Below are 50,950 nucleotides of genomic sequence, written 5' to 3'. Positions count from 1 at the left end.
CTCTCCGGAAACGCGCGGCGACGGCGGCCCCGGCCAGAGATGGCCGGGGCCGCCGCAAACAGCACCCAAAGCGCCCTCACGTCGCCGCTTCGGCACAGCCGAAGCGGCGACACACCTGCCCGACCACCTTCCCTGAGAAGTCGACCAGGTAGGGCGGAGCCGTGGACGCCTCCTCAGCCCCGCCCTCATCCGTATCGCGCTCACGACGTCACGGCGACCGGCGCAGGCTCACACTCGCACCACACCACTTTCCCGACCCCGCCCGGCCTCGGGAAATGCCCCCACTCAGTGGCGAGGGCACTCACCAGAAGCAGGCCACGACCGCATCCGGCGGTGAGATCGGTCTGCTGGAGCGCGGGCGGCTGATCACTCGCGTCGTGCACCTCGATGCGAAGCCGGGTGTCGTTGACGTCGAAGGACACCCAGATCAGCCACCCCGGCACGCCCGAATGCACCACGGCGTTCGCGACCAGTTCCGAGGTCAGCAGTTCGCCGACCTCGGAGAAGCGATGGCCCTCCGGCACGCGCTCGAGCAACGCGCGCAGCATCCGCCGCGCGAGCAGCGGAGACCGTCGGCTGCGCGGGAGCCAACAGCCACGAGACGCGGCGGGGTCGGCGGGCGGGTCGATTTCAGGCATGGCGGAGCCACCTCCGGTGGGGTCGCGCAGAGATTTCGGGCGAGATACGCCCGGCAACGGATCGAGGCATAGGAATGCCCGACAGCCGGCCCGCATTGATCACACTCTGTCGTGCGAGCGGCTACGCCATGTAGCATGCATCCGATTTAAGATCATCCGCAACGTTGCCTGAAGAAAAGGTGCGGCTAGCCGACGTTGCCCATGCGACTACTGTGAGCGCAGATTGACTGGTGATCAGAGGAGGTCGCGTGCAACCGGATCGTGTGGCGAGCGCGCCATCCACCGTGCTGGGACGGCAACTGGGCGAGGAGCTGCGCGGCATGCGAGAGCGTGCGGGCCTGAGCACCAGCGCGGTCGCCGATGCACTGGACTGCACCAAGGGCAAGATCTCACGCATCGAGAACGGCCGCAGTCCAGTTCGAACGCCGGATCTCACCGCGATGCTCCACCTGTACGGCGTCGAGGACCCGTCCGTTCACGAGCGCCTCGCCGAACTGGCCCGTACGGCGAACAAGCGGCGGCGTGGGAGCGGCTGGTGGAACGAGTACGGCGACGTGCTCGCGGACACCTACCGTGACTTCATCGCGCTCGAAGCAGTCGCGTCATCGGTGCGCACCTTCCAAAGCCAGATGATCCCGGCCCTGTTGCAAACACCTGACTACGCACGTGCGCTCACCGCAGCGGGTCGCCGGTGGAAACAGGCAGCAGAGATCGAACAGTTCGTGACAGTCCGCCTGATGAGACAGCAACGACTGACTGCCGATCCCCCGCTGTCCCTCTCCGTTGTGCTGGCCGAGGGCGCTCTGCGCCAGCAGATCGGCGGACCTGCTGTCATGCGAGATCAGCTCGAGCACCTGGTGCACGCCGCTTCCATGCCCAACGTTTCCGTTCGGGTGGTCCCGTTCAGCGTCGGTGCACACGCCAGCATGGCCGGGCCTTACGTGATCCTGGGCTTCCCGTCGGAGGCCGCCATGGATGTCGTCCTGCTGGACAACCCATCGGGCTCGATGTGGCTTGAGGGCACGACGGAGGTCGAGACGTACGTGGAGCTTTGGAACGATGTCTGCACCAAGGCCCTTCCGGCTGCGGAGTCCCTGGAACTGATCACCTCGATCGAGGAGCCCGACCGATGACCAAGACCTCCGATCTCCCAACCGTCATATGGCACAAGAGCTCCTACAGCGGCCCCGACAACGAATGCGTCGAGGTCGCGGACGGGATCCCGGGAGCGATTCCCGTCCGCGACTCCAAGAATCCTGGGGGCCCTTCCCTCCTCTTCAGTGCCGCCGCCTGGACCGCCTTCATCACTGCTGTCCGAAAGGGAGATCTCCCCAAGACACGCTGACCGGCGGCCGATCGGCCGCTATCCCTCGACCAGGTGGGCGAGCCGCGTGCGTAACGGCGCCTCGAGTTCGAGGCTGTCTCCTCGCGTGACTGTCTGCAGCAACTCGGTGATGACCACGAGCTCCGCGAACCTGCCCGCTGGGGTCTCCAGGACGTGGCCGAGCCGCCGCCGGATCTCAGCAGCGGTGTCAGGGACCAGGAGGCTGTAGGCGTGGAGGAGTGCCGCGTCGTACCCGGCAGGCGCGAGGCCCCAGCCCTCCCAGTCGAGGACTGTCAGAGCAGGGGCTGTGAGATTGGCCCAGTGCAGGTCCCCGTGGGCAGTCGTCCAAGCAGGTACCTTGGTGTCGATCGGCGTGCCCAGGTACTCGGGCATGGCACGGTCCAGGTATTCCTGCCGGACCGCCACCCGGTCACTGGAAACGCCAGCGATGGCATCGAGCGCGGTGACGAGTTCGTCCCACCAGGTGCCGTTCAAGTCCGGTGCCTCCCGGAGAACCGGCTCGTGGGTGGTGATGGTGGGGTCGGTGACCTTGTCGTACAACTCTGCCAGGTAGCCGTGCTCACCCTCGGTCCAGGTTCGCCGCTCCCGCAGGCGTGGCCTGGGCACCGCGGGCGGCATGAGCCGCTCCGCCTCCTGCGGCCCGTCCCAGAGCTTTCCGCCGGCCTTGTCGGCTGGAGCGGACACCAGACGGAGCCACGCCTCGCCTGACGGGGTGGCCACCGGACGACTGAACGTTCGCCCACGCCAGCCCCACGCTTCACGGGAGCCGACCGGCTTCGCGTCGAACACCGTTGCCGCTGTGGCGTGCACCCCGCGCATCCGCCTGGCGGTGTCCGGTTCAGGTTCCGAGTACATCAACGACCCTTCGAAGTACGTCCGGAGACAACGGCGGTCCGCCGACGGCTTCGACGGCCCGTGTCCAGTGTTCCGGGTTCCCCGTCGACAGGAGCACACGCTTCACCCCCGGGGCCGAGGCGACGACGGCCAGGGCCGCCTCGACGGGAGTCTTGCCAGGGGCGATCAGGCCGGACAGTTCCGGAGTCACCATGTCGGGGATCTCGCCGCCGTGGAGCGGAGCGGAGACGAACACCTCCAGCCCTGCCGCCAGGGCGTCGGCCAACGGGCCGTGTCCGTTGAGAGCCTGGGCGACGGGCGCGAGGTGGACGAGGGAGACCGGGAGTTGGATCGCACACAGGTGGTGGTTCGGCCCACCGGCCTTGACGGCGAGGTCGAGCAGAGTGCGGACGTCGAACAATCCGCTGCCGAATCCGCGCCAGGTCGCTACACCGTAGCCGCCGACGACCTGTTGGCCGCACGCCTCCTCCAGGGCCAGGAACGCGTTGAAGAGCCGATCGGTGATCTCGCCGTCCGCGCAGGCGTGCTCGGGGTTGTGCACAAACACCAGGTCGGGTTCCCGGCCGAGCATGAGACTGGTGCGCGCGAGCTGCCAGGCGATGTAGTCCGGGGTGAGGCAGTGCCCATGTTCGACCTCTGCCGAAGACAGGGCACCGGCTCGTACAGCGATGTGCCCGGCACCAGCCGGGACGAAGCCCACCTTCGTGGAGACGCACATGCTCGGGTGGGCAGCCAGCGTCCCAGCAAGTGACATCTCCGCCCGGCCGCCTGCGTAGTTGGGCGCCGTGTCCACCCAGTCGGCGCCTCGGGCGGCAACCATCTGCGCGGCCCCGGCCACATCGGGGCAGCGATAGGTACCGAGGCCCAGCCTCACCGTCATAGAACACCACCGATCGCGGCAACCTGACCGTCGACCAACTCCCTTACCACGCCGGCCGCCTGCCCGAGGGTGATGTCTGATGCCTGTGCGAGCTCGGCGAGCCGGTGGGGCTCCCCGTCGGAGAGGATCGCGAGCATCGACTCGGCCTTGGCGGCGAAGGTCCACGCCTCGCCACCGGCGGTCAGTCGAACGGTGTCGTCTGGCCCGGCCAGGATCGAGGACCGCGCCGTGACCAGACGCACCTGGAGGTCGGCGTCCGGCGGCGCCGCGCCGATGTACGGCAGTGACGGCACGAGCCGCGCACGCTCGGTGGCATCGCGAGCGGAGGAGAAGCGGGCGATCAGGTCGCCGCTCTCCAACTCGGCGGCAATGAGCTTGCCGAGGGAGTTCAGGAAGCCTCGTCGCTCCTCGGCGGTCCCGAAGCGCGGGAGGTCCGCCCGCACGGCCTCATGGGCGCGCAGCGTCTCCGAGAGCCACGTGATCAAGTCGGCACCCGTCGTACTCTGCAGCCCGCAGGTGACGTGCAGTGAGTGCTGCCCCTCGGAGGCTGCAACGGCGTGCCACCAGCCTCGAGGAAGGTAGAGCAGATCACCGGCGGTGAGCACCAGGTCTGCGACAGGCTCCTCGGGCGGCGATTCGGGCGTCTCGACGTCGCGGTGCATCGGCGCCATACGGGTGGGGCCGTAGATCCGCCAGCGCTTCGCGCCGTCGAGCTGGACGACGACCACGTCGTGATCGTCCCAGTGGACGCCAAAACCCTCGACGCCTGTCCAGGACGCGTACAGGTTGGCCTGCACACCGGTGCGCAGTCGGCGCTCAAGCTGGGATGCCAACCTGCCGATCCCAGCGTGCAGTTCATCGATGGCGTCCAGCACCAGGGTGGCCCCTTCAGCGAGACGCCGATGCAGTTCGGACGGCTGGAGCTGGTGCCAGACCGTGCTGCGTCGCGTGACGATCGGCCGGGAGTATCGGTGCGCCGGCACCTGCTCCCCGTTGGAGGCGAGGCGGAATCGCGGAGGTTCGAGCCGGTGATGAGTGAGGATGGTATTCAAGTCATCCCAGCTCATCAGCCCGTCGAGTGACGCGGCTTCGCCGCGAACGACCTTGTAGGTGCGGCCGAGTGTCCGGGCGAGGAAGTCGTCCCCGCCCAGACACTCGACCACCGAGAACTGCTCGGTGGCCATGGGAATCAGCCGTCAGTCGTTGGTGTCGGTACGGCCGGTGGAGCCGCCGTCGGACGGCTGCTCGCCACGCGAACGGGCCGCAGCGACCTTCAGGCGGGCGACCAGCAAGCCATCACCCTCCAACTCGGTTTCGTGCGTCAACTGTTCGGACATGTTGCGCTCCTTCGGAGATGGGTTCGCACCGGGATTCACCCGGCCGGCACCAACAGAAGCACCCCCAACACCGTTGAAACAGAGCAGAATTGGTGCATCGATGAGGTATCCGTGCCGCAAACCTGCACGCAACCAGGAGCGTTGTAACCACAGATGCCCGGACACAGGGAGATCTGGAATGGCTACCAGGCGGCACCGACTCATCCAGCGCAGGGAGGCTGTTGGCCACACTCAGGAGTCCTTGGCAGAAGCCATCCAGGTGGACCGCACGACCATTGGGCGCTGGGAGAACGGCAGAGGCTCGCCCCAGCCCTGGATGCGGCCGAAACTTGCCCGTGCCCTGAGAGTCTCGGTCGAGCAGTTGGCCGACCTGCTGGCGGCCTCTCCAGCAACCTTCGCCGTAGCCTCAACCTCCCGGCTCACAAACATCGAAGGCGACCTTGCAGCCTCCGTTGCGACCGACTCTGCGGAGTCCATGCTCTTCCTCCGCTTCTCGAGCGTCTCCAACGTGAACGACACGGTGCTGGAGCAGATCGACGCGGACATCGAGAGGCTGGCGGCGAGCTGTGTCAGCACTCCGGTGTCCGACCTGTTCCACGAGATCCGAGCACTACGGCAAGGGGTGTTCGACTTGCTCCGAGGACGCCAGCGTCCACTCCGGACAAGCCACCTCTACCTCCAAGCCGGACGCCTCTGTGGCCTGGCCACCCACGTTGCACTCGACCTCGGCCAGTACAGAGCTGCCGCCACGCACTCTCGAACAGCCTGGCATTGCGCCGAATTCGCCGACCACAACGGCCTGCGGGCGTGGGTCCGCTCCGTCCAATCCCTGATCGCCTACTGGCAGCAGGACCACCGCCAGGCTGCGGAGCTAGCCAGAGCCGGACTGCTGTTCGCCGACGGTGGAACGATCGCGGCCCGTCTGCTCAGCCTCGAAGCACGAGCCACTGCCGCACTCGGAGACCATGCGAGCGCACTACGAGCTGTGGAGACGGCCGGGGCGGCACGAAGCACGGCCACCGCCATCGATCTTCCCGGTGTGTTCACGTTCCCCGAGGCCAAGCAATGGGCCTACACCGGCACTGCTCTTCTCGCCCTTCACAGCCGACCACATGTGAACCGTGCCATCGAGGCATCCGCCAGAGCCATCGCCATGTACGAGTCCGCACCTCGGCAGGAGCAGTCCTCCGGCGACCTGCTGGCCGCTCACCTCGACCTCGCCAACGCCCATCTCGCACACGGCGACCTCGATGGTGTCCAGGCGAAGCTCGCGGTCGTCCTGGGCGCCGCACCGGATCGTCGAACGGCGAGTATCTCCAGCCGACTTCGGGCGTTGAGCGCTCTTCTCACAGAGCCCGCCTATTCGGGCTCCCCTTTGGCCTTGAGCCTCCGCGAGAATGTCGCGGAGGCCTGTGCCCGGCCCGCGCTCACGAACCCTCCGGAGTTGCCCCAGTGACGAGCAACACCTCGCAGCAGGATGCCGCAGTGACCGACAGGACGGTCCTCGCGACAAGCGCCTATGCCGACGGGCGACACCTGGCCGCACGCCAGTCGATCTACCGGTGGCAACAGCCGCAGTACGACCTGCCCGGGATCGTCGTCGAGGAACTGGCCGGGGTCAACGGCACGGTCGTCGACGTCGGGTGCGGCAACGGCAGGTTCATCGGCCGCCTGCACGCTGACCGGCCTGATCTCCAGGTCGTCGGCGCGGACCTATCGGCGGGAATCCTTGCCGGTGTCCCGATGCCGGCGGTGGTGGCCGACGCCCAGGCGCTGCCCTTCACCGACGGCAGCGCCGACGCGCTGCTGGCCCTGCACATGCTGTACCACCTGGGCGATATCGAGGCGGGAATCACCGAACTCGCCCGTGTCCTCCGCCCCAGCGGCCTGCTCATCGCCTCGACCAACAGCGACTTCGACAAGCAGGAACTGAACCAGCTCTGGGCCAGAGCCGCAGGGGACGTCCTCGGAATCCCCGAAGGCCCGTCCCGGGTCTCCCTCAGTTCCCGGTTCTCACTGGAGAAGGCACCCGACTACCTCGGGACGGCCTTCCGGAACATCCGGGTACGGGAACTGCCCGGCACCATCGAACTCACCGATCCCGCACCGGCCATCGCCCACCTGGCCTCCTACGAGGCCTGGGCCGACCAGAGCGGCGTCCCCTTCCACGAAACCGTCCACCGGGCCACCGAGATCGTCACTGCCACCATCGAGGCCCAGGGTTCATTCACCATCACATGCCTCGGCGGCATTCTGACCTGCCGCCCCTGATCCATCCCAAGCCCGTGTCCCGCTGCCCGCCGGAGCCTTCCGGCGGGCAGCGGGAACAGTCACATCAAATACCGCTGCGCAGGAAGTCGGCCTGGCCGACTTCCTGCGCAGCGCTTGAATTCCGGCGGCCCCGGCGTGGCCGGGGCCGCCGGGAGGTGTGCGTTTCCGGTGAGGGGGGGCGGGCGGGGAGATCGGTCTTTGGGGCGGGCCCGGGTGCTTGGCACTCGGGCCCGCCAAAATTTGTGCTTTGTTCCTGAAGTTTTGGGGCGGCCGGGCCGCCCGGCGCAATGCGGTTCGTTCCTTTTCGCCCAGGTGAAGGAGGAACCGTTTCTTGCCTTCACCGTCCCCCGAGCCGGTCAGGCCGTGGTCAGCCCCGCGACGAGGGTGTCGGCGGCGCCGTAGGGGTCGAGGGTGCCAGCGGCGACGCGGTCGGCGAGGGCGGCGAGGTGGCGGTCGCCGCGCAGGTCGCCGATGCGGGCGCGCAGGTCGGCGAGGGCGATCGCCTCGATCTCGGCGGAGGCCCGGCGCCGGCGGCGGGCCGCGAGCTCCCCGTGCTCCTCCAGCCAGGCGCGGTGCTTCTCCAGCGCCTCGACCACCTCGTCCACGCCCTCGCCCCGCGCCGCCACGGTCTTGACGATCGGCGGCCGCCAGTCCCCCGCCTCGCGGGCCTCGCCGAGCCCGAGCATGTGGTTGAGCTCCCGGGCGGTCGCGTCCGCGCCGTCCCGGTCGGCCTTGTTGACGACGAAGACGTCCCCGATCTCCAGGATGCCCGCCTTCGCCGCCTGGATGCCGTCCCCCATCCCGGGCGCGAGCAGCACCACCGCGGTGTCGGCCTGCCCGGCGATCTCCACCTCGGACTGCCCGACGCCGACCGTCTCCACGAGGATCACCTCGCACCCGGCCGCGTCCAGCACCCGCAGCGCCTGCGGCGCCGCCCAGGACAGCCCGCCCAGGTGCCCCCGGGTGGCCATCGAGCGGATGAACACCTCCGGGTCGGTCGCGTGGTCCTGCATCCGCACCCGGTCCCCGAGCAGCGCCCCGCCCGAGAACGGCGAGGACGGGTCCACGGCGAGCACCCCGACCCGCTTGCCGAGGCGCCGGTACGCGGAGACCAGCGCCGAGGTCGAGGTGGACTTGCCGACCCCGGGGGAGCCGGTGAGCCCCACCGTGTACGCCCGCCCGGTGTACGGCGCCAGCGCGGCCATCGCCTCCCGCAGCTGCGGCGCGGCGTTCTCGACCAGCGTGATCAGCCGGGCGACGGCCCTGGGCCGGCCCTCCCGGGCCTGCTCGACCAGCGTGGCGACATCGATCATCAGGGTTCTCCTTACGCAGATGCCGAAGGGGCTACGGACCGCTCGTGGCGGTCCGCAGCCCCGAAAACGTCAGCGGGAAAGTCAGGCCCGCGGGCTCTGCTCACGAGGGCTCTGCTCACGAGGAACATGGACGATCAGCGCGTCGCCCTGCCCGCCTCCGCCGCACAGCGCCGCCGCACCGATCCCGCCGCCGCGCCGCTGGAGCTCCAGCGCCAGGGCCAGCACCACGCGGGCGCCGGACATGCCGATCGGGTGGCCGAGCGCGATCGCGCCGCCGTTGACGTTGACGATGTCGGCGGAGACGCCCAGGTCCTCGGTCGACTGGTGGGCGACGGCCGCGAACGCCTCGTTGATCTCGATGAGGTCGAGGTCGGAGACCTCCAGCCCCTCCTTGCCCAGCGCGTGCTTGATCGCGTTGGACGGCTGCGACTGCAGCGAGTTGTCCGGGCCGGCGACGTTGCCGTGGGCGCCGATCTCGGCGATCCAGGTGAGCCCCAGCTCCTCGGCCTTGGCCTTGCTCATGACGACGACGGCGGCCGCGCCGTCCGAGATCTGCGAGGAGGTGCCGGCGGTGATCGTGCCGTCCTTGGCGAAGGCCGGGCGCAGCTTGGCCAGGCCCTCGACGGTGGTGTCCGCGCGGATGCCCTCGTCCTGGCTGAACAGCACGGGCTCGCCCTTGCGCTGCGGGATGGCCACGGGGACGATCTCGGCGTCGAACACGCCGTCGGCCTGCGCCTTGGCGGCCCGCTGGTGCGAGGCGGCGGCGATCTCGTCCTGGACCTCGCGGGTGATGCCCAGGCGGGTGTTGTGCTTCTCCGTGGACTCGCCCATGGGGATGTTCTCGTAGGCGTCGGTGAGCCCGTCGTGGGCCATCGAGTCGAGCATCGCGATCGCGCCGTACTTGTAGCCCTCGCGGGACTTGGGCAGCAGGTGCGGGGCGTTGGTCATCGACTCCTGGCCGCCGGCCACGACGATGTCGAACTCGCCGGCGCGGATCAGCTGGTCGGCGAGCGCGATGGCGTCCAGGCCGGAGAGGCAGACCTTGTTGATGGTGAGCGCCGGGACGCTCATCGGGATGCCGGCCTTGACGGCGGCCTGGCGGGCGGGGATCTGGCCCGCGCCGGCCTGGAGGACCTGGCCCATGATCACGTACTGGACCTGCTCGCCGGTGATGCCGGCCCGCTCCAGCGCGCCCTTGATCGCGAAGCCGCCGAGGTCGGCGCCGGAGAAGCCCTTGAGGGAGCCGAGGAGGCGGCCCATCGGGGTCCGTGCCCCGGCAACGATCACAGAGGTGGTGTTGGTCATGGGACGGGCCCCTTCGCACGTCGTGGCCAGCTGAGGATGCGCTCAATGTACTGACCCGCTACCCGCCCGTCACCGGAGCGACGATGTGATCCAGTGCACTGGCACCCTCCAGTCAACACCGTGCCGACGCGGCACGGGTGAACCCCGCCCGCGCCGACCCCGTGTGAGCAGGCTCGCACCCCGGGCGCTGGCGCCGCCGTCGGCCATGCGCTGCACTTGGTGCCACCTCACCCCACTACGGCCCCGGAGGCCCGCCGTGCTGACCCGCATCGACCACATCGGCATCGCCTGCCGCGACCTCGACAAGACCGTCGAGTTCTACCGCGCGACCTACGGCTTCGAGGTGTTCCACACCGAGGTGAACGAGGAGCAGGGCGTCCGCGAGGCCATGCTCAAGATCAACGACACCGGGGACGGCGGCGCCTCCTACCTCCAGCTGCTGGAGCCCACCCGCCCGGACTCCACCGTCGCCAAGTGGCTGGAGAAGAACGGCGAGGGCGTGCACCACATCGCCTTCGGCACCGCCGACGTGGACGGCGACTCCGAGGCCATCCGCGCCAAGGGCGTACGGGTCCTGTACGAGGAGCCGCGCATCGGGTCCATGGGCTCGCGGATCACCTTCCTGCACCCCAAGGACTGCGGCGGCGTCCTGACCGAGCTGGTCACCTCCGCCGTGCCGTCCCCCCACGGGGACCACGACGAGCACTGAGGCGCACGGGAGACTCCACGGGAGACTCCACGGAAGGGACACCGGAAGGACACCTCCGGCGCACGAGCGGTGCCGTCCGCGACCGGCGGCACCGCTAGCGACCCGTCAGTAACCTCGTCCGACAACCGGAAAACCCCCACGCGGCCATTCCCCCGCACTGCGCTCCCACTACAATGCCCAGGTGCGCGGAGGCTCCGGGAGACGGAGGCGACGGGCACGGCCGGTGACAGGCCCGTCCGCCCTGCGGTGGTCGGCCCGTCGCAAGGGGAGTCCCATTACACGGGCACGGCTGAACAGTCGCTACAGGGATCTGTCACCATTCTCCACAAGGCAAGAGTTCGCCCAGGAGTCCACCCGGACGGAGGAACGCGGAACCCCGCGCTCCCACGCCCAGGGCTCCGGTGACCGCTGCGGGCGGCCCCGGTCAGTACGGGGGCGTCCGAACGACTGCGGATGCAAGGACCAGCAGGACCGGCGCCCCGGGAAACGGGAGCACGGGACCGGCCGGGTCGAAGACGCGACCAGGAGATGGATGGGACCGCGGAGTGCGGGGCAACGACCGCTACGAGGCTGACGATCACCTCTCCCAGTTCGAGGCCGAGATGGGTCGGACTCGGAAGGATCGGGACAAGGCAGTCGAGCACGCCGAGGACCTCGCCTACCAGGTGGAGGTGCTCCGGGCGAAGCTGCACGAGTCCCGTCGCATGCTCGCCCAGCCGCGCGCCTTCGACGCCGTCTCCGGCCAGGCCGAGCAGATGCTCCGCACGGCCGAGATGCAGGCCCAGCAGCTGCGCGCCGACGCCGAGCGCCAGCTGCGCGACTCCCAGGCCGCCACCCAGCGGATCATGGCCGAGGCCGCCGAGCGCAGCGCCCGCGTGGAGGCCGACCTCGCCGCCCGCCGCCGCCAGCTGGAGGACGAGCTCGCCGAGCTGCGCCTGTCCGCCGAGCAGCACGTCAAGGGCTGGGCCGATCAGACCAGGGCCGGCTCCGAGCAGGAGGCCACCCGCCTGCTCCAGGACGCCCGCGCCGAGGCCGAGCGCATGGTCGCCGCCGCCCGCGCGGAGGCCGTCGCCCTCGCCGACCAGGCCCGCGCCCAGACCGCCGCCGACGTGGACGCCGCCCGGGGCGAGGCCCACGCCGCCGCCGAGGCCGCCCTCCAGCGCGCCCACAACGACGCCGAACGGATGCTGCGCGCCGCCTCCGAGCAGGCCCAGCAGGCCGGTGCCCAGGCCGCCGCCGAGGTCGGCGCCGCCCGCGGAGAGGCCCAGCAGCAGCTGGCCGCCGCCCACGCCGCCGCCGAGCAGCAGCTGGCCGTGGCCCGGGCCGAGATCGACCGGCTCACGAGCGAGGCCGCCTCCGAGCAGGCCCGCGCCCAGCAGCAGCTCGCCGCCGCCAAGGCCGAGATAGAGCGGCTGCGCGACGCGGCCATCGCCGAGGCCGAGCGCGCCCACCAGGAGGCCGCCGAGCTGCGCGTCCAGGCCGAGCAGGCCGCCGAGCAGCTCCAGGCGGACGCCGAGGCCGCCGCCGAGCGCAAGGTCCTGGACGGCGAGGCCGCCAACGAGCAGCGCTCGCAGACCGCCCGCGCCGAGGTCGCCCGGATGGTCGCCCAGGCCACCGCCGAGTCCGAGGCCATCCGCGCCGAGGCCGATGCCGTACGGGACCGGGCCGCCACCCGCCAGGCCGAGGCGGACGCCGCCAAGGCCGCCGCCGCCGAGGAGAGCGAGCGCCTGCGGGCCACCGCCGAGTCGGTGGCCGCCGAGCTCAAGGCCGAGGCCGCGGCCGCGATCGCCGAGCTGCGCGCCCACGCCGAGCGGGAGGTCGCCGACCTGCGGGCACACGCCGAGGCCGACGCCCAGCGCCTGCGCGGCGAGGCCGAGGAGGCCGGCCGGGCGGCCGGCGCCAAGGATGCCACCGTCCACCTCGCCAAGGCCGCCAAGACCGCCGAGGAGGTGCTCGGCCGGGCCAACCAGGACGCCGAGACCGCCCGCGGCGAGGCCTCCGCCGAGGCCGAGCGGATCCGCACCGAGGCCGCCGCCGAGGCCCAGCGCCTGCGCGAGCAGGCCCAGGCCGCCGTGGAGCAGGCCCAGAACGCCGCCCTGGACGACGCCGCCGCGATCCGCGAGCGGATCGAGCGCATGCAGGACGAGGCCGCCGCCCTGCGCGCCGAGGCCGAGGAGCTGCGCGCCCAGGCGGCCGCCGAGGCCGACCGGGTGCGCGGCGAGGCCCGCCGCCAGGCCGTCGTGCAGATCGAGGAGTCGGCGAAGAACGCCGAGGAGCTGCTCACCAAGGCCAAGGCCGATGCGGACGAGCTGCGCTCGGGCGCCGCCGGGGAGATCGAGCGGCTGCGCGCCCGGGCCCAGGAGCAGGCCGCCGAGACCCAGGGCCGGGCCGAGCAGACCCTCGCCCGGGCCCGTACCGAGGCCGAGAAGATCGCCTCCGCCGCCGAGCAGCAGAGCCAGGACGCCCTGGCCTCCGCCAAGGCCGCGGCCGCCGAGAACCGCAAGGCCGCCGAGCGCGAGACCGCCGAACTGCGGCGCGAGGCAGGCGAGTTCGACCAGCGCGTGCGCGCCGAGGCCACCGCCGCCGCCACCGCCCTGACCACCGAGGCCCAGGCCGGGGCGAGCTCCGTGCGCGACGCCGCCGTGGCCGACGCCGAGCGGGTGCGCACCGAGGCCGACACCGAGGCCGCCCGCACCCGGGCCGAGTCCGAGGCCGCCGCCGAGGCGCTGGGCGAGGAGAGCCGCCGCGAGCGCGAGGAGGCCGCCGAGGGCCTGCGCCGCGAGCGCGAGGAGACCGCCGAGCACCTCGCCGCCGCCGAGACCGCCCGCACCGACGCCGAGACCGCCCGCACCGGCGCCGAGCAGGCCGCCGCCGAACTCACCGAGCGCACCGCGAAGGCCACCGCCGAGCAGCGCTCCGAGGCCGACGCCTACGCCGGGCGCGTGCGCGCCGAGGCCGAGCAGGAGGCCGCCGCCCGCCGCGAGGCCGCAGCCACCGAGACGGCCCAACAGCGGGAAGCCGCCCACGAGTTCGCCGCCGAGCTGCGCACCGAGGCCCTGCGCGAGACCGCCGCCCAGCGCTCCGAGGCCGACGAGTACGCCGAGGCCGTACGGGCCGGGGCCGACCACGCCGCCGCCGAGCAGGCCGAGAGCGTCGCCGCCGAGACCGCCCGCCAGGCCGCCGAGGCGCAGGAGTACGCCGCCACCCAGCGGGCCGCCGCCGACGAGTACTCCGCCGAGCGGCACACCGAGGCCGACGCCTACGCCGAGCGCGTGCGCACCGAGGCCCGCCAGGACGCCCGGTCCGTCCGCGAGAAGGCCGCCGCCGAGCTCGCCCTCGCCGACGAGCAGGCCGAGACCGTACGCGCCGAGGCCGGCCGCCTCCTCTCCGAGGCCCGCGCCGACGCGGACGGCGTCCGCACCGAGGCCGCCGCCGAGCTGGAGCGCGCCCGTGCCGAGGGCGAGGGCCTGGTGGCCGCCGCCGAGGCCGAGGGCGCCGCCCTGGTCTCCGACGCCGAGGACGAGGCCGCCGAGGTCCGCCAGTCCGTGGCCGGACTGCACGAGGCCGCCGCCGAACAGATCGCCGCCCTCCGGGCCACCGCCGAGCGCGAGAGCGCCGAGGTCCGCGAGAGCGCCGAGCAGGCCGCCGCCGAGCAGCGCACGGAGGCCGACGAGTACGCCGCCGAGCGGCACACCGAGGCCGACGCCTACGCCGAGCACGTGCGCGCCGAGGCCGACCGCGACACCGCCGAGCTGCGCGCCCGCACCGACGCCGAGACCACGGCCCTGCGCGACCGCACCGCCCTCGACCTGGCCGCCGAGCGCGAGGCCGCCGAGGCCGAACTCGGCCGGCAGCGCGCCGAGGCCCAGGCCTACGACGAGCAACTGCGCCACGACGCCGACCACGAGCTGCGCGCCGCCGAGGAGGCCGCCGAGCAGCTGCGCGCGGACGTCGAGGCCCAGGCCGCCCGTACGGTCGCCGAGGCCGAGGCCCGCGGCGCCCGCACCGTCGCCGACGCGGAGGAGCTGGCCGCCGCGCTGCGCGCCGAGGCCGAGGAGTACGCCCTCGCCACCCGCACCCTGGCCGACGAGTACGACTCCGCCACGCACTCCCGCGCCGACGCCTACGACGCGGACACCCGCGAGGCCGCCGAGCAGTTCGACAGGTCGACCCGCGAGCGGGCCAAGTCCGTGCTGGAGAAGGCCTTCGCCGACGCCGAGTCCCTCGGCGAGGACGCCCAGACCACCGCCCTGGCCACCACCGCCGCCGCCGAGGAGCAGGCGGACGCGATGGTCGCCGCCGCCCGCAAGGAGGCCGACCGCCTGGTCGCCGCCGGCGAGGCGGCCGGTCAGGCCGAGGTGGAGAAGGGCCGCGCCGACGCCGACACGCTGCTCGCCGAGGCCCGCCGCGACGCCACCGCGATCCGCGAGCGCGCCGAGGAGCTGCGCGAGCGCACCGACGCCGAGGTCGAGGCCCTGCACGAGCGCGCCCGCAAGGAGAACGCGGCGGCCATGAAGTCGGCCGGCGAGCGGGTGGACGCGCTGGTGACGGCCGCCCAGGAGCAGCTGACCGAGGCCGAGGAGCAGGCGGTGGCCACCGTCGCCGAGGCCGAGGACCGCGCCGCCGCCCTGGTCGCGGCGGCCGAGGACCGCGCCTCGGAGCTCACCTCGGAGGCGTCGGCGGAGGCCAGCAAGGTCCGGCTCTCCGCCGTCCGCAAGGCCGAGGGCCTGCTCAAGGAGGCGGAGACCAAGCTCGCCAACTCCACCGACCGCGCCGAGTCGCTGATCGAGAAGGCGGAGGCGAAGCTGGCCTCCGCCGAGTCGGAGGCCGAGGAGCGGTTGGACAACGCCGCCTCGGAGGCGGAGAAGCGGCTCCGGGAGGCCGACCGGACCGCGGACGAGCAGATCGAGCTGGCGAAGGCGGAGGCCGAGCGGCTGGTCGCCGAGGCGAAGGCCGAGGCGCAGCGCGTCACCGACGAGGGCCGGCGCGAGCTGGACGAACTGGTGCGCCGCCGCAAGGACATCAACACCGAGATCTCCAGGGTGCAGGACGTGCTCTCCGCCCTGGAGGCGTTCGAGGCACCGTCACCGGTCGCCCAGGCCAACGGGGGAAGCAACACCAAGAAGGACGGGGGTGCCAAGGCCGGTGCCGGAGTTGGCTCCCCCCGGTCGGGTGGCAATCGCTCCAAGAGCTCACCACCCGATTGAGCGGACATTGGCGGTCATTGTCCGTGAGAGGACGGCATTTCGCCGTCGACACTCCGGTACCGTGTCAGGATTCCCTCAACCACCTCAGCGGTTTGACGACAGGAAGCCCAGAACCCCATGAGCGACAGTCACTCCCCTCACGGCTTCGACCTGGTGCGCCGTGGGTACGAGCGTGCCCAGGTCGACGAGCGGATCACCAAGCTGGTGGCCGACCGTGACAGTGCCTTGACCCGGATCAGCGCGCTGGAGAAGCGCATCGAGGAGCTCCACCTGGAGACCCAGACCGCCCAGGCGGCGGTCGCCGAGCAGGAGCCCTCGTACGCCGGTCTCGGCGCCCGGGTCGAGAAGATCCTGCGCCTCGCCGAGGAGGAGGCCAAGGACCTGCGCGACGAGGCCCACCGCGCCTCCGAGCAGCACCGCGAGCTGGCCGAGGCCGCCGCGCAGCAGGTCCGCACCGAGGCCGAGAACTACGCCAAGGACCGCAAGGCCAAGGCGGAGGACGAGGGCCTGCGCATCGTCGACAAGGCCAAGAGCGACGCGGCCCAGCTGCGTGCCGAGGCCAACAAGGACGCGCAGAACAAGCGCGAGGAGGCGGACGCCCTCTTCGAGGAGACCCGCACCAAGGCCGCCCAGGCCGCGCTGGAGTTCGAGACCAACCTGGCCAAGCGCCGCGAGCAGTCCGAGCGCGACCTCGCCGCCCGCCAGGCCAAGGCCGAGAAGCGCCTCGCCGAGATCGAGCACCGGGCCGAGCAGCTGCGCCTGGAGGCGGAGAAGCTGCGCACCGACGCCGAGCGCCGTGCCCGCCAGACCGTCGAGACGGCCCAGCGCCAGTCCGAGGACATCGTGGCGGACGCCAACGCGAAGGCCGACCGGATCCGCAGCGAGTCCGAGCGCGAGCTGGCGGCGCTGACCAACCGCCGCGACAGCATCAACGCCCAGCTGACCAACGTCCGCGAGATGCTGGCGACGCTGACGGGCGCGGCCGTGGCCGCCGCCGGCGTCCCCGGTGACGACACCGCGGGCGTCCCGGCCCAGCGCTGACGCACCTGCACGACAGGCCCTCACCCTCCCGGGTGAGGGCCTGTCCGCTGATGTCGACTCACTACCTCGGGTAGGCCCCGTCGGGGCGCTGGTAGCCGCTGCTGAGCTGGTTGCCCTCGTCGTCGGAGACGGTGCCGAACCAGGAGGTGCACCAGACCGTCACGGAGTCCGGCCAGTACTGCACCTCGAAGGGGTGCCCGGAGCCGTAGTCCCCGTACGAGGTGACGATGAAGGTCTCCCCCGGGCGCATCCAGTAGTCCTCGCCGAGGGGTTCCAGGGTCAGTTCCACGAGCCCCTCACCGCGATTGGTGATCGGCATCCGGCCGGTGACCTCCAGCGCGGAGAAGTCCCAGCCCGCCGCGTCCGCACTCATCCGGCGGCCACCCGGGCGAGCAGGCGGCGCACGGCGGCGTCGAAGGCCTCGGGGGCCTCCAGGGGGCTCAGGTGGCCCGTGTCGGGCAGGACGGCCAGCTCGGCGTTCGGCAGGAGGCTCGCGGTGAGTTCGGCCTCCTCGACGGCCACCAGGGCGTCCTGGGCGCCCGCCAGGACGACCGCCGGCACCCGCAGGCCCGCCAGCGTCTCCCGGGAGTCCGGGCGGGCCGCCATGGCCCGCTGGGCCCAGGCGACGGCGGCGGGCGGGGCGGCGGCGACCATCGACCGCACCCGCTCCACGAGGTGCCGCGACCCGGGCGCGAGCTGCCCGGCCGCGACCTCCTCGTCCAGCAGCAGCTGCACGCTGCCCCGGGCGGTCACGGCGGCGGCGATCCGCTCGCGGTTGGCCCGTACGGCCTCGGTGTCGGCGGTGGCGCGGGTGTTGGCCAGCAGCAGGCCGGCCAGCCGGTCGGGGTGGCGGCGGGCGAGGGCCAGGGCGACGTAGCCGCCCATGGAGACCCCGCCGACCACGGCGCGGTCGATGCCGGCCGCGTCCAGCAGCAGCGCGAGGTCGTCGGCGACGAGGTCCAGCGAGGGTTCGTCCGAGCCCAGCTCGGTGCCGCCGAAGCCCCGCTGGTCGGGGGCGATCACCCGGGCCCCGTCCCCGGCGGTGCCGGGCAGCGCGTCCAGTTGGGCTGAGAACATCGCGGCGTTCAGCGGGAAGGCGTGCAGCAGGAGGACGGGGGTTCCGGAGCCGCTCTCGCGTACCGAGACGGCGGTGGGGAGCTGGGTCATGGGGCCACCGTATTCCGGCACGCCCACGGGGCCCACTCAGCGGGCCCCGATATCCGCTTTGTCCTAGCCTTGCAAGGAACTGAGGGAGCGCGAATGATCGAGTTGCACGAACTGACAAAACGTTACGGCAGGACGCTGGCCGTGGACCGGCTCAGCTTCCGGGTCCCCCAGGGGGTGGTGACCGGCTTCCTCGGCCCCAACGGCGCGGGCAAGTCCACCACCATGCGCATGATCCTCGACCTCGACCGCCCGACCGGCGGACGGGTCACCATCGACGGCAAGCGCTACGGCCAGCTGAGCGAGCCGCTCAAGTACATCGGCGCGCTGCTGGAGGCCAAGGCCGTCCACCCCGGCCGCACCGCCCGCGACCACCTGCTCTGGCTCGCCCAGAGCAACCGCATCCCCGAGCGCCGGGTCGACGAGGTGCTCTCGCTGGTCGGCCTCACCCCCGTCGCCCGCAAGCGGGCCCGCGGCTTCTCGCTCGGCATGGGCCAGCGCCTGGGCATCGCCTCCGCGCTGCTCGGGGACCCGGAGATCGTCATGTTCGACGAACCGGTCAACGGCCTCGACCCGGAGGGCATCCTCTGGATCCGCAACCTGATGAAGCGCCTGGCCTCCGAGGGCCGCACCGTCTTCGTCTCCTCGCACCTGATGAGCGAGATGGCCGTCACCGCGGACCACCTGGTCGTCATCGGCAGGGGCCGCCTGCTGGCCGACCTGTCGATGCCCGAGTTCATCCGCCGCAACTCCCGATCCGCCGTCCGGCTGCGCACCCCGCAGCCCGAGCGGCTGCTGGACGTGCTCGCCGGCGCCGGCCTGCGGCACGAGCCCGGCCCGGACGGCTCGTACGAGGTCGTCGACGGCGACCTCGCCGCCATCGGCGAGCTGTTCGCCGCCAACGGCGTGGTGCTGCACGAGCTCAGCCCGCAGCAGGCCTCGCTGGAGGACGCGTTCATGCAGATGACGGCCGACTCGGTCGAGTACCACGCGGGCGACGGCCCGGGCCGCGACGCGGCGGGCGCCCCCGGCGTGTGGGGCGAGGGCTTCAAGGCGGACGGCACCGGGCCGGCCGCGGCCGTGCGGCAGGAGGAGAACTGAGATGGCGTCCTTCCCGGCGATCCTTCGCTCCGAGTGGACGAAGATCCGCAGCGTCCGCTCCACCGTCTGGACCCTCGCGCTGACCTTCGTGGTCACCGTCGGCATCGGCGCGCTGCTGTCCCTGCTGACCAACAACAACTTCACCGAGTTCCGCAGCCACGACAACGGCAACCCGTTCGACGCCACCGGTACGGCCTTCTCCGGCATCATGCTCGGCGAGCTGGCCATCATCGTCTTCGGCGTGCTGGCGATCGGCAACGAGTACAGCAGCGGCATGGTCAGGGTCACCCTCGCCGCCGTCCCGCAGCGCGGCACCCTGCTCACCGGCAAGGCCGTGGTGCTCGGCGGCCTCGCCCTGGTGGTCTCGCTGGTGACGGCCTTCGTCACCTTCTTCCTCGGCCAGGCCCTGCTCGGCTCGCACTCCACCACCCTGGGCGAGCCGAACGTGCTGCGCGCGGTGCTCGGCGCGGCGCTGTACCTGACGCTGCTGTGCCTGTTCTCGGCCGGCGTCACCACGATGCTGCACAACCAGACCCTGGCCCTGGGCGTGCTGGTGCCGTTCTTCTTCCTGCTCTCGCCGATCCTCTCGGCGGTGCCGAAGGTCAAGACGCTGGCGCACTACTTCCCGGACTACGCGGGCTCGCGCATGCTGCTGGTCTACGAGCAGCACGGCCAGCCGTACGGGCCCTGGGCCGGCTTCCTGATCTGCCTGGCCTGGACCCTCGCGGCCCTGGTCGGCGGCGCGCTGGTGCTCAAGAAGCGCGACGCGTAGGCGAGTCCACCGCCCCGGAGTCGGTACCCCGTCCGTACCCCGTCAGTACCTCGGAGCGCCGCGGCCCCTCAGCACGTTGGAGGCCCGGCGCTCCCGCGCTCCCCAGCACGCCCGGTGCCAGTGCCGCCGGTCGTCCACCCCCGCGCCGTACGCCGGCCAGGCCACCACATGGCCCACCCCGGGCGGGATCTCCTGGTCGCAGCCCGGGCAGCGGTAGAAGCGCCCGGCGGTGCCGGCGACCGTCTGGACCACCCAGTCGTCGCCCTGGTAGCTCTCGGTGCGGCGCAGCGATCCGCCGAGCGGAGCGGCCGGTTCGGCGCTCTCGCGGGGGGCGGCGCTCCTGGTCCGGTTGTGGCGGGGCACGGCGGACTGCCTCTCTTCCGGGGGCTCTGGGCCTTCCAGCCTAAGGCTGTCTCCGCTCCCCTATCACGGCTACGGGCGGGACCCGGCTGTTTTTACCGAGATCCACCCGATCATCGGGCGAATTCAGGATTCCGCGTGCCATTGGCACATGACATCCGATACCCGTGAAGGGACACGGCGGGGCTCGCAGACCCTGCGCGCACCCATGGAGGACCAAGGATGACCAAGACCAGCGACCGAGCCGAGACCCGCCGGCCGGTCGGCGTACGGCCGCCCGCCCCCGGCCCGGCGCTGAGCACCGTACCCGCCGTGCACCCGGCGCCCCCGCTGACGGCCGTCTCGGGCGACTCCCTGCCCGCCGCCCAGCGCGTCGCCGCACTGCCGCCGGACACCGCCCCCGTACGGGTCGGCGCCTTCCTGCTGTCCGCGCAGTTCCCCGGGCAGAGCCACGGCGAGGCACTGGACCGCACCGTCCGCGCCGCCGTCGAGGCGGAGCGCGCGGGCCTGGACAACGTCTGGCTGGCCGAGCACCACTTCGTGCCGTACGGGGTCTGCCCCGACGCGGCGACGCTGGCCGCGCTGCTGCTCGGCCGCACCCGCCGGATCGGCGTCGGCACGGCCGTCAGCGTCCTGTCCACCTCCCACCCGGTGGCGCTCGGCGAGCAGGCCTCCCTGCTGCACCTCACCTCCGGCGGGCGCTTCACCCTCGGCGTCGGGCGCGGCGGGCCGTGGATCGACCTGGACGTCTTCGGCAGCGGCGTGGACGCCTTCGAGCAGGGCTTCCCCGAGCGGCTGGACCTGCTGCTGCGCTGGCTGCGCGGCTCCCGGGTCGGCGCGGACGGGCCGCAGTTCAGCTTCCCCGAGGTCGCCGTCGTCCCCCGGGCCTCCGAGCCGCTGCGGCGCCCGGGCCTGGGCAGCTGGCTGGGCCTGGACGAACCGGCCGCGCGCTCCTTCCCCCGCCAGCGCCAGGAGGAGCCGGCCGGCGAGGACCTCACCGCCGCCGGGCGCCCGGTCGCGGGCCCGCCCGTGGTGGTCGCCTGCACCTCGCCGGGCGGGGTGAAACTGGCCGCCGAGCGCGGCCTTCCGATGCTGCTGGGCATGCACTCCGGCGACGAGGACAAGCTGCGGATGCTGGAGCTGTACCGCGCCGCCTGGCTGGCCGCCGGCCGGGGCGAGGAGCAGCTGCGCCGGGTCTCCCGCCAGCACGTCGCGGCGGGCGTCGCGCAGGTGGAGGACCGTTCCTCCACGGCCAGGGCGACGCTGCTGAACGCGATGCCCGGCTGGTTCGAGTACGGGCTCGGCGCGCACCGCACCGTCGACGGCCGCGAGCGCAAGATGCGCGACCCGCGCGAGTACACCGAACTCCTCTGCGACCTGCACGCGGTGGGCACCCCGCGCCAGTGCGCCGACCGGCTGCTGGCCACCGCCGAGCGCACCGGCATCCGCCGCTTCGCGCTGCTCGCCGAGGGCAGCGGCGACCGCGAGGCGACCCTGCACAACATCGCCCGGCTCGGCTCCGAGGTGCTCCCGCAGCTCGGCTGACGGGCCTGACGAGCCTGACGAACCTGGCGAGGCCGACGAGAACCCCGCCGGCCGCCACCGCCCCTGGAGGAGGCTGCGGCGGCCGGCGTGGGGATCAGCAGTCCCGCAGTTCCTCGGACTGGTTGAGCAGCTGCTCCCGGACGGAGGTGAAGCGCTCGAAGCGCGCCTCGTTCGGCTCCGAGGGCAGGAACACCGCGACGCGGTGACAGTTCTGGAACGCCAGCCGGACCCCGAAATGGCGCTGCAGGGCACCCCGGATGGCGTCGCTCGCGAGCGCGCGCAGCAACTGACCGCGCGCCTGCTCGCTCGGCGGCGGTACGTGGTTGTCGGCGAAGTCGGTGCCGTCGACCTTCGCCTGGGCGACCAGCGAACTGATCAGGTCCCAGGCGTACGGCAGCGAAACGCGGACGCAGTCGACGAACTCCCGCTCGTCGACCTCGCCCCGCTCGGCCTTCTCCAGCAGGGCCGGTGAGACGTCGAGCGACATGGATTCTCCTCTCGCGTTCCACCCGCGGCGGCGCCCGGGTGGTCATGCGTAGTCCAAGCTCACAGTGAGGGTGGTGGCGGAAGCGCAGGGGTGTCCGGCCCCGCGGGACGGGGTTCCGGCACCTTCGCGACACCGCGGTGGCGCCACGGGGCGTGACGCCCCGGACACCGAACGCGCTCAGAACAGCGTGGCAGTCAACAGCGCGACAGGCTGGTGATTCTTTCGGATTGCTCCGGAAATATGCCTCGACGCACCAGATTGGCCAGATCCTGTCGGATCGTTCATCTGAAGTCTCCGTCCCCGTTGACGCCGGTCCCGCAGTCGTGCCGTCACACACGGTAGAGACCCCACTTGAGGGGCGCCAGACCGCGAACGGACAGGAGCGGAACAGCCGATGCTCCATGGTCGCGGCGTTCGCGCTTTCTTCACCCGGTCGTCTCGGAATCGCATCAACTGGCCCCGGTGGGCTAGCGTGGTCGACCGTGCGTCTCGTAATTGCCCGCTGCTCAGTCGACTATGCCGGTCGGCTCTCCGCCCATCTGCCCTCCGCCACCAGGCTCATCCTGGTCAAGGCCGACGGCAGCGTCAGCATCCACGCCGACGACCGTGCCTACAAGCCGCTCAACTGGATGTCCCCGCCGTGCGTCCTCAAGGAGGCGGACGGGGTCTGGACGGTGGAGAACAAGGCCGGCGAGAAGCTCATCATCACGCTGGAGGAGGTGCTGCACGACTCCTCCCACGAGCTGGGCGTGGACCCGGGCCTGATCAAGGACGGCGTCGAGGCCCACCTCCAGGAGCTGCTCGCGGACCGCATGGAGGTGCTCGGCGCCGGCTGGTCGCTGATCCGCCGCGAGTACCCGACGGCGATCGGCCCCGTCGACATCCTCTGCCGCGACTCCGACGGTGCCACGGTCGCCGTCGAGATCAAGCGCCGCGGCGAGATCGACGGCGTCGAGCAGCTCACCCGCTACCTCGAACTCCTCAACCGGGACCCGCTGTTGGCCCCGGTCAAGGGCGTCTTCGCCGCGCAGGAGATCAAGCCCCAGGCCCGCGTGCTGGCCACCGACCGGGGCATCGGCTGCGTCGTCCTGGACTACGACGAGCTGCGCGGCATCGACGACGACAAGCTCAAGCTGTTCTGACGCCTCATCCGCCCGTTGAGGGCGGCGGCGGGGTCGACGGGCTCGACGAGCTCGTCGCGGTCGGGCTCGGAGTCGGGCTCGGTGAGTTCCCCGGCGAGGGCGAGACGTTGCCCGGCGGCGGCGACACCGGCGACTGCGGCTGTTGGGTCACCGGCGGCTGCGGCGCAGGCGGCTGAGCCGTCTGCGACTCCTCCGCCCCCGGCGAGCGCGAGGCCCGGTGCGAGGGCGAGGCGCTCGGCGAGTGCGAGGCCCCGCTCTCGGACGGCGCCGGGCTCGTCCCGTCCCCCGCCGGGCTCCCCGGCGCCGCGGCGCCCGTACCGCCGCCCTGGCTCGTGGTGGAGGCGTGCGGCACCGGCAGCGGCCCGTCCTGGCTGTCCCCGACGTCGTCCAGCCGCCCGTGCGGATCGTTCCCCTTGGGCTGGTCGGTGCCGATCGTCATCGCCGTCGCCGTCCCCAGCACCCCGAAGGTCAGCAGCGCCGCCGAGGCGAGCACGATCCGGCGCTTGCGGCTGGAGCGCAGCCGTCGCGGCACCCGGGCGGCGATCTTGCGGATCACCGGTCCGCGCGCCGCCACCGTCACCGGTGCGGCGGGCAGCTGCCGCCCCTCGGCGCGCAGCAGGTCGAGCATCCGCCGCGCCCCGGCGACGCCGCGCTGCTCCCCGGCGGCGGCCCGCAGGGTGAGCGCCGTCTCCAGTTCGGCAACGGCCCGGGACGGCTGCTGGACGCAGATCGCGTGCACGCCCGCCTCGTGGTGGAACCAGGCCTGGTCGACGGGCGATCCTGTACGCCGGGCGGCCTCCTGACCGAGCTGCAGCACCCGCTCCCAGGCCCCCCAGCGCAGCGCGAGCGCCAGCGCGGGCGCGGCGGCCCTGGCCAGCCGCACCACGGCCTCGTGCCGCCCGGCGGCCCGGTCGGCGAGCAGCACGCCGATCACGACCTCGGCCTCGGCGGCGATCTGCGCGGGCGAGACCGAGCCGTGCCCGACCCACCAGGCGAAGTGCTGGGCGGCGCCGTCCACGCAGCCCTGCGCGGGCCAGTGCGGGACGAGCAGGTCGAGGGCCCCGGCGGTGAGCCGGTGGTGCCCTCCGATGGACACCGCCAGCCCGGCGTCGGCGAGTTCGGCGAGCGCGGCCTCGCCCTGGCCGACGTCGAGGAGCGCGGGCAGGTGCGGCGCGGTGGGGCACTCGCCGCCGAGCGCCACGGCGAGGCGCAGGACGGCCTGCGCGGGCTCGCTGAGCCCCTCGGCGAGCCGGACGGCGGGCGAGGCGGTCTCGGCGACGGAGGGCAGCGGGACGGAGCGGCGCAGCGCGTTCTCGCGCACCGCGGGGTCCGGGTGCTGGACGGGCTCCCGGACGACCCCGAAGACGTCGTGGCGGTCCTCCTCGGCGGCGACCAGCGCGTCCACCGAGACGTCCCGCTGGCGCAGCAGCGCGGCGGCCTGAACGAAGCGCAGCGGCAGCCCCTCGGACTCGAACCAGAGGTCGACCGCCCAGGCCTTCTCGTCGACGTCCAGGGGCCGCCCGGCCAGGCGGGCGGTGAGGGCGAGGCAGGCGGAGCGGGAGAGCCCGGCGACGAGGTGGTCGCGCAGCCGGGAGCCGGCGGGCAGCACGGGGCTGCCGGGGGCGACGGAGATCAGGAAGGCGCAGCGGGGGGCCGCGGCGAGCAGTTCCTCCAGCTCGGTGTCGGAGGGCTCGGCCTCGTCGACGACGACCACGGCGGCGACCTCGGCGAGGTGCGCGGCCAGCTGCCCGGGGTCGGGCCGGAAGCCGGGGGCGTGGTGGGTGGCGGCGAAGAGGTCCTGGAGGAGGTCGGCGGCCGTGCGGCGGTGGCCGCAGAGCTGGACGACGCCTCCGGGGGCGAGGTCGGCGGCGGCCTCGGCGACGGCCGACAGCAGTGCGCTGCGGCCCGAACCGGCCTGGCCGACCAGGCGTATCGAGCGCCCCTCGGCGAGCAGGCCGAGCAGTTCGGCGACATCGGCCTCGCGGTCGAGCAGCGGCAGGTCGGCGGGGCCCGCGCCCATGGCGAGCGGGCCGACCGCCCGTTCGGGGCCTCCGGCGGGGCCGCGGGCGGGCTCGCTGCGCTCGATCCGGCGGGGGCGGGGGCGCCACTCCGCCGGGCAAGGGCGGGCCTCGGAGCCCTCCGGGGCGCCGACGCCGACGAGCAGGCCTCCGCAGACCAGTTCGCCGCCGCGCGTGCGGGCGGCCTCCTGCCGGAACTCGCCGGATGGCTGTGCCACGTTCTGCTCCGCATCGTGCTCGGCCGCCGGCTGCGCGCGCCGTCCGGCTGGTCTCCCCTGCGCGGCCGCGCTCGGCGCGGCGGGCGGCGGCCGTCTTCTGACGGGCAGACTCTCGCACATCCGGCCCCGACCGTGCAGGGGCGGGCCGGTGCACGAACGGGGCGGGTTCGGCGGAGGAGCGCCTCCGCTAGAGGACGTGCGCCTCCGCGCCGTCCACGGCGAGGATGCGGTGCAGCTTGGTGGCCACGAGCAGTCGCTGCAGCTGGGCGGGGACGGAGCGCAGCACCAGGCGGCGGCCGATGCGGCCGGCCCGCCGGTGGGTGCCCATGATGACGCCGAGGCCGGTGGCGTCCCAGAACTCCAGCCGGCCGAGGTCGAGCACGAGGTCCCCGAGGCCGCCGTCCACGGCCTGGTGCAGCTGCGCCCGCGCGTCGGCGGCGGTGCGCACGTCGAGACGGCCTTCGATGGCCAGCGCCCGGTGGTCGCCGGTGATGCGCATGCACTCCTCCTTCGCCTGTCGGTCCGCTTCGGGGACTGGGGTGGATCGGGCGGGGCGTGCCGCGGGGCTGCCGCTCACCCGTACATCCGGACGGAAGGCCGGGTTCCCTCATCTGACGGTGAACCGGCACCCCAGGTTGCTGGTTCCGGCCGAATCTGAAGCAACTTCACTCGTCCGAGGGAATATACGCAGTCAGTCTCCACACCTACGCTCGATTACCGCCCAAATCACCCGTCTGCGGTACCCGGCGTGAGGAAACTCACCCGCCCCCGGCCGGGTGGGCCGTACGGTCCCGCGACCGCCCGGCCCACCCGCTCCGATCAGCGGGTCACTTGCCCTCGTACGGATAGAAGCCGCGGCCGCTCTTGCGGCCGAGGTCGCCCGCGGTGACCATGCGGGCCATGATCTCCGGGGCGGCGAACTTCTCGTCCTGGGTCTCGTCGTAGATGTTGCGCGCGGCGTGCAGCAGGATGTCCACGCCGGTCAGGTCGGCGGTCTGCAGCGGGCCCATCGCGTGGCCGAAGCCGAGGCGGCAGGCGGTGTCGATGTCCTCGGCGGTGGCCACGCCCGACTCGTACAGCTTGGCGGCCTCGACGACCAGCGCGGTGATCAGGCGGGTGGTGACGAAGCCGGCGACGTCGCGGTTGACGACCACGACCTCCTTGCCGACGCCCTCGGCGTACGCGCGGGCGGTGGCCAGCGTCTCGTCGCTGGTCTTGTAGCCGCGCACCAGCTCGACGAGCTTCATCATCGGGACGGGCGAGAAGAAGTGGACGCCGACGACCGACTCCGGGCGCCGCGTGACGGAGGCGATCCGGGTGATCGGGATGGCGGAGGTGTTGGAGGCGAGCACGGCGCCGTCCTTGGCGAGCTTGTCGAGCTCGCGGAAGACGCCCTCCTTGACCTCCAGCTTCTCGAAGACGGCCTCGACCACGATGTCGGCCTCGGCGACGGCGCCCAGGTCGGTGGTGGTGGTGATCCGGCCCAGCGCGGCCTCGGCGTCCTCGGCGCTCAGCTTCCCCTTGGAGACGAACTTCTCGTACGAGGCGCGGATGCCCGCGAGGCCGCGCTGCAGCGCCTCCTCGGTGACGTCCCGCAGCACGACCGGGTGGCCGGCCTGCGCGGACACCTGGGCGATGCCGGCGCCCATCAGGCCGGCACCGATCACGGCGATCTGCTTGCTGGACGCATTGCTCATGGCTGGGTCTCCCGATGCCGTCGCCGCCCCGAGGGCGGGCCCTGAAGGCGGCTCAGGGCAGGGGTGACCGCCGTCGAGCCGCGTCGCTCAGGCCGGACTCTAATGCCCGAATCCTCCGGGCAGTAGCAATCGGGAGTGTGATCTGCAACCAAACGAAGCGGGCGAACCGATCGGGCCCGAGCAGCTCGTCAGATGGTCAGCCCGAGGTCCTGGGCGAGGATCGCCGCCTGCACCCGGCTGCGCAGCCGCAGCTTCGCCAGGATGCGGCTGACGTGCGTCTTGGTCGTCGCCTCCGCCATCTCCAGCCGCTGCGCGATCTCCCCGTTGGACAGCCCCGCCCCGACGCAGGCCAGCACCTCCCGCTCGCGGGCGGTCAGCGCGGCCACCGCCTCCCGCGTGTCGGGGCCGACCGGCCGGTCCGGGCGGGCGAAGGTGCCGATCAGCCGCCTGGTCACCGAGGGCGCCAGCATGCCGTCCCCGCGCGCCACCGTGCGGATGCCCTCGACCAGGGTGTCCGCCTCCAGGTCCTTGAGCAGGAACCCGGCCGCCCCGGCGCGCAGCGCCCCGTAGACGTACTCGTCCAGGTCGAAGGTGGTCAGGACCAGCACCTGCGCGGCGCCGGCCGCGACGACCTGCCTGGTCGCCGAGACGCCGTCCAGCCGGGGCATCTGCACGTCCATCAGCACCACGTCGGGCCGCAGCTCCAGGGCGAGGCGCACGGCCTCCTCGCCGTCCGCGGCCTGCCCCACCACCTCGACGTCCGGCTCGGCCCGCAGGATCATCACCAGCGCCGCCCGTACGGCCGCCTGGTCCTCGGCCACCACCACCCGGATCGTCATGCCCGTCCCTCGCTCTCCCGCCCGCGCGGCAGCACCGCGCGCACGCTCCAGTAGCCCTCGCGCGGGCCCGCCTCGAAGCTGCCGCCCAGCAGCCCGGCCCGCTCCCTCATCCCCACCAACCCGGCCCGGGCGCCGGGCAGTTCGCGGCCCGCCTCGGCCCGGTACGGGCTGTCGACGGCGATCCGCACCTCCTCCGGCCCGAACTCCAGCCGCAGGCTGACCAGTCCGGGCCCGGCGTGCTTGAGCGCGTTGGTCAGCGACTCCTGGACGATCCGGTACGCGGCCAGCCCCACCGGCGCCGGGACGCCCTCGCTGCCACCCTCCTGCACCAGCTCGAAGTCCAGCCCGACGTCCTGCCCGGCCGCCCTGGCCTTGGCCAGCAGGGCGTCCACGGCGGCCAGGTCGGGCGCCGCCCAGGACTCCTCCGCCTCTCCCCCGCCGCTGTCGCGCAGCAGCCCGATCATGCGGCGCATCTCGGCCAGCCCCTGGACGCTGTTCTCGCGGATCACCGCGAGCACCTCCACCAGCGGATCGTCCTGCGGCAGCCGCCGTCTTCGGGCGACGGACTGCGCGCCGGTGGCGTGGATGGCGATCGCCGACAGGTGGTTGGCCACCACGTCGTGCAACTCCCGTGCCATCCTGGCCCGTTCGGCGCCCACCGCCTCGCGGCGGTCCATCTCCGAGAGCAGCGCGGTCTGTTCGGCCCGCAGCCGCTCGGTCTCCGCCGTCAGCCGGTGCTTGCGCACCAGGTCGCCCGTCCAGACCGGCGCCAGGAAGACGAGACTGCTGACCACCGCGACCAGCAGCCCCGCCGACGTCCCGCCCGCGTACAGCGTCAGGCCGGAGAGCACCAGCACCGTCGTCCCGCCGGACAGGTGCAGCACCTTGGACATCCGGGGGGTGCCGTAGAACGCCGCCGCGTACAGCAGGTCGGTGTACATGATCAGCGTCGCCAGCAGGCTGCCCGCGAAGAGGCTCCCGGCGAAGGCCAGCCCGCCGACCGTCACCGCCAGCACCGGCCGGGTCCGCCGCACCAGCTCCAGCCCCGCCATCACCAGCAGCGGTACCACCACCGCCCAGAGCGGCATCCGGCCGGCGCGGTCGTAGACCCGGAAGACGATCAGCACGACACCGCCGAGCAGCCCGCTGAGGGCGATCAGCTGGTCCTGCCGCCGGGGCGGGAGTTGGGCGAACGGGGTGGGCACGCTCCCATCTCACCATCCCGGGAGGACGCGCGGACTCCGGTGCGCGCAGGAGCGGGCTACATCGAAAGGTGCAGCCGGGGACGGCACCCGGCGACGACGACACGAGCACGCCCGCACGGAAGGCTGGACACCGTGATCGTCTCCTTCATCGTCGCCGCCGAGGTCTCCTGGTGGATCGTCCTCGGCCTCGCCCTCTGCGCCCGCTACCTGCTGCGGTGGCGCCGCACCAGCACCGCGCTGCTGCTCGGCCTGCCGGTGGTGGACCTCGTCCTGTACGCGCTCACCGTCCTCAACCTGAGGAACGGCGCCGAGGCGAGCTGGATGCACGCCCTCGCCGCGAGCTACGCGGGCTTCTCGGTCGGCTACGGCCCGTCCCTGGTCGCCTGGGCCGACCGGCACTTCCTGCACCGCTTCGCCGGCGGCCCCAAGCCGCCGCCCGCGCCGAAGTACGGCCCGGAGCGGACGGCGCACGAGTGGAGCATCGCCAAGCGGACGGTGGTCTCGGCCGCGATCACCCTCGGCCTGATCACCCTGCTCGTCCCGCTGTCCGCGGGCACCGCGCAGTTCGGCGCCTTCGCCCAGTGGTACTGGAAGCTGGGCCTCGCCGCCGTCGTCAACCTGGTCGTGGCCGCCTGCTACTCGCTCTGGCCCAAGCAGCCGCCGGCCTCCGAGAACTCCTAGCCCTCCCGAGGCTCCTAGCGGTCCCCGCCCGGCACCCAGAGCACGTCCCCGCGCTCCTTGTTGGCCACCCGGGCCAGGATGAACAGCAGGTCGGACAGCCGGTTGAGGTACTTCGCGGTCAGCGGGTTGACGGTGTCCCCGTGCTCGGCGATCGCCGCCCAGGTGGAGCGCTCCGCCCGCCGCACCACCGTGCAGGCCAGGTGCAGGTGCGCCGCGCCGACCGTGCCGCCGGGCAGGATGAAGCTGCGCAGCTTCTCGACCTGCTCCAGGTAGTGGTCGCAGTCCCCCTCCAGCCGGTCCACGTACGACTGGAGCACCCGCAGCGGCGGGTACTTCGGGTCCTCGACCACGGGGGTGGAGAGGTCGGCGCCCACGTCGAACAGGTCGTTCTGGACCCGGGTGAGCACCGCCGCCACGTCCTCGGCCAGCCCGCCGACCGCCAGGGCCACGCCGATCGCCGCGTTCGCCTCGTTGGCGTCCGCGTACGCGATCAGCCGCGGGTCCGTCTTGGTGGTCCGGCTCATGTCGCCGAGCGCGGTGGTGCCGTCGTCCCCGGTACGGGTGTAGATGCGCGTCAGATTGACCATGCGGCCACCCTAGCCCGGCCGGTTGGGCCGCGTTGACCCTAGGCGACGTTGACCTCCCCCCAGCCTTCGGCCGGGGGGACCCCCACCCCGAGGGTCTCGTCGCTACGCGACGTTGACCCTCTGGCCGGGCGGAGCCGCCTCCAGCCAGGCCAGGAAGCCGGTGAGCGCGTCCTCGCTCATCGCCAGCTCCAGCGGCGCCCCGTTGTGCAGGCACCGCAGCACCACCGAGCCGGAGAGCAGTGCCAGCTCCTCCTGCCCCTCCGGGTAGCGCCGGCCCAGCACCTCGATCTCCCGCCGCGGCAGCACCCTGCGCGGGCGCGGCGCGTACGAGAAGACCCGGAACCACTCGATCGAGTCCCCGCTGTAGCGCCCGATACCAAAAACCCACCCCTTGCCGTCGGTCGGGGGGACCGGGGCTGAGGTGGGTCGGCCGTTCTCGTCGAGGTCGGGCTGCGTCGAGGCGTCGGCGGGCATTTTGAGCCGGTAGCTGCAGTCGAACGTGCCGCCGACCCTCTGGATCAGGCGGCGCCGGACGGCGAAGGCCATCAGCCCGATCACACCCAGGGCCACGACCGCCGCACACACCACAAGCGCGAGGACCATGCTCACCTACCTCCTCGCTACCCGCGTTCCCCGTCACGGTCGTCCCGACGACCGCGCTGACCTACCAACTACGACGACAGTCCCGGGGTCACGCTCACGCGTCCCCGGGACCGTCGATCGACCCCTGTACCGGGGCCAGGCACACTCAGGCGTGGGCCTTGAGGCCGCGCGCCGCGAACAGACGCACCTCGGCGCGACGCTCGGCGTGCTCGTCGAGGCCCGACTTGGCGTTCTCCAGCGCGCGCTCGGCGCGGGCGACGTCGATCTCGTCCGCCAGCTCGGCGATCTCCGCGAGCAGAGACAGCTTGTTGTCGGCGAACGAGATGAAACCGCCGTGCACCGCGGCGACGACGGTGCCGCCGTCCACCGTGCGGATCGTGACGGGACCGGTCTCCAGCACGCTCAGCACCGGGGTGTGGCCCGGCATGATGCCGGTGTCACCGGAGGCCGTACGGGCGACGACGATGGTGGCCGCACCGGACCACACCTTGCGGTCGGCTGCGACCAGCTCGACGTGCAGCTCAGCCAACGTGGGCTCCTAGGCTCATGCAACCCCCGATTACTCGGGAGTTTCGGTAAGAATAACGGCCCCGAACCTCCGGCATGAAACCGGCGGCACGGATTTGACCGGAATCACAGCCGATGCGACGCGAGGGGTGGACCCCAGGGCCGGGGCCACCCCTCACTGTCACATGGCTGCTACCGGCCGCGACTACTTCTTCGCGAGCTCGGCGGCGTTCTTCTCGAGGTCCTCGATGCCACCGCACATGAAGAAGGCCTGCTCGGGGATGGCGTCGTACTTGCCGTCCGCGATCGAGTTGAAGGCCTCGATGGTCTCCGACAGCGGGACGGTCGAACCCTCGACACCGGTGAACTGCTTCGCCACGTAGGTGTTCTGCGAGAGGAAGCGCTCGACGCGACGGGCACGGTGGACCGTGACCTTGTCCTCCTCGGACAGCTCGTCGATACCGAGGATCGCGATGATGTCCTGGAGGTCCTTGTACTTCTGCAGGATGCCCTTGATACGGAGAGCCGTGTCGTAGTGCTTCTGCTCGATGTACCGCGGGTCGAGGATGCGGGACGTGGAGTCCAGCGGGTCGACGGCCGGGTAGATGCCCTTCTCCGAGATCGGGCGCGACAGAACGGTCGTCGCGTCCAGGTGGGCGAAGGTGGTGGCCGGCGCCGGGTCGGTCAGGTCGTCCGCGGGGACGTAGATCGCCTGCATCGAGGTGATCGAGTGACCGCGGGTCGAGGTGATGCGCTCCTGCAGGAGGCCCATCTCGTCGGCCAGGTTCGGCTGGTAGCCCACCGCGGAGGGCATGCGGCCGAGCAGGGTCGACACCTCGGAACCGGCCTGGGTGAACCGGAAGATGTTGTCGATGAAGAGGAGCACGTCCTGCTTCTCGACGTCGCGGAAGTACTCCGCCATGGTCAGCGCGGAGAGCGCGACGCGAAGACGCGTGCCCGGCGGCTCGTCCATCTGGCCGAAGACCAGCGCGGTCTTGTCCAGAACGCCCGAGTCGACCATCTCGTCGATGAGGTCGTTGCCCTCACGGGTGCGCTCGCCGACACCGGCGAACACCGACACACCACCGAAGTTCTCGGCGACGCGGTAGATCATCTCCTGGATCAGAACGGTCTTGCCGACACCGGCACCACCGAACAGACCGATCTTGCCACCCTGGACGTACGGGGTGAGGAGGTCGATGACCTTGATGCCCGTCTCGAACATCTCGGTCTTGGACTCGAGGTCCTTGAACTCCGGGGCCTTGCGGTGGATCGGCCAGCGGACCTCGACCTGCTGGTCGAACTCCGCCTGGTCCACGTTCAGCACGTCACCGAGGGCGTTGAACACCTTGCCCTTGGTGATCTGGCCGACCGGCACCGAGATGGCGGCACCGGTGTCGGACACCTGGGCGCCGCGGACGAGGCCGTCGGTCGGCTGCATCGAGATGCCGCGGACCATGCCGTCGCCGAGGTGCTGGGCGACCTCGAGGGTCAGGATCTTCTTGCCCGAGCCGTCGGGGTTGTCCACCTCGACGTGAAGGGCGTTGAACATGTCCGGAATCGCGTCGACGGGGAACTCCACGTCGACGACCGGGCCGATGACCCGCGCGACGCGGCCCGTCGCCGTGGTCGGCTCAACAGTGGTGGTCATACTCATTCGCTCCCGCGGCTAGCGTCGGCGAGGGCGTTGGCACCGCCGACGATCTCGCTGATTTCCTGGGTGATCTCGGCCTGACGGGCCGAGTTGGCAAGCCGCGTGAGCGACTTGATGAGCTCGCCGGCGTTGTCCGTCGCGCTCTTCATCGCGCGGCGGCGGGCGGCGTGCTCGGAAGCGGCCGACTGCAGCATCGCGTTGTAGATCCGGCTTTCGACGTACCGCGGCAGCAGCGCGTCGAGGACGCCCTCGGCCGACGGCTCGAAGTCGTACAGCGGGAAGATCTCCGCCTTGGCCGGCCGCGAGTCGCTCAGCTGGACCTCGTCCAGCTTGAGCGGCAGCAGCCGTGCCGCGACCGCGTTCTGCGTCAGCATCGACACGAACTCGGTCGAGATCAGGTGCAGTTCGTCCACACCGCCGGTCTCCGCGGTGAAGGCCTCGATCAGCTCGGCCGAGACCGTCTTCGCGTCACCGTAGGTCGGCTTGTCCGAGAAGCCCGTCCACGAGCCCGCCACCGCCAGGTTGCGGAACGCGTAGTACGAGACGCCCTTGCGGCCGATGATGTACGTCGACACGTCCTTGCCCTCGGCGCGCAGACGCTCGGAGAGCGCCAGCGACGCCTTGATGGCGTTGGTCGAGTAGCCGCCCGCCAGGCCGCGGTCCGCCGTGATCACGAGGACGGCGGCGCGCGTGGCGCTCGGGTTCTCGGTCGTCAGCGGGTGCTTGGCGTTGGACCGGGTGGCCACCGCCGTCACCGCCCGGGTGAGCTCATCGGCGTACGGAGTGGAGGCGGCCACCGCGCGCTGCGCCTTGACGATGCGCGACGCGGAGATCATCTCCATCGCCTTGGTGATCTTCTTCGTCGCGGTGACAGAGCGGATCCGGCGCTTGTAGACCCGAAGCTGTGCTCCCATGGGTCGTTACGTCCTTTCCCTCGCTACCGGATTCAGGCCTGCTCGGACAGCAGCTTGCCGTCGGCGGTCTGGTAGCCGGCCTTGAAGCTCTCGATCGCGCTGGTCAGAGCGTCGACGGTGCCGTCCGCGAGCAGACCGGTCTCGACGATGCCGGCGAGCAGGTCCTTGTGCTGCAGGCGCACGTGGTCCAGGAACTCGCGCTCGAAGCGACGGATCTCGGCGACCGGGACGTCGTCCAGCTTGCCGTTGGTGCCGGCCCAGATCGAGACGACCTGCTCCTCGACCGGGAACGGCTGGTACTGGCCCTGCTTGAGCAGCTCGACCATGCGCGCACCGCGCTCCAGCTGGGCCTTGGAGGCCGCGTCCAGGTCGGAACCGAAGGCGGCGAAGGCCTCCAGCTCACGGTACTGGGCGAGGTCCAGACGCAGGCGGCCGGCGACGGAGCGCATGGCCTTGATCTGGGCGGAGCCACCGACGCGGGAGACCGAGATGCCGACGTTCACGGCCGGGCGGATGCCGGCGTTGAACAGGTCGGACTCCAGGAAGCACTGGCCGTCGGTGATGGAGATGACGTTGGTCGGGATGTACGCCGACACGTCGTTGGCCTTGGTCTCAATGATCGGCAGACCGGTCATCGAGCCGCCGCCCAGGGCGTCGTTCAGCTTCGCGCAGCGCTCCAGCAGGCGCGAGTGCAGGTAGAAGACGTCGCCCGGGTAGGCCTCGCGGCCCGGCGGGCGGCGCAGCAGCAGGGAGACGGAGCGGTAGGCCTCGGCCTGCTTCGACAGGTCGTCGAAGATGATCAGGACGTGCTTGCCGGCGTACATCCACTGCTGGCCGATGGCCGAACCGGTGTACGGGGCGAGGTACTTGAAGCCGGCCGGGTCGGAGGCGGGAGCAGCCACGATCGTGGTGTACTCCAGCGCGCCGGCCTCCTCCAGGGCGCCGCGGACGGACGCGATGGTGGAGCCCTTCTGGCCCACGGCGACGTAGATGCAGCGGACCTGCTTCTCCGGGTCGCCCGAGCGCCAGTTGTCGCGCTGGTTGATGATCGTGTCGACGGCCACCGCGGTCTTGCCGGTCTGGCGGTCGCCGATGATCAGCTGGCGCTGGCCACGGCCGATCGGGGTCATCGCGTCGATGGCCTTGATGCCGGTCTGCAGCGGCTGCTTGACCGACTTGCGGGCCATGACGCCGGGGGCCTGCAGCTCAAGGGCACGACGGGTCTCGGCGGCGATCTCGCCCAGACCGTCGATCGGGTTGCCCAGCGGGTCCACGACGCGGCCGAGGAAGCCGTCGCCGACGGGGACCGAGAGGACCTCGCCCGTGCGGCGCACGGTCTGGCCCTCCTCGATGCCGCCGAACTCACCGAGGACGACGACACCGATCTCGCGGGTGTCGAGGTTCAGCGCGAGGCCGAGCGTGCCGTCCTCGAACTTCAGCAGCTCGTTCGCCATGACCGAGGGCAGACCCTCGACATGGGCGATGCCGTCCGCCGCGTCAGTGACCTTGCCGACCTCTTCCACAGAAGCGGCGTCCGGCTGGTACGACTGGACAAAGTCGGCCAGCGCGTCCCGGATCTCCTCCGGACGGATCGTAAGCTCCGCCATCAGGCTTCCCTGCTCTCCTAGTTTGCGATCCTCGGCCCGCCATTGAGGGCCGCAAGTATTCGACTCTCGGCCGGGTCTACCGAACCGGCCGTACGATTTCCCGGCCCCTTGAGGAGCCGGTTCCCGACCGAGGGTCGGATGTGCTTCGGTGCTCAGCCTTCGAGCGACTGCCGGGCGCCTTCGAGGCGGCTCGACACGGTGCCGTCGATGATCTCGTCGCCGATCTGCACCCGGACCCCGCCGACGACCTCGGGGTCGACGTCGATGTTCAGGTGGACCTGGCGGCCGTACATCCGGCCCAGAGCGCCGGACAGGCGCTCCTTCTGGGTGTCCGACAGCGGCACCGCGGTGGTGACCAGGGCCACCATGCGGTCGCGGCGAGCGGCGGCGAGCTTCGAGTAGGACTCCAGGCCCTGCTCCAGGCTACGGCCACGCGGCGCGTTGACGAGGGCGGTGACCAGCCGGACGGTGCCGGCGTTGGCGCGGCCGCCGAGGAGCTTGGTGATCAGCGCGGCCTTGGCGGCGGCGCCGGCCTTCGGCTCGGTCAGCGCGGCGCGCAGCTCGTGCGAGCCGCTCACCACCCGGCCGAAACGGAAGAGCTCGTCCTCGACGTCGTCCAGGGCGCCGGCCTTGTCCGCGGCGATGATCTCCGCGTACGCGGCGAGTTCCTCGGTCGCGTCCACGAGGTTGCGCGAGCCCGACCAGCGCGAGCGGACCAGGCCGGAGACCAGGTCCACCGTCTCGCCCGAGACCTGGCCGGTGAGCAGCGAGGTGACCAGCTGGGCCTTGTCCTGGCCCGACCGCGAGGGGTCGGTCAGGACTCGGCGCAGCGACACCTCGCGGTCCAGCACGGCCGTCACGGCGGTGAGCTCCTCGGCGAGCTTGGCCGAGTCCACCGAGGTGGAGTCGGTCAGGCTCTCCAGGTTCTTCCGGCCGGCGAGGAGCGCCTCACGGCTGGCGCCGATCACTTGGCCGCACCCTGAGCAACGGTGGCCTTGGCCTCCAGCTCGTCCAGGAAACGGTCGACGACGCCGCTCTGGCGGGTGTGCTCCTCGAGGGACTCACCCACGATGCGGGAAGCCAGCTGGGTGGCCAGCGAACCCACGTCCTGACGCAGGGCGGTGGTCGCCTGCTTCTTGTCGGCCTCGATCTGCGCGTGACCGGCGGCGACGATGGCCTCGCGCTGACGCTGGCCCTCCTCGCGCATCTCGGTGAGCTGGGCGGCACCCTGCTCGCGAGCCTGCTCGACGATGCGGGCAGCCTCGTGGCGCGCCTCGGCGAGCTCGGCGCGGTACTGCTCAAGCAGGGCCTGGGCCTCGGCCTGAGCGGCCTCGGCGCGCTCCATGCCGCCCTCGATGGCGTCCCGGCGCTCCGACAGCACCTTCTCGATGCTGGGGAGGAGCTTCTTGCCGAGAAGACCGAAGACGATGAAGAAGCAGAGCAGGCCGATAACGATCTCGGGCCAGTTGGGGAGGAGAGGGTTCATCGTCTCCTCGGCCGCGAGCTGAGCCGCGATGCTCATGTCTGGACCTTCCTCGAAAGGGTCTGCGGCAGGATTACTTGTTGCCGAAGACGAACGGCATGACGATGCCGATGAGGGCGAGCGCCTCGGTCAGCGCGAAGCCGATGAACATGTTGGAGCGGATGAGACCGGCAGCCTCGGGCTGACGGGCCATCGCCTGGACACCGTTGCCGAAGATCAGACCGACGCCGATGCCGGGGCCGATCGCGGCGAGGCCGTAGCCGATGGAGGCGACGGAACCGTAGACGTTGCCCTCAGCGAGGATGCTCATTGACGTTGTCCTTTGCAGGGGTGGTGAACCGGTGGTGATTGGCCACCGGGCGATCCGGGAGGTGGTTCGTGCGAGGCCCAGGGCCTCGGGGCTCAGTGCGACTCTTCGAGGGCACCGGCGATGTAGCTGCTGGCCAGCATCACGAAGATGTAGGCCTGCAGGAACTGGACCAGCAGCTCGAAGGCGGTCAGGCCGACGGCGACGATGAACGAGGCCGAGCCGTAGAGCGCACCCAGGGTCGGGCTGAGCAGGTACCAGGAGGCGATGGAGAACATCACGATCAGCAGGTGGCCGGCGAACATGTTCGCGAAGGCTCGGACCGCGAGCGTGAAGGGGCGCACGAAGATGTTCGAGAAGAACTCGATCGGCACCAGGATGAACATGACCCAGCCGGGGATGCCCGACGGCCAGCAGAGGTTCTTCAGACCGCCGACGAAGCCGTGCTTCTTGAAGGTCAGCGTCATGTAGGTGATCCACACGACCGCCGCGAGGCCAGCCGGGAATCCGATCGTCGCCATCACGGGGAACTGGGCGAAGGGGATGATCGACATGATGTTCATCAGCCAGATGAAGAAGAACATCGAGACGAGCATCGGGACGTACTTCTCGCCCTTCTTGCCAATCGTCTCCAGCACGATGGAGCGCTTGACGAAGTCGTAGCCGATCTCGCCGACGAGCTGCAGCTTGCCGGGGACCAGGCGCGGCTTGGCGAAGGCGGCCCAGAAGAACACCACGACCAGCAGGGCCACGATGATCGACAGAAGCATCGGCTTGTTGAACTCGATGCTGCCGATCGTGAAGATCGGCTTGAACTGGAACTCGTTCAGACCCGGGGCCGGGAAGCCGCAGCCAGCGTCCCCGAAGTGGCAACTGCCTGAGGCGAGGGACGTGAGGTCAGAACTCACCACGGACTCCTTCGTCGTGACGCATGGATACGGCAACCTCGGTGTGTCGGCGTGGCCTGCGGCCACGGTGCGGCACTGGAACTTGATGGGTTTCTCGCCGACCCCGCCCGGCGGTGCGCTGCACCACGGCGGGATCATCGAAGACTGCGCGGGTCCGGGGGGCGATCCGTCCAAGCTCAGGACAGACCTGGCCGCTTCCCGTACTCCGTTGTTGCGACGGACGATAGCAGCCCGTCAGTGCGGCATAAACACCGCCCCCCTCGTTGGGGGGACAGTCGGGCCTCGTCACTGTTGACGACCCTTGTCGGAGGGGCCGTCGCCCTTGCTTTCCGAGGCGTGGGGGTCGACGTAGAAGGTCTTGGCCTTGAGGGCGCCGCGCACCTGGAAGCCCGTCCAGATCAGCGCGCAGCCCAGCAGGGTGAAGGCGAAGGCCTGCCGGTTGAACAGTTCGGTGTTCTTGAAGACGGCGAGCACGATGCCGACCAGCAGGATCTGCGTGGTGTACACGAGCAGGGCCGCGGCCATCATGATCTGCGGGTTCGACCTGGTCAGCCGGTCGAGCGCGACCTGGCCGAAGCTGAAGAAGGCCATCACGAGCAGCGAGCCGAAGAGGGCGCCGAGCAGACCCTTCCCACCGGCGACGGCGAAGGAGATCGCCATGGCGACGATCCCGGCGACCGCAGTGGGGATCGCGGCGCCTCGGAGGATCCGGGCGTCGGTGGACGGCATGTCGGCAGCTCCGGCGGCATGTCGATGTGGCGGGGGACGGGGCACAGACGGGCGGTGGGTGAGACACCTTCCGAGAACTCAGCCGCCGGGCCGCCCGCTGGAGCGGCGGGCCCGTCGAAGGAGACCGACCAGGGACGGAAGTCCTCCACCTGTCAGGTCTTTCGGCGTGTTCTCGGTACTCGTGAACGGTATCACAAACTATTTGATGAGAGCTTTACCATGAATGTGTGGCACCTGTCACACCGACGGAGCAACGGTTCCCCCGTTCGGGTGAGCCCGTTTGACGGAGCGTCAACCCCCTGGTCAGCGGCGTCCACTCGCCTGGTCGTGCGAGGAGGACGGCGAGGAGCCCCGGGTCGCTTCGCCGAGAAGTTGCTTGTCCTTTGCCGACAGTTCAGCCATCGGGCCGGACCGCTGACGGCGGTACCGCGGCGGGACGAAGGACTGCACGGCCTTCGGGGCCCTCGGCCGGAAGCGCGGGGTGAGGAGCACCACCAGGCCGACGAGGCAGAGGCCGGCGAGGGTCAGCACCACGGTGCGGCCGGTGTTGGTCACCGAGAAGGCGACGGTGCCGAAGGCGATCAGCGCGGCCCAGAAGTACATGATCAGCACGGCCCGGCTGTGCGAGTGCCCGACCTGGAGCAGCCGGTGGTGCAGGTGGCGCTTGTCCGCGGCGAACGGCGACTGGCCGGCCCAGGTGCGGCGGACGACGGCGAGCAGCAGGTCCGCCAGCGGCAGCGCGATGACGGTGAGCGGCAACAGCAGCGGCACGTAGATCGGCACCAGGGCGTGCACGGTCGCGGTCTGCGAGCCGGTCTCGCTGGTGATCAGGTCGGGGTCGACACGACCGGTGATGGAGATCGCGGCGACGGCGAGCATCAGGCCCAGCATCATCGAGCCGGAGTCGCCCATGAAGATCCGCGCGGGGTGCATGTTGTGCGCCAGGAAGCCGAGGCACATGCCGATCAGCAGCACGCTGAACAGCACGGCGGGGGCCGCGTCGCTGATCGTGTAGCCGTACCAGAGCCGGTAGCTGTACAGGAAGAAGGCCATCGCCGCGATGCAGACCATGCCGCCGGCCAGGCCGTCGAGGCCGTCGATGAAGTTCACCGCGTTGACCATGACGACGACCAGGACGACGGAGATGACCATGCCCTGGGTGGGGCTGACGGCGACCGCGCCGAAGCCGGGCACCGGGATGGTGATGACCGTGACGCCCTGCCAGACCATCACACCGGCGGCGATCATCTGACCGCCGAGCTTGACCAGGGCGTCCACGCCCCACTTGTCGTCGAGCACGCCCAGCAGGAACATGATCCCGGCGCCGGACAGCAGGGCCCGGATGTCGGTGCCGCCGGAGAACACCTTGCTCAGGTTGTCCAGCTGCGAGGCGACGAGGATGCCCGCGCAGAGCCCGCCGAACATGGCGATGCCGCCCAGGCGCGGGGTGGGCTCGCGGTGCACGTCACGGGCGCGCACGGGCGGCATGGCGCCGGCCGCGATGGCGAACTTCCGGACGGGGCCCGTCAGCAGGTACGTGACGGCGGCGGTGCAGAACAGCACCAGCAGATACTCACGCACCACCGGCCTCCTGCATCACTGTCGAACGGGGAGGTACCGAAGGTACTCCCCTGCCTTCCCGGGGTTCGAGGTGCGTCGCCACGGCACACACCTTATTGAGTCGGACGCCCGGTGCGCGCATCGCGGTTCGCCCTCCCGGGTAGGAGATACGAATACCTGCTCTCCGGTTCCCGGTCAGCGCCCCTCGGCGAACTCCTCCGCCAGCCCCCGCACCCGCTCCCGCAGGCCCTCGGTGACGGGCCCCGCGAGCGCCTCGGCGACCAGGTCGGCGATCCTCCGCAGCTCGCCCTCCCCCATTCCCTGGCTGGTCACCGTACCCGTGCCCAGCCGGATGCCGGAGGCCTCGGCGGGCGGCGCCGGGTCGTACGGCAGCGCGCACTTGCCCAGCAGCAGTCCGGCCGCCGCGCAGCGCCGCTCGGCCTCCGCGCCGGTCACGCCCAGCGGACTGACGTCCGCCGTGACCAGGTGGGTGTCCGTTCCGCCCGTCAGGGGGCGCAGACCGGCCTCTGCGAGCCCCTCGGCCAGGGCGCGCGCCCCGGACACCGCCCGCGCCGCGTACGCCCGGTAGGCGGGCGTCGCCGCCTCCGCGAGGGCCACCGCCTTGCCGGCCACCTCGTTCATCGCCGCGCCGCCCTGGCTGAACGGGAACACCGCACGGTCGACCCGCTCGGCCAGCTCCGCCGTGCACAGCAGCAGGCCGCCGCGCGGGCCGCGCAGCAGCTTGTGGGTGGCCGCCACGGTGACGTCCGCGTACGGCACCGGGGAGGGCGCGAGGCCCGCCGCCACCAGGCCGGTGGTCTGCGCGACGGAGGCGATCAGATAGGCGTCCACCTCGTCGGCGATCTCGCGGAAGGCGGCCCAGTCCGGGTGCCGGGGGTGGGAGATCGAGCCGGCCACGATGGCCTTCGGCCGCTCCCGCCGGGCCAGTTCGCGCACCTGGTCGAGGTCGATCAGGCCGTCCCCCTCGCGCACGCCGTACCCGGTGAAGGCGAACCAGCGGCCGGAGAAGTTCGCCCGCGAGCCGCAGCTGAGGTGGCCGCCGTGCTCCAGCGACATCGCCAGCACCCCGTCGCCGGGCCGCAGCAGCGCCGCGTAGGCCGCCAGCATGGCCGAAGTCGCCGACCGGGGTTGGACGTTGGCGTGCGGGGCGGCGAACAGCTCGCGCGCCCGGTCGATCGCCAGCAGCTCGGCGGCGTCGGCGAGCGCGCAGCCGGTGTGGTGCCGGCGGCCGGGGTAGCCCTCGGCGTACTTGTCGATGAGCGGCCCGGTCAGCGCCGCCAGGACGGCCGGGCTGGTCAGGTTCTCCCCCGCCAGCAGCTGGACCGTCTCCGCCCGCCGCTCGGCCTCCGCCGCCAGCAGGTCGGCGATCTGAGGGTCCGCCCGGCGCAGCGCCTCGGACGCCCAGGGGCGCCCCGTCGTCGTGGTCGGGCCGGTCGCGGCATCGGTGACGGTCATGGCGGGGCTCCCGGGCACGTGCGGGGACGGTGCCTCCAGCCTAGGACCGCACCCCTGGACCGGCCCGCCGAGTGCGGCCTACCGCAGTGCGGGTACGCCCGTCAGAGCGGTGACCACCGGGTCGACCGCGTGGAATATCTCCTCGCCGCAGTTGCGGAACATGCCGATCGGCGCCCCGTACGGGTCGTCCAGCTCGTCCGACTCCGGGGTGGCCGCCAGCAGCCAGCCGCGCAGCGCAGCCGCGGCGCGGACCAGGGCGCGGGCCCGTTCGGTGACGTCGGTGCCCCGGCGGGGGTCCGGGAGGGTGCCCGGGTCGATCGTGCGCACCAGGCGGGTGAACTCCTTCAGGGTGAAGGTGCGCAGGCCCGCCTCGTGGCCCATCGAGATGACCTGGGCGCGGTGGTCCAGGGTCGCGGTGAGCACGAGGTCGGCCTCGACCACGTGCTCGTCCAGCAGCTCCCGGCCGGTGAAGCCCCCGCTGTCGGCGCCGTACTCGTCGAGCACGGTCGCCGCGTGCTCCTCCATCGGAGCGCCCTCGTGGCCCCAGGTGCCGGCGCTCTCCACCAGGATGCGGCCGGCCACCCGGGGGCTCAGCCGGGTGTCCAGCTCACGCCGGGTGAGCCGCTCGGCGATGGGCGAGCGGCAGATGTTGCCGGTGCAGACGAACAGGATGCGGAAGTGGTCCAGCGGCCTGGGGCCCACGGCCAGGTACGGCGCTATGCCGGGCCCGGCATGGAGCGAGGCGACGGCCGTCAACTGCCGGCCTCCAGGTCGGGGACGACCTCCCTCAGCTGCTCGATGCTGATCGCGCCGGCCCGCAGGAGGACCGGCACCTTGCCGGTGACGTCGACGATGGACGAGGCGGTGGCGTAGTCCGCCGAGCCGCCGTCCAGGTAGACCGAGATGGCGTCGCCCAGCTGGTGCTGGGCGTCGTCGCAGGTGACCGGGGACGGGCCGCCGGTCTTGTTGGCGCTGGAGACGGCGAGCGGGCCGGTGTTGTTGAGCAGCTCGATGGCGACCGGGTGCAGCGGCATCCGGACGGCGACGGTGCCGCGGGTCTCGCCGAGGTCCCAGCGCAGCGAGGGCTGGTGCTTGGCGACGAGGGTCAGGCCGCCGGGCCAGAAGGCGTCGACGAGCTCCCAGGCCTGCTCGGAGAAGTCGGTGACCAGGCCGTGCAGGGTGGTCGGCGAGCCGACGAGCACGGGCGAGGGCATGTTGCGGCTGCGGCCCTTGGCGGCCAGCAGCTCGGCGACGGCCTCCGGGGAGAAGGCGTCGGCGCCGACCCCGTACAGGGTGTCGGTGGGCAGCACGACGAGTTCGCCGCGGCGGATGGCCGAGGCGGCCTCACGCAGACCGGTGGCGCGGTCCCCGGCGTCGGCACAGTCGTAGCGGCGGCTCATCGGTGCGGTTCCCTTCCGAAGTGGCTCATGACGAAGCCGACGCTCACGACCCGGCCTTGCGGGCGGTGGTGAAGCGCGGCCGGTTGTTCAGGTCGCGGTGGTCGGCGGTGTCCGTCCAGCCGCGTTCCTCGTTGAAGATCCACGGAACCTGCCCGCCCTGCTGGTCGGCGTGCTCGATCACCACCGCGCCGCCCGGGCGCAGCAGCCGGGCGGCCACGCGCTCGATGCCGCGGATGGTGTCCAGGCCGTCCTCGCCGGAGAACAGGGACATCTGCGGGTCGTGGTCGCGGGCCTCCGGCGCGACGTACTCCCACTCGGTGAGCGGGATGTACGGCGGGTTGGAGATCACCAGGTCGAAGCGGCCGTCCCAGGAGCGGTCGTCCTGGAAGGCCTGGGTGGCGTCGCCGGCGTGCAGGGTGACGCGGGCGCGGTCGGGGCTGGCCTCGATGTTGCGGCGCGTGTACTCCAGCGCGCCCTCGTCGAGTTCGAAGGCGTGCACGGTGGAGCGCGGCAGTTCCTGCGCGAGGGCGAGGGCGATCGCGCCGGAGCCGGAGCAGAGGTCGACGACCAGCGGCTCGGCCACGTCCATCTCGCGGACGGCCTCTATGGCCCACTCGACGACGGTCTCGGTCTCCGGCCGGGGCACGAACACCCCGGGGCCGACCTCCAGTTCGAGGTAGCGGAAGAACGCCCGGCCGGTGATGTGCTGCAGCGGTTCGCGCGCCTCGCGCCGCGAGACGGCCTCCCAGTAGCGGGCGTCGAAGTCGCCGTCCTGCACGGTGTGCAGTTGGCTGCGCTTGACGTGGTGGACGTAGGCGGCGAGCTCCTCCGCGTCGAAGCGCGGCGACGGCACGCCGGCCGCGGCCAACCGCTGGGTGGCCTGGGCCACCTCGGCGAGCAGCAGGTTCATCCGTACGACCTCTTGTTTCTGCGCCCCGGCTCCACGCTCGGCCGGCCGGGGCGCGCCGGTCTCAGTTCTGTTGGGCCGCGGCGAGCTTGGCCGCCGCGTCCGCGTCGACGCAGGACTGGATCACCGCGTTCAGGTCGCCGTCCAGGACCTGGTCCAGGTTGTACGACTTGAACCCCGTGCGGTGGTCCGAGATGCGGTTCTCCGGGTAGTTGTACGTCCGGATGCGCTCGGAGCGGTCCACCGTACGGACCTGGCTGCGACGCGCGTCCGAGGCCTCGCGCTCGGCCTCCTCCTGCGCGGCGGCCAGCAGCCGCGAACGCAGGATGCGCATCGCCTGCTCCTTGTTCTGCAGCTGGCTCTTCTCGTTCTGGCAGGACGCCACGATACCGGTCGGCAGGTGGGTGATCCGGACCGCGGAGTCGGTGGTGTTGACCGACTGGCCGCCGGGGCCGGAGGAGCGGTAGACGTCGATGCGCAGGTCGTTGGCGACGATCTCGACCTCGACCTCCTCCGCCTCGGGGGTGACCAGCACGCCCGCCGCGGAGGTGTGGATGCGGCCCTGGGACTCGGTGGCGGGGACGCGCTGCACGCGGTGCACGCCGCCCTCGTACTTCAGCCGGGCCCAGACGCCCTGGCCGGGCTCGGTGGCGTTGCCCTTGGTCTTCACGGCCACCGAGACGTCCTTGTAGCCGCCGAGGTCGGACTCGTTGGAGTCGATGATCTCGGTCTTCCAGCCGATCCGCTCGGCGAAGCGCAGGTACATCCGCAGCAGGTCGCCGGCGAACAGCGCGGACTCCTCGCCGCCCTCGCCCGCCTTGATCTCCAGGATGACGTCCTTGTCGTCACTCGGGTCGCGCGGCACGAGCAACAGCCGCAGCTCCTCGGTGAGTTCCTCGCGGCGGGCCTCGGAGTCCTTCACCTCGGAGATGAACTCCGGGTCTTCGGCGGCGAGTTCGCGCGCGGCCTCGATGTCCTCCCCGGCCTGGCGCCACTCCCGGTACACCCGGGTGATCGGCGTCAGCTCGGCGTAGCGCTTGGCCAGCTTGCGGGCGTTGGCCTGGTCCGCGTGGACGGACGGGTCTGCCAGCCTCGTCTCGAGGTCGGCGTGCTCGACGAGGAGCTCTTCGACTGCCTCGAACATGGGGTGGCCTTCTTCCCGGGGATCGGATCGGTGGGGGGACGCAGGGGTCGCGTACGGGGGGACGCGAACGGCGCCGGCCCCAGGTGCCCCCGACTGCGAGTACGGGGGCACCGGGAACCGGCGCCGAGGGAGCGCTAGGCCTTCGCGCTGTGCTGCTTGCCGAAGCGCTTCTCGAAGCGGGCAACGCGGCCACCCGTGTCGAGGATCTTCTGCTTGCCGGTGTAGAAGGGGTGGCACTGCGAGCAGACCTCGGCGCGGATCTCGCCACTGGTCTCGGTCGAGCGGGTGGTGAACTCGGCGCCGCAGGTGCAGGTCACCTTCGTGACCACGTACTCGGGGTGAACGTTGGGCTTCAAGGGGTTCTCCTAGTTTTCGGGAGGGCACCGGGTCGGCGGCTGGAGCGCCGCACGTGAACCGGGACCGACGGACCAGTCTGCCAGGACCGGCCGCATCTTCCCAAACCGGGTCCCGTCCGGGGATATTCCGGGCGCCCCTCAGCGGGCCGGTACGGCCTTCTTCGACGGGGTCGCGGCGGGGCTGGGGGCGGCCTGCGCGGGGTTCTCGGGCTGCGCGGAGACGACGGCCTGCGGGATCGGCTGGTCGGCCTTGAGCGCCGCCCACACCTGCCCGGCCTGCGGCTGCTGCTGGACGACCCGGTTGGGGTCGCTGGGGGCCGGGACGACCGGCAGGGTCACCATGCTCAACTGGTCGGGCCCGATCCCCTTGAGCTCCTGCACCAGGCCCACCAGGGAGTTCACGGAGCCGAGCGCGGAGTCGGTGGTGATGCTCTTCGTCACGGTGTCGCCGAGCGACCAGGCCTTGAGCGGGTTGGTGAACAGCCCCGCGCCGCCGGCCTGCTTGAGCAGGGACTTCACCATCTGCTTCTGCAGCTCGATCCGGCCGAGGTCGCTGCCGTCGCCGACGCCGTGCCGGGTGCGGACGAAGGCCAGCGCCTGCTGCCCGTCCAGGTGGTGCTCGCCGGCCGGCAGGTCGAGCCCGCTGTCCTTGTCGTGGATGGCCACCGTGGTGGTCACGGTGGCCCCGCCTATCGCGTCGACGACCCGGGCGAAGCCGGCGAAGTCGACCTGCACGTAGTGGTCCATCCGCAGCCCGGTGAGCTGCTCGGTGGTCTTGACGGCGCAGACCGCGCCGCCGGTCTCGAAGGCGCTGTTGTACATCGCGCGCTTGACCGCCGGGGTCGCCCTGCCGGAGGAGTCGGTGCAGGCGGGCCGGTCGACCAGGGTGTCGCGCGGGATCGAGACGACCTGCGCGTGCGAGTGGTCCTGGCTGACGTGCACCACCATCGCGGTGTCCGAGCGCGCGGTGTCGCCGGTGTCCCCGCCGGCGAGGGAGCCGTTGTCCCCGACCCGGGAGTCGGAGCCCAGGACGAGGATGTTGAAGGAGCCGTCGGTGGCGGCCGGCGGGCGGGCCTCGCCCAGCTGCTGGTTGATGTCGACGCTCTTGATGTTCCCGTTGAGCCGCACGTACGCGTACACGGCCGCCCCGGCGCCCATGACGACGAGCGCGACGAACGCGCAGGCGGCCACCCGCAGGACCTTGCGGCGGCGACTCGGGACCCTCTTGTGCTCGGCCATACGGTCCAGAGTAAATCGGACAAGTAGCCGAAATGGCCCCAAGTCGTCCCGATCCTGGAACAGTGCCCGACCGGACGCACGGAACCCCGGACCGCTCGCGCGGTCCGGGGTTCGGTGTCACAGAGCCGTACGGCTACGGTCAGTCGCCGGAGCCGGGGGTGGTCTTGGCGATCTGCATCAGGAACTCGGCGTTGCTCTTGGTCTGCTTCATCTTGTCCAGCAGCAGCTCGATCGCCTGCTGCGAGTCGAGCGCGTGCAGCACCCGGCGCAGCTTCCAGACGATGGCCAGCTCCTCGCTGCCGAGCAGGATCTCCTCCTTGCGGGTGCTGGAGGCGTCCACGTCGACGGCCGGGAAGATGCGCTTGTCCGAGAGCTTCCGGTCGAGCTTGAGCTCCATGTTGCCGGTGCCCTTGAACTCCTCGAAGATCACCTCGTCCATGCGCGAGCCGGTCTCGACCAGCGCGGTGGCGAGGATGGTCAGCGAGCCGCCGTTCTCGATGTTGCGCGCGGCGCCGAAGAACTTCTTCGGCGGGTAGAGCGCGGTCGAGTCGACACCACCGGACAGGATGCGGCCGGAGGCCGGCGCCGCCAGGTTGTAGGCGCGGCCCAGGCGGGTGATCGAGTCCAGCAGGATGACCACGTCGTGGCCCAGCTCCACCAGGCGCTTGGCGCGCTCGATGGCCAGCTCGGCGACGGTGGTGTGGTCCTCGGCCGGGCGGTCGAAGGTCGAGGAGATGACCTCGCCCTTGACCGACCGCTGCATGTCGGTGACCTCTTCCGGACGCTCGTCGACCAGGACGACCATCAGGTGGCACTCGGGGTTGTTGTGGGTGATCGCGTTGGCGACCGCCTGCAGCACCATCGTCTTGCCGGTCTTCGGCGGCGCGACGATCAGACCGCGCTGGCCCTTGCCGATCGGCGACACCAGGTCGATGATCCGGGTGGTCAGCACGCCCGGGTCGGTCTCCAGGCGCAGCCGCTCCTGCGGGTACAGCGGGGTGAGCTTGTTGAACTCGGGGCGGCCGCGGCCGCTCTCCGGGTCCATGCCGTTGACGGAGTCCAGGCGCACCATGGCGTTGAACTTCTCGCGGCGCTCGCCCTCACGGGGCTGGCGCACGGCGCCGGTGATGGCGTCGCCCTTGCGCAGCCCGTTCTTGCGGACCTGGGCGAGCGAGACGTAGACGTCGTTCTGGCCCGGCAGGTAGCCGGAGGTGCGCACGAACGCGTAGTTGTCGAGGATGTCCAGGATGCCCGCGACGGGGATCAGGACGTCGTCCTCGCCGACCTGCGGCTCGGCGACGCCGGTCGCCTCGAAGCCGTCGCGCCCACGGCGGCCGCGGCGGTCGCGGTAGCGGCCGCGACGACCGCGACGGCCGTCGCCGAACTCGTCGTCGTCGAAGGCGCCGCCCTGCTGGGCCTGCGGCTGCTGGGTCTGCTGGCCGCCCTGGCGGCTCTGCTGGCCGTCGCCCTGGCCCTGCTGCTGGCCGCCCTGCTGGGTCTGGCGCTCGGGGCGGTCGGCACGGTCGCGGCGGTTGCGGCGGTCGCGGCGCGACTCGCGGCCGTCGCCGTCCTGGGCCTCGCCGGCGTCCTGACGCTCGGTGCGCTCGGTGCGCTCGACGCGGTCGGTGCGGTCGCCGCGGTCACGGCGCTCACGACGGTCGCGGCGGGTCTCCCGGCTGTCCTCGCGGCCCTCGAAGCCACGGGTCTCGGTGCCGCGGGCCTCGGACTGCTTGGGCTCGGCGACCACGACGGCGGCCTCGGCCGCAGCAGCGGCAGCCGCCTCGGCGGCGGGGGTGCCGGCGGCCGAGGTGGCACGGCGGCGGGGGCGCTCGGTACGGGCGGGCGCGGCGGTCTCGGCGGCGGCCTGGACCGGGATGTCGATCTGGGCCTGCGCGTCGGCGGCGGCCGGGGCCTCGACGGCGGCGGCAGCGGCGGCGGCCTTGGTGCGGCGGGCCGGCTTCTCGACGACGGTCTCGGTCTCCGCCTTGGCGGCGGTGCGCTTGGCGGCCGGCGCGGCGGCGGGGGCACCGCCGGCGGCGAGCAGCGGGTCGCCGCCGCTCTTCTCCTTGATGGTCTCGATCAGCTGGCTCTTGCGCATGCGCCCGGTACCGGTGATGCCCAGGTCCGCGGCGAGCTTCTGCAGCTCGGCCAGGACCATGCCGTCCAGGCCGGCGGCGGCACTGCGGCGGCGCCGGGCCGGGGCGGCGGGGGCGGCGGATGCGTCCGACGCCTCGGCGTCCGGGCGCGCGCCCATCAGATCGGTGGAGTCGCTCACTAAGGGTCCTTCCCTGGAGCGGACGTCGGCCTGTCTGGCTCGGCGACCGGTTGTGCTGTCCTGACCAACGCTCGACTGCGTCGGTCCGAGGCGGTGATCCCCTCGAATGGCGGGAGCCCGTCGAGGGAGAGCTGGGAGGTGCGGTGCTTGAAGCACGGTGGTGCTGAGTGGCGCGTGGGCCGGTCGGTGTCGACCTCCCCTGAGGGCATTGCCCCCACGCTGCCTGTGAATCCCGGGCCCCCGTCGCGTGACGGTGGCCCGCGCTCCGCCCGTCCTGGCCTCCGGGTGGTGGAGGCCGCGGGTGGGAGTCAGGTGCCGTCACGGCTTCGGGATGCGGCCGCGTGTCGCGCAGGCAGGCTGCGTACGCGCTGCGGTGGGCTCCCGGAGAATCGTCGCCCCGTACATCGCCGCGGCTCCACGGGCGTGGAGTGCTGGGATCGGGACGCGGCGCACCGAGCCCCGGAGGGCACCTGGTGCAGCAATGAGGTTAACACTACCGACCCCCTCAGACATTCCCCGGCCTCGAGCCTGCCAATCGTGTCCGGAGAGCCCGGCTGGAAGCCGGGCTCCCGGGGGTGTCTTGCGGGACTTTGCCGGGTCCCGCAAGACACCCCCTAGCTGCGGTTTCAGGCGTCCAGCGGGAGCACGGTGGCTCCGGTGCGGTCGACGTCCAACCGGTGTGCGGCGAACGCCGGATCGCCTCCGTGGCCGTGGTGGCCGGCGAAGGAGAGCACCTTCTCGGCGTTCTCCTCGTCCGTCAGCGCGAGCACCGTCGGGCCGGCGCCGGAGATGACGGCCGGGACGCCCTCGGCGCGCAGCGCGCCGACGAGCCCGGCGCTGTCCGGCATCGCGGAGGCGCGGTAGTCCTGGTGCAGCCGGTCCTCGGTGGCGGCGAGGAGCAGCTCGGGGCGCCTGGTCAGGGCCTCGACCAGCAGCGCGGAGCGGCCCGCGTTGACGGCGGCGTCGGCCAGCGGGACGGTCTTGGGGAGCAGGCCGCGGGCGGTCTCGGTGAGCACCTCTGCGGCCGGCACGAACACCACCGGGACGACCCGGTCGGAGGGCTCCAGCGCGACCGCCTTCGCCGTCTCCTCCTCCGTCCACGCGATGGTGAAGTTGCCGCGCAGGCAGGCCGCGACGTTGTCGGGGTGGCCCTCCAGCTCGGAG

Annotated in this window: 49 protein-coding genes (1 of these 49 running past the window's edge); 12 read left to right on the top strand and 37 right to left on the bottom strand. The window is 71.8% G+C overall.

The genetic code is table 11. The features are described 5' to 3' along the window. Positions 1-200 precede the first annotated feature (200 nt). On the bottom strand, positions 201-638 hold the full coding sequence (locus ACIRRS_RS31410) for an ATP-binding protein (RefSeq protein WP_402977938.1): 438 nt from the start codon (positions 636-638) through the stop codon (positions 201-203). A gap of 248 nt (positions 639-886) precedes the next feature. Between ACIRRS_RS31410 and ACIRRS_RS31405 the strand changes: the two genes are divergently transcribed. Then, entirely contained in the window at positions 887-1,771 is an 885-nt protein-coding gene (locus tag ACIRRS_RS31405) for a helix-turn-helix domain-containing protein (protein ID WP_402977935.1), read from the top strand. Further along, on the top strand, positions 1,768-1,983 hold the full coding sequence (locus ACIRRS_RS31400) for a DUF397 domain-containing protein (protein ID WP_402977932.1): 216 nt from the start codon (positions 1,768-1,770) through the stop codon (positions 1,981-1,983). The genes ACIRRS_RS31405 and ACIRRS_RS31400 overlap by 4 nt, the downstream gene beginning before the upstream one ends. An 18-nt stretch (positions 1,984-2,001) precedes the next feature. On the opposite strand, the gene ACIRRS_RS31395 is transcribed toward ACIRRS_RS31400, so the two are convergent. Genes ACIRRS_RS31395 through ACIRRS_RS31380 form a run of 4 tightly spaced genes read right to left on the bottom strand, consistent with a single transcriptional unit; the run spans position 2,002 to position 5,055 of the window. Next, complete coding sequence (locus ACIRRS_RS31395; protein ID WP_402977929.1) at positions 2,002-2,838, bottom strand: hypothetical protein; 837 nt, start codon at positions 2,836-2,838, stop codon at positions 2,002-2,004. Further along, positions 2,822-3,718 carry a hypothetical protein gene (locus ACIRRS_RS31390; protein ID WP_402977926.1) on the bottom strand — a complete coding sequence of 299 codons (897 nt, stop codon included), beginning with the start codon at positions 3,716-3,718 and terminating at the stop codon, positions 2,822-2,824. Before ACIRRS_RS31390 ends, ACIRRS_RS31395 begins: the two co-directional genes overlap by 17 nt. Next, positions 3,715-4,902: a cupin domain-containing protein gene (locus ACIRRS_RS31385; protein WP_402977923.1), complete on the bottom strand. Its 1,188-nt coding sequence runs from the start codon at positions 4,900-4,902 to the stop codon at positions 3,715-3,717. The genes ACIRRS_RS31390 and ACIRRS_RS31385 overlap by 4 nt, the downstream gene beginning before the upstream one ends. A 12-nt stretch (positions 4,903-4,914) precedes the next feature. Beyond that, positions 4,915-5,055 carry a hypothetical protein gene (locus ACIRRS_RS31380; RefSeq protein WP_402977920.1) on the bottom strand — a complete coding sequence of 47 codons (141 nt, stop codon included), beginning with the start codon at positions 5,053-5,055 and terminating at the stop codon, positions 4,915-4,917. On the opposite strand from ACIRRS_RS31380, the gene ACIRRS_RS31375 reads away from it, so the two are divergent. Both ACIRRS_RS31375 and ACIRRS_RS31370 read left to right on the top strand, forming a co-directional pair. Beyond that, the gene (locus tag ACIRRS_RS31375; protein ID WP_402977917.1) at positions 5,054-6,511 is read left to right on the top strand and encodes a helix-turn-helix domain-containing protein; all 1,458 of its coding nucleotides are present in this window, start codon (positions 5,054-5,056) and stop codon (positions 6,509-6,511) included. The genes ACIRRS_RS31380 and ACIRRS_RS31375 overlap by 2 nt on opposite strands. After that, positions 6,508-7,326 (top strand): class I SAM-dependent methyltransferase, encoded by an 819-nt coding sequence (locus ACIRRS_RS31370; protein ID WP_402977914.1) that lies wholly within the window; start codon positions 6,508-6,510, stop codon positions 7,324-7,326. Before ACIRRS_RS31375 ends, ACIRRS_RS31370 begins: the two co-directional genes overlap by 4 nt. A gap of 356 nt (positions 7,327-7,682) precedes the next feature. Here ACIRRS_RS31370 and meaB read toward each other — a convergent pair whose 3' ends face one another. Further along, positions 7,683-8,639, bottom strand: a complete 957-nt coding sequence (meaB, locus tag ACIRRS_RS31365; RefSeq protein ID WP_402977911.1) for a methylmalonyl Co-A mutase-associated GTPase MeaB — start codon at positions 8,637-8,639, stop codon at positions 7,683-7,685. An 81-nt stretch (positions 8,640-8,720) separates the two neighbouring features. Next, entirely contained in the window at positions 8,721-9,944 is a 1,224-nt protein-coding gene (locus ACIRRS_RS31360) for an acetyl-CoA C-acetyltransferase (RefSeq protein ID WP_402977908.1), read from the bottom strand. 256 nt (positions 9,945-10,200) lie between these two features. Between ACIRRS_RS31360 and mce the strand changes: the two genes are divergently transcribed. The 3 genes from mce (at position 10,201) to ACIRRS_RS31345 (ending at position 16,901) form a co-directional block, all read left to right on the top strand. Next, positions 10,201-10,653 carry a methylmalonyl-CoA epimerase gene (gene mce, locus ACIRRS_RS31355; RefSeq protein ID WP_402977905.1) on the top strand — a complete coding sequence of 151 codons (453 nt, stop codon included), beginning with the start codon at positions 10,201-10,203 and terminating at the stop codon, positions 10,651-10,653. A gap of 602 nt (positions 10,654-11,255) precedes the next feature. Beyond that, positions 11,256-15,860, top strand: coding sequence for a hypothetical protein (locus ACIRRS_RS31350; protein ID WP_402977902.1), 4,605 nt, complete (start codon positions 11,256-11,258; stop codon positions 15,858-15,860). 117 nt (positions 15,861-15,977) lie between these two features. Next, the gene (locus ACIRRS_RS31345; RefSeq protein WP_402977899.1) at positions 15,978-16,901 is read left to right on the top strand and encodes a cellulose-binding protein; all 924 of its coding nucleotides are present in this window, start codon (positions 15,978-15,980) and stop codon (positions 16,899-16,901) included. Positions 16,902-16,962: 61 nt separating this feature from the next. Here ACIRRS_RS31345 and ACIRRS_RS31340 read toward each other — a convergent pair whose 3' ends face one another. Together ACIRRS_RS31340 and ACIRRS_RS31335 are read right to left on the bottom strand one after the other, a co-directional pair. Beyond that, positions 16,963-17,274 carry a hypothetical protein gene (locus ACIRRS_RS31340; protein ID WP_402977896.1) on the bottom strand — a complete coding sequence of 104 codons (312 nt, stop codon included), beginning with the start codon at positions 17,272-17,274 and terminating at the stop codon, positions 16,963-16,965. Then, the gene (locus ACIRRS_RS31335) at positions 17,271-18,068 is read right to left on the bottom strand and encodes an alpha/beta fold hydrolase (RefSeq protein ID WP_402977893.1); all 798 of its coding nucleotides are present in this window, start codon (positions 18,066-18,068) and stop codon (positions 17,271-17,273) included. Before ACIRRS_RS31335 ends, ACIRRS_RS31340 begins: the two co-directional genes overlap by 4 nt. A gap of 93 nt (positions 18,069-18,161) precedes the next feature. On the opposite strand from ACIRRS_RS31335, the gene ACIRRS_RS31330 reads away from it, so the two are divergent. Together ACIRRS_RS31330 and ACIRRS_RS31325 are read left to right on the top strand one after the other, a co-directional pair. Next, on the top strand, positions 18,162-19,166 hold the full coding sequence (locus ACIRRS_RS31330; protein ID WP_402977890.1) for an ABC transporter ATP-binding protein: 1,005 nt from the start codon (positions 18,162-18,164) through the stop codon (positions 19,164-19,166). A gap of 1 nt (position 19,167) precedes the next feature. Beyond that, positions 19,168-19,938: an ABC transporter permease subunit gene (locus ACIRRS_RS31325; RefSeq protein WP_402977887.1), complete on the top strand. Its 771-nt coding sequence runs from the start codon at positions 19,168-19,170 to the stop codon at positions 19,936-19,938. Positions 19,939-19,980: 42 nt separating this feature from the next. On the opposite strand, the gene ACIRRS_RS31320 is transcribed toward ACIRRS_RS31325, so the two are convergent. After that, positions 19,981-20,301 carry an ATP/GTP-binding protein gene (locus ACIRRS_RS31320; RefSeq protein ID WP_402977884.1) on the bottom strand — a complete coding sequence of 107 codons (321 nt, stop codon included), beginning with the start codon at positions 20,299-20,301 and terminating at the stop codon, positions 19,981-19,983. Between the two features lie 219 nt (positions 20,302-20,520). On the opposite strand from ACIRRS_RS31320, the gene ACIRRS_RS31315 reads away from it, so the two are divergent. Beyond that, complete coding sequence (locus ACIRRS_RS31315) at positions 20,521-21,843, top strand: LLM class flavin-dependent oxidoreductase (protein WP_402977881.1); 1,323 nt, start codon at positions 20,521-20,523, stop codon at positions 21,841-21,843. Between the two features lie 94 nt (positions 21,844-21,937). Here ACIRRS_RS31315 and ACIRRS_RS31310 read toward each other — a convergent pair whose 3' ends face one another. Continuing rightward, positions 21,938-22,330 carry an SCO5389 family protein gene (locus ACIRRS_RS31310; protein WP_031074258.1) on the bottom strand — a complete coding sequence of 131 codons (393 nt, stop codon included), beginning with the start codon at positions 22,328-22,330 and terminating at the stop codon, positions 21,938-21,940. A 482-nt stretch (positions 22,331-22,812) separates the two neighbouring features. Here ACIRRS_RS31310 and nucS point away from each other — a divergent pair, with 482 nt between their 5' ends. Then, on the top strand, positions 22,813-23,472 hold the full coding sequence (gene nucS, locus ACIRRS_RS31305; protein WP_355252708.1) for an endonuclease NucS: 660 nt from the start codon (positions 22,813-22,815) through the stop codon (positions 23,470-23,472). Between the two features lie 4 nt (positions 23,473-23,476). Here nucS and ACIRRS_RS31300 read toward each other — a convergent pair whose 3' ends face one another. From ACIRRS_RS31300 to ACIRRS_RS31280, 5 genes are all read right to left on the bottom strand, one after another. Then, positions 23,477-25,708 carry an ATP-binding protein gene (locus ACIRRS_RS31300; protein ID WP_402977877.1) on the bottom strand — a complete coding sequence of 744 codons (2,232 nt, stop codon included), beginning with the start codon at positions 25,706-25,708 and terminating at the stop codon, positions 23,477-23,479. A gap of 187 nt (positions 25,709-25,895) precedes the next feature. Continuing rightward, positions 25,896-26,207: an STAS domain-containing protein gene (locus tag ACIRRS_RS31295; protein WP_402977874.1), complete on the bottom strand. Its 312-nt coding sequence runs from the start codon at positions 26,205-26,207 to the stop codon at positions 25,896-25,898. A 328-nt stretch (positions 26,208-26,535) separates the two neighbouring features. Continuing rightward, entirely contained in the window at positions 26,536-27,405 is an 870-nt protein-coding gene (locus tag ACIRRS_RS31290; RefSeq protein WP_402977871.1) for a 3-hydroxyacyl-CoA dehydrogenase family protein, read from the bottom strand. 188 nt (positions 27,406-27,593) lie between these two features. After that, complete coding sequence (locus ACIRRS_RS31285; RefSeq protein ID WP_402977868.1) at positions 27,594-28,244, bottom strand: response regulator; 651 nt, start codon at positions 28,242-28,244, stop codon at positions 27,594-27,596. Beyond that, on the bottom strand, positions 28,241-29,449 hold the full coding sequence (locus ACIRRS_RS31280) for a sensor histidine kinase (RefSeq protein ID WP_402977865.1): 1,209 nt from the start codon (positions 29,447-29,449) through the stop codon (positions 28,241-28,243). Before ACIRRS_RS31280 ends, ACIRRS_RS31285 begins: the two co-directional genes overlap by 4 nt. A 132-nt stretch (positions 29,450-29,581) precedes the next feature. Between ACIRRS_RS31280 and ACIRRS_RS31275 the strand changes: the two genes are divergently transcribed. Next, positions 29,582-30,130: a hypothetical protein gene (locus tag ACIRRS_RS31275; protein ID WP_402977862.1), complete on the top strand. Its 549-nt coding sequence runs from the start codon at positions 29,582-29,584 to the stop codon at positions 30,128-30,130. Positions 30,131-30,144: 14 nt separating this feature from the next. Here the strand turns inward: ACIRRS_RS31275 and ACIRRS_RS31270 are convergent, their stop codons facing one another. The 21 genes from ACIRRS_RS31270 to thrB all read right to left on the bottom strand — a co-directional run. Beyond that, positions 30,145-30,717, bottom strand: coding sequence for a cob(I)yrinic acid a,c-diamide adenosyltransferase (locus ACIRRS_RS31270; protein WP_402977859.1), 573 nt, complete (start codon positions 30,715-30,717; stop codon positions 30,145-30,147). Positions 30,718-30,819: 102 nt separating this feature from the next. Then, on the bottom strand, positions 30,820-31,320 hold the full coding sequence (locus ACIRRS_RS31265; protein ID WP_402977856.1) for a DUF2550 domain-containing protein: 501 nt from the start codon (positions 31,318-31,320) through the stop codon (positions 30,820-30,822). Positions 31,321-31,465: 145 nt separating this feature from the next. Next, positions 31,466-31,849: a F0F1 ATP synthase subunit epsilon gene (locus tag ACIRRS_RS31260; protein ID WP_402977853.1), complete on the bottom strand. Its 384-nt coding sequence runs from the start codon at positions 31,847-31,849 to the stop codon at positions 31,466-31,468. 183 nt (positions 31,850-32,032) lie between these two features. Further along, positions 32,033-33,478 (bottom strand): F0F1 ATP synthase subunit beta, encoded by a 1,446-nt coding sequence (atpD, locus tag ACIRRS_RS31255; protein WP_402977851.1) that lies wholly within the window; start codon positions 33,476-33,478, stop codon positions 32,033-32,035. A gap of 2 nt (positions 33,479-33,480) precedes the next feature. Continuing rightward, entirely contained in the window at positions 33,481-34,395 is a 915-nt protein-coding gene (locus ACIRRS_RS31250) for a F0F1 ATP synthase subunit gamma (protein ID WP_402977849.1), read from the bottom strand. A gap of 32 nt (positions 34,396-34,427) precedes the next feature. Continuing rightward, positions 34,428-36,002, bottom strand: coding sequence for a F0F1 ATP synthase subunit alpha (atpA, locus tag ACIRRS_RS31245; RefSeq protein ID WP_402977846.1), 1,575 nt, complete (start codon positions 36,000-36,002; stop codon positions 34,428-34,430). Positions 36,003-36,154: 152 nt separating this feature from the next. Continuing rightward, entirely contained in the window at positions 36,155-36,970 is an 816-nt protein-coding gene (locus ACIRRS_RS31240) for a F0F1 ATP synthase subunit delta (protein ID WP_402977843.1), read from the bottom strand. Continuing rightward, complete coding sequence (locus tag ACIRRS_RS31235; protein WP_402977840.1) at positions 36,967-37,524, bottom strand: F0F1 ATP synthase subunit B; 558 nt, start codon at positions 37,522-37,524, stop codon at positions 36,967-36,969. The genes ACIRRS_RS31240 and ACIRRS_RS31235 overlap by 4 nt, the downstream gene beginning before the upstream one ends. Positions 37,525-37,558: 34 nt before the next feature. Beyond that, positions 37,559-37,795, bottom strand: coding sequence for an ATP synthase F0 subunit C (gene atpE / locus ACIRRS_RS31230; protein WP_350879602.1), 237 nt, complete (start codon positions 37,793-37,795; stop codon positions 37,559-37,561). A gap of 92 nt (positions 37,796-37,887) precedes the next feature. Next, positions 37,888-38,700, bottom strand: coding sequence for a F0F1 ATP synthase subunit A (gene atpB, locus ACIRRS_RS31225; protein WP_402977837.1), 813 nt, complete (start codon positions 38,698-38,700; stop codon positions 37,888-37,890). Between the two features lie 285 nt (positions 38,701-38,985). Then, the gene (locus ACIRRS_RS31220) at positions 38,986-39,429 is read right to left on the bottom strand and encodes a hypothetical protein (RefSeq protein ID WP_402977834.1); all 444 of its coding nucleotides are present in this window, start codon (positions 39,427-39,429) and stop codon (positions 38,986-38,988) included. Positions 39,430-39,732: 303 nt separating this feature from the next. Further along, on the bottom strand, positions 39,733-41,010 hold the full coding sequence (locus ACIRRS_RS31215) for an MraY family glycosyltransferase (RefSeq protein WP_402977831.1): 1,278 nt from the start codon (positions 41,008-41,010) through the stop codon (positions 39,733-39,735). Positions 41,011-41,184: 174 nt separating this feature from the next. Next, positions 41,185-42,465: a serine hydroxymethyltransferase gene (gene glyA, locus ACIRRS_RS31210; protein ID WP_402977828.1), complete on the bottom strand. Its 1,281-nt coding sequence runs from the start codon at positions 42,463-42,465 to the stop codon at positions 41,185-41,187. A 78-nt stretch (positions 42,466-42,543) separates the two neighbouring features. Beyond that, positions 42,544-43,185, bottom strand: coding sequence for a protein-tyrosine-phosphatase (locus tag ACIRRS_RS31205; RefSeq protein WP_402977947.1), 642 nt, complete (start codon positions 43,183-43,185; stop codon positions 42,544-42,546). Positions 43,186-43,217: 32 nt separating this feature from the next. Continuing rightward, complete coding sequence (locus tag ACIRRS_RS31200) at positions 43,218-43,865, bottom strand: L-threonylcarbamoyladenylate synthase (protein WP_402977825.1); 648 nt, start codon at positions 43,863-43,865, stop codon at positions 43,218-43,220. 43 nt (positions 43,866-43,908) lie between these two features. Further along, entirely contained in the window at positions 43,909-44,775 is an 867-nt protein-coding gene (gene prmC / locus ACIRRS_RS31195; protein ID WP_402977822.1) for a peptide chain release factor N(5)-glutamine methyltransferase, read from the bottom strand. A gap of 61 nt (positions 44,776-44,836) precedes the next feature. After that, positions 44,837-45,916, bottom strand: a complete 1,080-nt coding sequence (gene prfA / locus ACIRRS_RS31190) for a peptide chain release factor 1 (protein WP_402977820.1) — start codon at positions 45,914-45,916, stop codon at positions 44,837-44,839. A 134-nt stretch (positions 45,917-46,050) separates the two neighbouring features. After that, the gene (gene rpmE, locus ACIRRS_RS31185; protein ID WP_316526281.1) at positions 46,051-46,272 is read right to left on the bottom strand and encodes a 50S ribosomal protein L31; all 222 of its coding nucleotides are present in this window, start codon (positions 46,270-46,272) and stop codon (positions 46,051-46,053) included. A gap of 138 nt (positions 46,273-46,410) precedes the next feature. Next, entirely contained in the window at positions 46,411-47,511 is a 1,101-nt protein-coding gene (locus ACIRRS_RS31180) for an LCP family protein (protein ID WP_402977817.1), read from the bottom strand. Positions 47,512-47,650: 139 nt separating this feature from the next. Next, a complete protein-coding gene (gene rho, locus ACIRRS_RS31175) occupies positions 47,651-49,786 on the bottom strand; it encodes a transcription termination factor Rho (protein ID WP_402977814.1) in 2,136 nt (711 codons plus the stop codon). A 626-nt stretch (positions 49,787-50,412) separates the two neighbouring features. Further along, positions 50,413-50,950, bottom strand: the 3' portion of a protein-coding gene (thrB, locus tag ACIRRS_RS31170; protein ID WP_402977811.1) for a homoserine kinase. The gene runs 401 nt beyond the window's last position; 538 of the gene's 939 nt are visible here — the last part of the coding sequence; its start codon lies off the right edge, out of view — the gene reads right to left on this strand; the stop codon is at positions 50,413-50,415.

The organism is Kitasatospora sp. NPDC101183 (assembly GCF_044767945.1).
Classification (GTDB): Bacteria; Actinomycetota; Actinomycetes; order Streptomycetales; family Streptomycetaceae; genus Kitasatospora.
This window is presented reverse-complemented; position numbering and strand designations above follow the sequence as displayed.

Excerpts from the sequence above, each read along its gene's own strand:
- ACIRRS_RS31265 (WP_402977856.1), bottom strand. The coding sequence starts at position 31,320 with ATGGTCCTCGCGCTTGTGGTGTGTGCGGCGGTCGTGGCCCTGGGTGTG.
- ACIRRS_RS31410 (WP_402977938.1), bottom strand. The coding sequence starts at position 638 with ATGCCTGAAATCGACCCGCCCGCCGACCCCGCCGCGTCTCGTGGCTGT.
- ACIRRS_RS31360 (WP_402977908.1), bottom strand. The coding sequence starts at position 9,944 with ATGACCAACACCACCTCTGTGATCGTTGCCGGGGCACGGACCCCGATG.
- ACIRRS_RS31340 (WP_402977896.1), bottom strand. The coding sequence starts at position 17,274 with ATGAGTGCGGACGCGGCGGGCTGGGACTTCTCCGCGCTGGAGGTCACC.
- ACIRRS_RS31285 (WP_402977868.1), bottom strand. The coding sequence starts at position 28,244 with ATGACGATCCGGGTGGTGGTGGCCGAGGACCAGGCGGCCGTACGGGCG.
- ACIRRS_RS31375 (WP_402977917.1), top strand. The coding sequence starts at position 5,054 with ATGTTGCGCTCCTTCGGAGATGGGTTCGCACCGGGATTCACCCGGCCG.
- ACIRRS_RS31325 (WP_402977887.1), top strand. The coding sequence starts at position 19,168 with ATGGCGTCCTTCCCGGCGATCCTTCGCTCCGAGTGGACGAAGATCCGC.
- meaB (WP_402977911.1), bottom strand. The coding sequence starts at position 8,639 with ATGATCGATGTCGCCACGCTGGTCGAGCAGGCCCGGGAGGGCCGGCCC.
- prmC (WP_402977822.1), bottom strand. The coding sequence starts at position 44,775 with ATGAACCTGCTGCTCGCCGAGGTGGCCCAGGCCACCCAGCGGTTGGCC.
- ACIRRS_RS31315 (WP_402977881.1), top strand. The coding sequence starts at position 20,521 with ATGACCAAGACCAGCGACCGAGCCGAGACCCGCCGGCCGGTCGGCGTA.
- ACIRRS_RS31400 (WP_402977932.1), top strand. The coding sequence starts at position 1,768 with ATGACCAAGACCTCCGATCTCCCAACCGTCATATGGCACAAGAGCTCC.
- atpA (WP_402977846.1), bottom strand. The coding sequence starts at position 36,002 with ATGGCGGAGCTTACGATCCGTCCGGAGGAGATCCGGGACGCGCTGGCC.
- ACIRRS_RS31270 (WP_402977859.1), bottom strand. The coding sequence starts at position 30,717 with ATGGTCAATCTGACGCGCATCTACACCCGTACCGGGGACGACGGCACC.
- ACIRRS_RS31385 (WP_402977923.1), bottom strand. The coding sequence starts at position 4,902 with ATGGCCACCGAGCAGTTCTCGGTGGTCGAGTGTCTGGGCGGGGACGAC.
- atpD (WP_402977851.1), bottom strand. The coding sequence starts at position 33,478 with ATGACCACCACTGTTGAGCCGACCACGGCGACGGGCCGCGTCGCGCGG.
- ACIRRS_RS31395 (WP_402977929.1), bottom strand. The coding sequence starts at position 2,838 with ATGTACTCGGAACCTGAACCGGACACCGCCAGGCGGATGCGCGGGGTG.
- ACIRRS_RS31310 (WP_031074258.1), bottom strand. The coding sequence starts at position 22,330 with ATGTCGCTCGACGTCTCACCGGCCCTGCTGGAGAAGGCCGAGCGGGGC.
- ACIRRS_RS31350 (WP_402977902.1), top strand. The coding sequence starts at position 11,256 with ATGGGTCGGACTCGGAAGGATCGGGACAAGGCAGTCGAGCACGCCGAG.
- prfA (WP_402977820.1), bottom strand. The coding sequence starts at position 45,916 with ATGTTCGAGGCAGTCGAAGAGCTCCTCGTCGAGCACGCCGACCTCGAG.
- ACIRRS_RS31180 (WP_402977817.1), bottom strand. The coding sequence starts at position 47,511 with ATGGCCGAGCACAAGAGGGTCCCGAGTCGCCGCCGCAAGGTCCTGCGG.
- ACIRRS_RS31290 (WP_402977871.1), bottom strand. The coding sequence starts at position 27,405 with ATGAGCAATGCGTCCAGCAAGCAGATCGCCGTGATCGGTGCCGGCCTG.
- glyA (WP_402977828.1), bottom strand. The coding sequence starts at position 42,465 with ATGACCGTCACCGATGCCGCGACCGGCCCGACCACGACGACGGGGCGC.
- ACIRRS_RS31335 (WP_402977893.1), bottom strand. The coding sequence starts at position 18,068 with ATGACCCAGCTCCCCACCGCCGTCTCGGTACGCGAGAGCGGCTCCGGA.
- ACIRRS_RS31390 (WP_402977926.1), bottom strand. The coding sequence starts at position 3,718 with ATGACGGTGAGGCTGGGCCTCGGTACCTATCGCTGCCCCGATGTGGCC.
- atpE (WP_350879602.1), bottom strand. The coding sequence starts at position 37,795 with ATGAGCATCCTCGCTGAGGGCAACGTCTACGGTTCCGTCGCCTCCATC.
- ACIRRS_RS31330 (WP_402977890.1), top strand. The coding sequence starts at position 18,162 with ATGATCGAGTTGCACGAACTGACAAAACGTTACGGCAGGACGCTGGCC.
- ACIRRS_RS31200 (WP_402977825.1), bottom strand. The coding sequence starts at position 43,865 with ATGAGCCGCCGCTACGACTGTGCCGACGCCGGGGACCGCGCCACCGGT.
- ACIRRS_RS31235 (WP_402977840.1), bottom strand. The coding sequence starts at position 37,524 with ATGAGCATCGCGGCTCAGCTCGCGGCCGAGGAGACGATGAACCCTCTC.
- ACIRRS_RS31295 (WP_402977874.1), bottom strand. The coding sequence starts at position 26,207 with ATGCGCATCACCGGCGACCACCGGGCGCTGGCCATCGAAGGCCGTCTC.
- ACIRRS_RS31220 (WP_402977834.1), bottom strand. The coding sequence starts at position 39,429 with ATGCCGTCCACCGACGCCCGGATCCTCCGAGGCGCCGCGATCCCCACT.
- ACIRRS_RS31250 (WP_402977849.1), bottom strand. The coding sequence starts at position 34,395 with ATGGGAGCACAGCTTCGGGTCTACAAGCGCCGGATCCGCTCTGTCACC.
- ACIRRS_RS31380 (WP_402977920.1), bottom strand. The coding sequence starts at position 5,055 with ATGTCCGAACAGTTGACGCACGAAACCGAGTTGGAGGGTGATGGCTTG.
- ACIRRS_RS31345 (WP_402977899.1), top strand. The coding sequence starts at position 15,978 with ATGAGCGACAGTCACTCCCCTCACGGCTTCGACCTGGTGCGCCGTGGG.